At 70.0% G+C, this 56559-nt stretch carries 52 protein-coding genes, 1 tRNA gene and 1 pseudogene (2 of these 54 cut by a window edge); 40 read left to right on the top strand and 14 right to left on the bottom strand.

The annotated features are described in order from the left end of the window. From J2851_RS09175 to flgF, 7 genes are all read right to left on the bottom strand, one after another. Positions 1-954, bottom strand: the beginning of a protein-coding gene (locus tag J2851_RS09175) for a tetratricopeptide repeat protein (protein ID WP_209765902.1). It extends 1449 nt beyond the left edge of the window; 954 of the gene's 2403 nt are visible here — the first part of the coding sequence; the start codon lies at positions 952-954; its stop codon lies off the left edge, out of view. A gap of 117 nt (positions 955-1071) precedes the next feature. Further along, positions 1072-1965 (bottom strand): GGDEF domain-containing protein, encoded by an 894-nt coding sequence (locus J2851_RS09170; protein ID WP_209765901.1) that lies wholly within the window; start codon positions 1963-1965, stop codon positions 1072-1074. Positions 1966-2110: 145 nt separating this feature from the next. Then, a complete protein-coding gene (locus J2851_RS09165) occupies positions 2111-2473 on the bottom strand; it encodes a hypothetical protein (RefSeq protein ID WP_209765898.1) in 363 nt (120 codons plus the stop codon). A 243-nt stretch (positions 2474-2716) separates the two neighbouring features. Continuing rightward, positions 2717-3502, bottom strand: a complete 786-nt coding sequence (gene flgH, locus J2851_RS09160; RefSeq protein WP_209765897.1) for a flagellar basal body L-ring protein FlgH — start codon at positions 3500-3502, stop codon at positions 2717-2719. Between the two features lie 13 nt (positions 3503-3515). After that, positions 3516-4289 (bottom strand): flagellar basal body P-ring formation chaperone FlgA, encoded by a 774-nt coding sequence (gene flgA / locus J2851_RS09155; protein WP_209765896.1) that lies wholly within the window; start codon positions 4287-4289, stop codon positions 3516-3518. A 44-nt stretch (positions 4290-4333) separates the two neighbouring features. Continuing rightward, positions 4334-5119: a flagellar basal-body rod protein FlgG gene (gene flgG / locus J2851_RS09150; RefSeq protein ID WP_209765895.1), complete on the bottom strand. Its 786-nt coding sequence runs from the start codon at positions 5117-5119 to the stop codon at positions 4334-4336. 64 nt (positions 5120-5183) lie between these two features. Beyond that, complete coding sequence (gene flgF / locus J2851_RS09145; protein WP_209765894.1) at positions 5184-5906, bottom strand: flagellar basal-body rod protein FlgF; 723 nt, start codon at positions 5904-5906, stop codon at positions 5184-5186. Positions 5907-6528: 622 nt separating this feature from the next. Here flgF and J2851_RS09140 point away from each other — a divergent pair. The 4 genes from J2851_RS09140 (at position 6529) to J2851_RS09125 (ending at position 9784) form a co-directional block, all read left to right on the top strand. Further along, entirely contained in the window at positions 6529-7059 is a 531-nt protein-coding gene (locus J2851_RS09140) for a flagellar basal body-associated FliL family protein (RefSeq protein WP_209765893.1), read from the top strand. Between the two features lie 21 nt (positions 7060-7080). After that, on the top strand, positions 7081-8166 hold the full coding sequence (fliM, locus tag J2851_RS09135) for a flagellar motor switch protein FliM (RefSeq protein ID WP_209765892.1): 1086 nt from the start codon (positions 7081-7083) through the stop codon (positions 8164-8166). Beyond that, positions 8163-8816, top strand: coding sequence for a DUF6468 domain-containing protein (locus tag J2851_RS09130; protein WP_209765891.1), 654 nt, complete (start codon positions 8163-8165; stop codon positions 8814-8816). Before fliM ends, J2851_RS09130 begins: the two co-directional genes overlap by 4 nt. A gap of 77 nt (positions 8817-8893) precedes the next feature. Next, positions 8894-9784 (top strand): MotE family protein, encoded by an 891-nt coding sequence (locus tag J2851_RS09125; RefSeq protein WP_307419303.1) that lies wholly within the window; start codon positions 8894-8896, stop codon positions 9782-9784. 65 nt (positions 9785-9849) lie between these two features. Here the strand turns inward: J2851_RS09125 and J2851_RS09120 are convergent, their stop codons facing one another. Beyond that, on the bottom strand, positions 9850-11238 hold the full coding sequence (locus J2851_RS09120; RefSeq protein WP_209765887.1) for a PI-PLC domain-containing protein: 1389 nt from the start codon (positions 11236-11238) through the stop codon (positions 9850-9852). Positions 11239-11679: 441 nt separating this feature from the next. Between J2851_RS09120 and J2851_RS09115 the strand changes: the two genes are divergently transcribed. The 5 genes from J2851_RS09115 (at position 11680) to J2851_RS09095 (ending at position 17623) form a co-directional block, all read left to right on the top strand. Further along, positions 11680-12381 (top strand): protein phosphatase CheZ, encoded by a 702-nt coding sequence (locus tag J2851_RS09115; protein ID WP_209765885.1) that lies wholly within the window; start codon positions 11680-11682, stop codon positions 12379-12381. 3 nt (positions 12382-12384) lie between these two features. Further along, positions 12385-13086, top strand: a complete 702-nt coding sequence (locus J2851_RS09110; protein ID WP_246500527.1) for a hypothetical protein — start codon at positions 12385-12387, stop codon at positions 13084-13086. Beyond that, positions 13083-13766, top strand: coding sequence for an OmpA/MotB family protein (locus J2851_RS09105; protein WP_209765883.1), 684 nt, complete (start codon positions 13083-13085; stop codon positions 13764-13766). The genes J2851_RS09110 and J2851_RS09105 overlap by 4 nt, the downstream gene beginning before the upstream one ends. Positions 13767-13838: 72 nt before the next feature. Continuing rightward, positions 13839-17342, top strand: coding sequence for a tetratricopeptide repeat protein (locus tag J2851_RS09100; RefSeq protein ID WP_307419307.1), 3504 nt, complete (start codon positions 13839-13841; stop codon positions 17340-17342). Between the two features lie 95 nt (positions 17343-17437). Further along, complete coding sequence (locus J2851_RS09095; RefSeq protein ID WP_209765880.1) at positions 17438-17623, top strand: hypothetical protein; 186 nt, start codon at positions 17438-17440, stop codon at positions 17621-17623. 27 nt (positions 17624-17650) lie between these two features. Here J2851_RS09095 and J2851_RS09090 read toward each other — a convergent pair whose 3' ends face one another. Then, positions 17651-17959: an HNH endonuclease gene (locus J2851_RS09090; RefSeq protein WP_246500526.1), complete on the bottom strand. Its 309-nt coding sequence runs from the start codon at positions 17957-17959 to the stop codon at positions 17651-17653. Between the two features lie 7 nt (positions 17960-17966). Further along, positions 17967-20936 carry a response regulator gene (locus J2851_RS09085; protein WP_209765879.1) on the bottom strand — a complete coding sequence of 990 codons (2970 nt, stop codon included), beginning with the start codon at positions 20934-20936 and terminating at the stop codon, positions 17967-17969. A 445-nt stretch (positions 20937-21381) separates the two neighbouring features. Between J2851_RS09085 and J2851_RS09080 the strand changes: the two genes are divergently transcribed. After that, positions 21382-21588, top strand: a complete 207-nt coding sequence (locus J2851_RS09080; RefSeq protein WP_209765878.1) for a hypothetical protein — start codon at positions 21382-21384, stop codon at positions 21586-21588. A gap of 36 nt (positions 21589-21624) precedes the next feature. Then, positions 21625-21912 carry a hypothetical protein gene (locus J2851_RS09075; RefSeq protein WP_209765877.1) on the top strand — a complete coding sequence of 96 codons (288 nt, stop codon included), beginning with the start codon at positions 21625-21627 and terminating at the stop codon, positions 21910-21912. A gap of 93 nt (positions 21913-22005) precedes the next feature. Here J2851_RS09075 and carA read toward each other — a convergent pair whose 3' ends face one another. Next, a complete protein-coding gene (carA, locus tag J2851_RS09070) occupies positions 22006-23181 on the bottom strand; it encodes a glutamine-hydrolyzing carbamoyl-phosphate synthase small subunit (RefSeq protein WP_209765876.1) in 1176 nt (391 codons plus the stop codon). Between the two features lie 410 nt (positions 23182-23591). Here carA and J2851_RS09065 point away from each other — a divergent pair, with 410 nt between their 5' ends. The 28 genes and pseudogenes from J2851_RS09065 (at position 23592) to J2851_RS08925 (ending at position 49726) form a co-directional block, all read left to right on the top strand. After that, positions 23592-24053, top strand: coding sequence for a GatB/YqeY domain-containing protein (locus tag J2851_RS09065; protein ID WP_209765875.1), 462 nt, complete (start codon positions 23592-23594; stop codon positions 24051-24053). Positions 24054-24211: 158 nt separating this feature from the next. After that, a pseudogene (locus J2851_RS36680) lies at positions 24212-24388 on the top strand (CHC2 zinc finger domain-containing protein); the annotation flags it as partial. Between the two features lie 498 nt (positions 24389-24886). Next, entirely contained in the window at positions 24887-27073 is a 2187-nt protein-coding gene (dnaG, locus tag J2851_RS35665) for a DNA primase (RefSeq protein ID WP_370881310.1), read from the top strand. 171 nt (positions 27074-27244) lie between these two features. Continuing rightward, positions 27245-29212 (top strand): RNA polymerase sigma factor RpoD, encoded by a 1968-nt coding sequence (rpoD, locus tag J2851_RS09045; protein ID WP_209765874.1) that lies wholly within the window; start codon positions 27245-27247, stop codon positions 29210-29212. 147 nt (positions 29213-29359) lie between these two features. Next, a tRNA-Ile gene (locus J2851_RS09040) sits at positions 29360-29435 on the top strand. 91 nt (positions 29436-29526) lie between these two features. Continuing rightward, positions 29527-29760 carry a periplasmic nitrate reductase, NapE protein gene (gene napE, locus J2851_RS09035; protein WP_209765873.1) on the top strand — a complete coding sequence of 78 codons (234 nt, stop codon included), beginning with the start codon at positions 29527-29529 and terminating at the stop codon, positions 29758-29760. 17 nt (positions 29761-29777) lie between these two features. Next, the gene (napF, locus tag J2851_RS09030) at positions 29778-30290 is read left to right on the top strand and encodes a ferredoxin-type protein NapF (RefSeq protein WP_209765871.1); all 513 of its coding nucleotides are present in this window, start codon (positions 29778-29780) and stop codon (positions 30288-30290) included. Then, on the top strand, positions 30280-30576 hold the full coding sequence (locus J2851_RS09025; protein WP_209765869.1) for a chaperone NapD: 297 nt from the start codon (positions 30280-30282) through the stop codon (positions 30574-30576). Before napF ends, J2851_RS09025 begins: the two co-directional genes overlap by 11 nt. 40 nt (positions 30577-30616) lie before the next feature. Next, positions 30617-33109, top strand: coding sequence for a periplasmic nitrate reductase subunit alpha (gene napA / locus J2851_RS09020; RefSeq protein WP_209765868.1), 2493 nt, complete (start codon positions 30617-30619; stop codon positions 33107-33109). A gap of 16 nt (positions 33110-33125) precedes the next feature. Further along, complete coding sequence (locus tag J2851_RS09015; RefSeq protein WP_209765867.1) at positions 33126-33638, top strand: nitrate reductase cytochrome c-type subunit; 513 nt, start codon at positions 33126-33128, stop codon at positions 33636-33638. Further along, complete coding sequence (locus J2851_RS09010) at positions 33635-34324, top strand: NapC/NirT family cytochrome c (RefSeq protein ID WP_209765866.1); 690 nt, start codon at positions 33635-33637, stop codon at positions 34322-34324. The genes J2851_RS09015 and J2851_RS09010 overlap by 4 nt, the downstream gene beginning before the upstream one ends. A 99-nt stretch (positions 34325-34423) precedes the next feature. Further along, the gene (locus tag J2851_RS09005; RefSeq protein ID WP_209765865.1) at positions 34424-35476 is read left to right on the top strand and encodes an alpha/beta fold hydrolase; all 1053 of its coding nucleotides are present in this window, start codon (positions 34424-34426) and stop codon (positions 35474-35476) included. 152 nt (positions 35477-35628) lie between these two features. Beyond that, positions 35629-36030, top strand: coding sequence for a hypothetical protein (locus J2851_RS09000; protein ID WP_209765864.1), 402 nt, complete (start codon positions 35629-35631; stop codon positions 36028-36030). Positions 36031-36050: 20 nt separating this feature from the next. Further along, complete coding sequence (locus tag J2851_RS08995) at positions 36051-36797, top strand: beta-ketoacyl synthase chain length factor (RefSeq protein ID WP_209765863.1); 747 nt, start codon at positions 36051-36053, stop codon at positions 36795-36797. Next, positions 36790-37575, top strand: a complete 786-nt coding sequence (locus tag J2851_RS08990) for a lysophospholipid acyltransferase family protein (protein WP_209765862.1) — start codon at positions 36790-36792, stop codon at positions 37573-37575. Before J2851_RS08995 ends, J2851_RS08990 begins: the two co-directional genes overlap by 8 nt. Beyond that, positions 37568-37849, top strand: a complete 282-nt coding sequence (locus J2851_RS08985; protein ID WP_209765861.1) for a phosphopantetheine-binding protein — start codon at positions 37568-37570, stop codon at positions 37847-37849. The genes J2851_RS08990 and J2851_RS08985 overlap by 8 nt, the downstream gene beginning before the upstream one ends. A 26-nt stretch (positions 37850-37875) precedes the next feature. Further along, the gene (locus J2851_RS08980) at positions 37876-38142 is read left to right on the top strand and encodes an acyl carrier protein (RefSeq protein ID WP_246500524.1); all 267 of its coding nucleotides are present in this window, start codon (positions 37876-37878) and stop codon (positions 38140-38142) included. A 1-nt stretch (position 38143) separates the two neighbouring features. Next, a complete protein-coding gene (locus J2851_RS08975; protein ID WP_209765860.1) occupies positions 38144-38701 on the top strand; it encodes a COG4648 family protein in 558 nt (185 codons plus the stop codon). After that, on the top strand, positions 38698-40419 hold the full coding sequence (locus J2851_RS08970; RefSeq protein ID WP_209765859.1) for an ApeI family dehydratase: 1722 nt from the start codon (positions 38698-38700) through the stop codon (positions 40417-40419). Before J2851_RS08975 ends, J2851_RS08970 begins: the two co-directional genes overlap by 4 nt. Next, positions 40416-42104 carry a glycosyltransferase family 2 protein gene (locus J2851_RS08965; protein ID WP_209765858.1) on the top strand — a complete coding sequence of 563 codons (1689 nt, stop codon included), beginning with the start codon at positions 40416-40418 and terminating at the stop codon, positions 42102-42104. The genes J2851_RS08970 and J2851_RS08965 overlap by 4 nt, the downstream gene beginning before the upstream one ends. Next, positions 42101-42508 carry an acyl-CoA thioesterase gene (locus J2851_RS08960; RefSeq protein WP_209765857.1) on the top strand — a complete coding sequence of 136 codons (408 nt, stop codon included), beginning with the start codon at positions 42101-42103 and terminating at the stop codon, positions 42506-42508. Before J2851_RS08965 ends, J2851_RS08960 begins: the two co-directional genes overlap by 4 nt. Beyond that, a complete protein-coding gene (locus J2851_RS08955) occupies positions 42505-43122 on the top strand; it encodes a LolA family protein (protein WP_209765856.1) in 618 nt (205 codons plus the stop codon). Before J2851_RS08960 ends, J2851_RS08955 begins: the two co-directional genes overlap by 4 nt. Beyond that, entirely contained in the window at positions 43119-45470 is a 2352-nt protein-coding gene (locus J2851_RS08950) for an MMPL family transporter (protein WP_209765855.1), read from the top strand. The genes J2851_RS08955 and J2851_RS08950 overlap by 4 nt, the downstream gene beginning before the upstream one ends. 81 nt (positions 45471-45551) lie before the next feature. Beyond that, positions 45552-46112, top strand: coding sequence for a DUF3261 domain-containing protein (locus tag J2851_RS08945; protein ID WP_209765854.1), 561 nt, complete (start codon positions 45552-45554; stop codon positions 46110-46112). Then, the gene (locus J2851_RS08940; RefSeq protein ID WP_209765853.1) at positions 46109-47314 is read left to right on the top strand and encodes a beta-ketoacyl-ACP synthase; all 1206 of its coding nucleotides are present in this window, start codon (positions 46109-46111) and stop codon (positions 47312-47314) included. Before J2851_RS08945 ends, J2851_RS08940 begins: the two co-directional genes overlap by 4 nt. Beyond that, a complete protein-coding gene (locus tag J2851_RS08935; protein WP_209765852.1) occupies positions 47311-47781 on the top strand; it encodes a hotdog family protein in 471 nt (156 codons plus the stop codon). The genes J2851_RS08940 and J2851_RS08935 overlap by 4 nt, the downstream gene beginning before the upstream one ends. Continuing rightward, the gene (locus J2851_RS08930; RefSeq protein ID WP_209765851.1) at positions 47778-48503 is read left to right on the top strand and encodes a 3-ketoacyl-ACP reductase FabG2; all 726 of its coding nucleotides are present in this window, start codon (positions 47778-47780) and stop codon (positions 48501-48503) included. The genes J2851_RS08935 and J2851_RS08930 overlap by 4 nt, the downstream gene beginning before the upstream one ends. Then, a complete protein-coding gene (locus tag J2851_RS08925) occupies positions 48503-49726 on the top strand; it encodes a beta-ketoacyl-ACP synthase (protein WP_209765850.1) in 1224 nt (407 codons plus the stop codon). Before J2851_RS08930 ends, J2851_RS08925 begins: the two co-directional genes overlap by 1 nt. A gap of 204 nt (positions 49727-49930) precedes the next feature. Here J2851_RS08925 and J2851_RS08920 read toward each other — a convergent pair whose 3' ends face one another. Then, a complete protein-coding gene (locus J2851_RS08920; RefSeq protein ID WP_209765849.1) occupies positions 49931-52339 on the bottom strand; it encodes a transketolase-like TK C-terminal-containing protein in 2409 nt (802 codons plus the stop codon). A 138-nt stretch (positions 52340-52477) separates the two neighbouring features. Between J2851_RS08920 and J2851_RS08915 the strand changes: the two genes are divergently transcribed. Next, on the top strand, positions 52478-52960 hold the full coding sequence (locus J2851_RS08915; protein ID WP_209765848.1) for an Lrp/AsnC family transcriptional regulator: 483 nt from the start codon (positions 52478-52480) through the stop codon (positions 52958-52960). Here the strand turns inward: J2851_RS08915 and J2851_RS08910 are convergent. Next, positions 52921-54162, bottom strand: a complete 1242-nt coding sequence (locus tag J2851_RS08910) for an MFS transporter (RefSeq protein WP_209765847.1) — start codon at positions 54160-54162, stop codon at positions 52921-52923. The genes J2851_RS08915 and J2851_RS08910 overlap by 40 nt on opposite strands. 201 nt (positions 54163-54363) lie before the next feature. Further along, positions 54364-56559, bottom strand: partial view of a xanthine dehydrogenase family protein molybdopterin-binding subunit gene (locus J2851_RS08905; RefSeq protein ID WP_209765846.1) — the 3' portion only. The gene runs 63 nt beyond the window's last position; 2196 of the gene's 2259 nt are visible here — the last part of the coding sequence; its start codon lies off the right edge, out of view; the stop codon is at positions 54364-54366.

Genomic DNA, 56559 nt, shown 5'->3' with positions numbered 1-56559 from the left:
CGAGTTGGCGACGTTGTTGAGAACCTCCGGCAGGTCGGGGTTCAGCACCAGGGCGCGGCGGTGGGCGTCCAGCGCCTCGCCACTGCGCCCGAGCGCCTGGAGCGTGTTGCCGAGGTTGTTGGCCGTTTCCGAGGCGTCCGGCTTCAGCCGGAGCGCGGTGCGGTGGGCGGCCAGCGCCGCGTTGAAATCGCGCCGGTCCTGCAACGCGGTGCCGAGCAGGAAATGGCCCTCCGCATGATCGGGGCGCAGGACGAGCGTCCGGCGGAAGGCGGCGACCGCCTCGTCGGGGCTCTTCAGGTCGCGGAAGGCGTTGCCGAGGCTCTGCGCGGCCTCCGCATGGTCGGGCCGCAGCGCGAGCGCGGCGCGGAAGGCCGCGACGGCCTCCCCCGGCCGCTTCAGCTTGCGCAGGGAGACGCCGAGGTCGTGCTGGGCCTCGGGGTTGTCGGGAAAATGGCGCGTGGCCTCGCGGAAGGCGTCCGCCGCCTCCTCGATCCGGTCCAGCCTGAAGAGAGCGGTGCCGCGGTTGAAGAGGATGCTCGTGAAGGCAGGCTGGAGGGTCAGCGCGCGGCCGTAGGCGACGACGGCGTCCTCCAGCCGATCCAGCGTCTTCAGGGCGTTGCCGAGGTTGTTCTGGGCCTCCGGGTAATCGGGGCGCAGGGCCAGCGCGTCCCGGTAGGCGGCCATCGCCTCCTCCGTGCGGTCCAGCCCTTGAAGCGCGTAGCCGAGATTGAAGAAGTAGGCGGGGTCCTTCCGGATGGCGATGGCGTCGGCGATCAGCCGGGCCGAGCGCTCGAAGTGCCGCCGCTGGTAGCAGGCGACTCCCAGAAGGTGCAGGGCCTCGCTGTTGCGCGGGTTCGCCTTGAGCAGCCGCGCGTAGATGGCCTCCGCGCACGCGATGTCGCCGGCCCGATGGAACTCGATCGCCTGCGCGAGGTCGCGTGATTGCCTGTCCATCGCACACATATCCTGGTCCGAACTCCGTCCGTCACCCGCACCACCCAGGGGCGAGCACCTTAAGACAGCCGGCATCGGGAGTCAGCGGACAAATGCATGGCGCCCGGATCGGCCACGCTACGTGGTCGCCTCGTCGCACACCACCCGGTTCCGTCCGCCGTTCTTCGCGCGGTACAGGGCCTCGTCCGCGCGCGCCAGCAGGGCGCTCACCGCCTCCTCCTCCGGGCGCAGCGCGCTGACGCCGATGCTGACGGTGAAGGTCACCGCCCCGCCGCCGGGAAGCCGCACCTGGGTCGCCGCCAACGCCGCGCGCAGCCGCTCGGCCAGCAGCGCCGCGCCCTGCAGCGGCGTGTCGGGCAGCAGGATGGCGAACTCCTCGCCGCCAAGGCGGCCCAGGATGTCGGCGCCGCGCACCAGCGTCCGGCAGACGCGCACGACGCTGCGGATCGCCTCGTCGCCGGTGGCGTGGCCGTGGGTGTCGTTGATCTTCTTGAAGTGGTCGATGTCCAGCATGATCGCCGACAGCGGCCGGCCGGAGCGTTGAGCCTGCGCCGCCTCGCCCGCCGCCCGCGTCATGAAGCGTCCGCGGTTCAGCGCGCCGGTCAGCGAGTCGGTGGTGGCAAGCCGTTCCAACTGGCGCTGCATCTCCACCACGCGCGAGGCGGCAAGCAACCGGGCGCGCAGCCAGACCAAGTCCAGCGGCTTGCGCAGGAACTCGTCGGCGCCGTTCTCCACCACCTCGAAGAACTGGTTGGTGATGCTGCCGGGGATCATCAGCATGAGGTAAAGGTGCTTCGCCCCCTGCGCCGCGCGCAGGTGCCAGCACACCTCCACGCCCTCCATGGCGCCGACGCGGAAATCGACCAGCGCGACGTCGAAGGACTCGTCGCGGCAGCGGGCCAGCGCTTCCTCGCCGCTGGCCGCGAACGCCGTCTGATGGCCCAGACCTTCCAGCTGCTGGCACAGCACCATGCGCGCCATGCGCGAATCATCAACAACCAGGATCCGCATCCCGCCTCCACGCCCGACAGCCCAGTGAAACACAGGGTCTTGAAGGAAGCGTTACAGCGGTATGGAATTCTGTGGAACGGGAAGACGCGACAGCCTCGACCGGACGGCACGCCGGTCGAGGCTTGGGGCGGCGCAGGGGACCGCGTTACTTCTGGATGCCGAAAGCGTTCTGCTTGGCGAAGTTGCCGATGCCGGCGGCCATGTTGTTGGCCTGGAACTGGTTGCCGCCGCCGAAGGGCACGCCGAGCGGGCCGACCTTCGGGGTCTTCTGGATCACGGTGCCGTTCTGGACCGCCAGGTTGCCGATGCCGGCCGCGGTGTTGTTCATGTTGACGATGTTCGGCCCGCCGAGGAAGCCGCCGCCCTTCTGCTTGGTGAAGGCGTTCTGCACCGCGACGTTGCCGACGCCCGCGGCGGTGTTGTTCAGGCTGGTGATGTTCTGCGCCATGGCCGGGGCGGACAGCAGGGCCAGCGTGGCGAAACCGGCGAGCAGCGAGGTGCGGATCATGGTGGGCTCCTGGGTCTGAGGCCAGGGCCCGCGCCCCGGCGTTGTCGATAACCAGACCCTACCCGCGTCCGCCCGGCCCGGCTGTGAGCCGGTCCACACCACACGCGCATTTCCATCGAGGCGCGGCAAAGGCGGGCGCGGCAGAAGTGGCCCACCGGCAGGAACTTCCCACCCGGACACGCGAATGCAGGGCAGGAACCGGAGTTCCCACCCTGCCTTCCCCAGTCCTTGGAACGGGGTGATTTAGAACGGCATGATGATGTCGAACAGCTGCTGGCCGTAGCGGGGCTGCTGCACGTCGGTGATCTGGCCGCGGCCGCCGTAGGAGATGCGGGCCTCCGCCACCTTCTCGTAGCTGATGGTGTTCTGGGCGGTGATGTCTTCCGGCCGGATGACGCCGGTGATGATCAGGTCGCGCACCTCGTAGTTGACGCGCACCTCCTGCCGGCCCTGGATGACCATGTTGCCGTTGGGCAGCGACTGGGTGACCAGCGCCGCGACCTTGAGCGCGATCTGCTCCTTGCGGTTGACGCTGCCCTTGCCGTTGTTGGAGGTGGTGCTGGACAGGTCCACCAGGCTGTCGGCGCTCACGTCGTCGGGCAGCACGCTCTTCAGGGCCTTGGTCTGGAAGCCGAGGAAGGCGGGCAGGCCGGCCTTGTCGGAGTTGTCGCGCGACCGCTTGCTCTCGTTGTTCAGCTGCGCCTGGTCGTTGATCTGGATGTCGACGGTCAGCAGGTCGCCCACCTTGCTGGCGCGCTGGTCCTTGAAGAAGGCCTTGGAGCCGTTGCGCCACAGGGAGTTCGGGTTGCGCTCCGTCGGCAGCGGGGTCGGCATCGGCAGGCTGACCGGCTGGTAGCCGGGCTGGGCGTGCGGGTCCTGGATCTTGCTCAGCTCAGGCGCGGAGCCGATGTCGGCCACGCGCTGCATGGCGTTGCAGGCCGGCAGGCTGGCTGCGACGGCGGCGAGCAGCGCGACGCGGAGGGCTCCATGGATCACACGCGGGCGGGCGATGGACGGATGGGCGGTCATTGGAGCTTTCTCCTCACTTCATCGCGATCACGCCGGGCTTTGCCACGGCGACGATGTTGGGGCCGGCGACCGTCGCTTCGACGATGCGGTTGGATTGGGTGTTGACGACGCGGATGACGTCGCCCTTGCCGCCGTCCTGCAGGGCCTTGCCCTGGGCCGACAGCGTGATGTTGGCGGTGACCAACGTGATGGTGACGAGCGCGCCCTTGTCGATCATCCGCGGCGACTGAAGGTCGCGAAGGCGGACCGGCATGTTCACCGGCACGCCGCGCTTGGGCGTCATGCCGATCAGCTGCGCGTCGGTGGCGGCGATGTCGCTGCCGGTCTGGTCGGTGCGCACGTCCTGCCAGTCCACGTCGGCGGCGCCGATGATGTCGCCGGGCACGACGCGGCGGGCCAGCACCGGCACCTGCACGACGCCGAAGGCGCGGCCGGCGACCGGCAGGCGCACGGCCGGGCGGGTGTCGGCGACGACGATCTCCGCGGCGAAGCGGCCCTGGACCGGGTTGTAGTAGAGGTTCTCCACCGTCAGCCCGCCGGCGCCCGGCGGGGCGCGCATTTCGATCGCGCGGCTGTCCAGCTCCATCTGCAGGCGGCCGACGGTGATGTAGCGGGCCAGCGCCTCCGACAGCACCGCCTCGACGTGGGTCGGGCCGTAGATGGCGGCCTGCGGCTTCTGCGTCTCGCCCACCATGGAATCCGACGGCGTCTGCGCCAGGGCGGTCGGGCCGGCCAGGACGGAAACGGCGAGAGCGGTGCCGAGGAGGAGGGAGGCGAAGCGGAGCATGGCGGTCGGTCCTTACGATGGATGGTGCGGGCTGGCTGGCGGCGTCAGCGCATCTGCCCGGCCTGCTGCATCATCTCGTCGGTGGTCTTGATGATCTTGGAGTTCATCTCGTAGGCGCGCTGGGCGGAGATCAGGGTGGTGATCTCCTGCACGATGTTGACGTTCGAGGTCTCCAGCGCGCCCTGCGTCACGCGGCCGAAGCCGGGGTTGCCGGGGTTGCCGGTCACCGCCTGGCCCGAGGCCGGGGTCTGCAGGAACAGGTTGTCGCCGACCGCTTCCAGGCCGGCGGCGTTGGCGAAGGTGGCGAGCTGGAGCTGGCCGGCGTTCTGCGACTGCACCTGGCCGTCCAGCTTCACCAGCACCTCGCCCGACGGGTTGATGGCGACGTCCACGGCTTCCGCCGGGATGGTGATGTTGGGCTGCACGGGGTAGCCGTCGGCGGTGACGATGATGCCTTCCGGCGACAGCTTGAAGTTGCCGGCGCGGGTGTAGGCGGTGTCGCCGCTGGGCAGCGTCACCTGGAAATAGCCCGAACCGTTGACCGCCAGGTCCAGCTTGTTGTCGGTGACCGTCAGGTTGCCCTGCTCCAGCACGCGGGCGACCGCGGCGACGCGCACGCCGGCACCCACCTGCACGCCGGTCGGCACGATGGTGCCGGCGTCCGACGAGGTGGAGCCGATGCGGCGGAAGTTCTGGTACAGCAGGTCCTGGAACTCGGCGCGCTGCTTCTTGAAGCCGGTCGTCGTCGCGTTGGCGATGTTGTTCGAGATGGTTTCGACGTTCAGCTGCTGGGCGATCATGCCGGTGGCGCCGATGGCGAGGCTGCGCATGGTCCGTACTCCTAAAACTCGTTCGGTCAGGCTCTCGGATCGAGGCCCTGGTTGAGGGGCCGGATCAGACCGTGCGGCCCAGCTTCTGGATGGCGCTGCGGATGCGTTCGTGCTCGTTCTCGATCATCCGCTGGTTCGACTGGTACTGGCGCTGGATGTCGATCATCGCCGTCATCTCCACCACCGGCTTCACGTTGGAATTCTCTAGCATTCCCTGTGCCACCTTCGTGTCCGCCGGGGCCGGCTGCGGCTCCTCGTCGCTGACGTACAGGCCGGACCCGACCTCGGTCATCAGCTGCTCGTTCTTGAAGGTCACGATGTTCAGCTTGCCCACCGGGCCCAGCTCGGTGGCGACCGTGCCGTCGCCGGTGATCTTGATGTCGCGGGTGCCCTCCGGGATGGTGATCGGCTGGCGGTTGTCGGCCAGAACCGGCAGTCCGCCGCCGTCCACCAGCTGCCGCTGGTCGTTCAGCTGGAAGTTTCCGGCCCGCGTGTAGCGGGGACCGTTCGCCGTATCGACCGTGAAGTAGCCGTGTCCGGTCAGCGCGACGTCCAGCGGGTTGCCGGTCTGCGTCAGGCCGCCGGTCGCGAGGTCGCGCACCACCGCGCGGTCCTGCACGAAGCTGACCTGCTCGTGCATGCCCGGCCGTTCCAGGAACTCCGTGAACAGCATGCGCTGTTGCTTGAAGCCCGTGGTGTTCATGTTCGCGATGTTGTTCGAGATCACGTCCAGCTGACGGCGCAGGGTCATCTGGCGCGACAGGGCGACGTAAATCGGGGTTTCCATCGGCGACCTCACCTCATCTCGGGCCGGCGGGCCTTCCCGGCCGGCGCTTGAGGCTTTGCACGGCGCGTGCCAACCGTGCCGAGGCGGCTGCCGAGCCGGAGTCCGGGCGTGCGCCGTCCTTTCGGCGCCGCTGCGGCAGCGCCTGCCGGGCAATTCCTGCCGTGGGGTCGGAAAGCCCTGCCGGTGGGCACGGGGCAAAAGGATCCCGGTCCCGCGACGCCGGGGAGGCGTGCGGGGTGGAAACCAACCCTCTCCCGCCCCCGGCGGGAGAGGGAGGGACCCGCGGAACGCGGGAGGGTGAGGGCTTGGTTTCTCGGGAAAACCTAGCCCTCACCCTCCCACGCCAACGGCGTGGGCCCCTCCCTCTCCCTGCGAGGCAGGGAGAGGGCACTCGGTCGTGATGCGGGTTGAAATGGGACGTGGTGCCTGCGCGGTCCTCCGGCTGGAATCGGTTCTCCGGCGTGGCCCCAATCAAGTTTCGTGCCGAAGCACGGGTTGCCGCACGGTCACAGGCTCGCCCACTCGTTGTAAGGCTTTGTTAACTATCCGAAAGATAGGGTGTCACATGCCGGTAAGGCCGCCGGCAAGGCCATCCACCGCCACCGCTCGCGCTTAGGATTCCATGACCGCGCACGCTGAAGACGACGCCGGCGATGTTTCGACCGATGGCCTGCCGCGCAAGAAATTCAGCGGCAAGAAGCTGGTCCTGTTCATCGTCCTTCCGCTCGTGCTGCTGATCGGCGCGGGGGCGGGGGTGTATTTCAGCGGCCTGCTCGACAGCCTGCTCGGCAAGAAGGAAGAGCAGGCGGAGCATCCGGCGGAACCGGCCCAGCCGGACCCGCACGCCGCACCCGTCTTCTACGACCTGCCGGACATGCTGGTGAACCTGAACAGCAGCGGCAAGCGTCCCGCGTTCCTGAAGATCAAGATCTCCATCCAGCTGTCCAAGGGGGAGGACCAACCGGCGGTGGAGCATGTCCTGCCGCGCATCATCGACAATTTCCAGGTGTATCTGCGCGAGCTGCGGCTGGAGGATCTGAAGGGATCGGCCGGCATGTACCGCCTGCGCCAGGAACTGCTGATGCGCATCAACGCCGCGACCTTCCCGGTGAAGGTGAAGGACGTTCTGTTCAAGGAAATGCTGGTCCAGTAGGCGGGGCGGCGGGGACGACGGATGAGCAACACCGAAGAACTCAGCGAAGAGGAACGGCTTGCCGCCGAATGGGCCGCCCTCGCCGAAGACAGCGGCGACATGGCCGACATGGGCGACATGGGCGGCGGTGGGGGCTCGACGCGCGTCCTGAACCAGGACGAGATCGACAGCCTGCTGGGCTTCGACCAGGGCGGCGCCGGGGACGGCGACAACTCCGGCATCATGGCGCTGGTCAACTCGGCGCTGGTCAACTACGAACGCCTGCCCATGCTGGAGGTGGTCTTCGACCGCCTCGTCCGCATGATGTCCACGTCGTTGCGCAACTTCACCTCCGACAACGTCGAGGTCAGCCTCGACCAGATCTCGTCGGTGCGCTTCGGCGACTACCTGAATTCCATCCCGCTGCCGGCGATGCTGTCCGTCTTCAAGGCGGAGGAGTGGGACAACTACGGCCTGATGGTCGTGGACTCCGCGCTGATCTACTCCATCGTGGACGTGCTGCTGGGCGGGCGGCGCGGCACGGCGGCGATGCGCATCGAGGGCCGCCCCTACACGACCATCGAACGCAACCTCGTGGAGCGCATGGTCCACGTGGTGCTGTCCGACCTGTCCGCCGCCTTCGACCCGCTGTCGCCGGTCACCTTCCGCTTCGACCGGCTGGAGACGAACCCGCGCTTCGCGACCATCGCCCGCCCGGCCAACGCGGCGGTGCTGGTCAAGCTGCGCATCGACATGGAGGATCGCGGCGGCCGGCTGGAGTTGATGATCCCCTACGCCACCCTCGAACCCGTCCGTGAGCTTCTGCTCCAGATGTTCATGGGTGAGAAGTTCGGCCGCGACTCCATCTGGGAAACCCACCTGGCGTCGGAGCTGCTGGTCACCGACGTGGACCTGTCCGCGGTGCTGGACGAGGTGACGATGACGCTGCACGACGTGCTGAACTGGCGGGTCGGCACGCGCATCCTCTTGAACGCGACGCCCGACGGCGCGATCGAGCTGCGCTGCGGCGACGTGTCCATGTTCCAGGGGCGCATGGGGCGCAAGGGCGGCCACATCGCCGTGCGCATCGAACGGGAATTGCCCAAGCAGGAGGTCATGCGGCTATGAGTCCGATCATCACGATCATCCTCGATCTGGTGATCGTCGGGCTTCTGGCCGCGACCATCGCCTACGCGATCATCCTCAACAAGCAGATCATCCGCCTGCGCGAGAGCCGCGGCGAGATGAACGACCTGATCCAGGGCCTCAACGAGGCGATGAGCCGGGCGGAAACCGGGGTGCGCGGGCTGAAGAAGACCGCCCACGACACCGGCGAGGATCTCCAGCGCACGGTCGCCAAGGCGCAGACCCTCCGCGACGAGCTGGAATTCATGATCGAGGCGGCCGACGCGCTGGCCAACCGCCTGGGCGCCGTCGCCGGCGACCGGCAGAAGCCGGGCGGCGTTCCGTCGCGTCCCGCCGCCGGCCGCCCCGGCCTGTCCGTCCGTCCGACGGTCGCGCCACGACCCCTGATCGAGGACGAGCACGACGACCACGAGGAGGACCACGACGACGGCCCCCTCGGTGGTCCTCTCGGCGGGCATCTGGGCGGTGGATTGCCCTTGCGCGCGGAACCGCTGCGCGCCGACCCGCCGATGCGGCGGACGGCGCCATCGGCCGAGCCGCGCGATCCCATCGTGCGCGAGGGCGAGAGCCTGTCGCGCGCCGAGCGTGAACTGCTGCAGGCGATCGAGAACGCCGGCAAGGGGGTCGGATGAGCGACGCATCCTCCGCAAAGGGCAGGCCCGCCGCATCCGGCCCCCGATCGGACGCAGGCGCCGCTGACGAGAAGGTGGTGATCCGGCCCGCCGGCGCCGTGCCGACCGGCGTGCGGCCGGGCCCTTCCGTGACGTCCCAAGCCGCGCCGAAGCCGGGCGCCCAAACGGCGTCCAAGGCCAAGCCGAAGGCAAAGTCCAAGGCGAAGGCGCGCAAGCCCGCGGTGCCGCGCCGGCCGCTCTCCGAACGGCTGCGGGAGCGGATGCGCGGGCTGCGTTTCCGCCTGCTGCCGCTGACGATTTTCGTCGCCGTGCTGATGCTGGGCGTGCGGGTCGGCGACCTGTGGCGCGTCGCCACGCGCGAGGCGCGGCTTCCCGATTTTCCGGCGACCCTGGCGCAGGGGCAGGGAACCGCGGCACCCCCGCTCCAGCTCGCCGCCAACACGCCGAAGACCAGCCCGCCGCCCACCGTGGCGCAGGGGCCGTCCCCCGGCGGTTCCAGCGGCGGCCCGGCCCCGTCGGCCGCCCCGCCGCCGGACAACGCGGCGCTCGGGCCGGTGAAGAACGAGGAGCTGCTCCAGCACTTCGCCGAGCGCCGCGCCGAGATCGAGAAGCGCACCAAGGAGATCGAGCAGCGCGAGGCCCTCCTGAACGCCGCGGAGAAGCGGATCGACCAGAAGGTCCAGGAGATGGAGAAGGTCCGCGGCGACATCCAGAAGCTGATGCGCCAGGGCGACGAGAAGCAGGCGGCCCAGCTCGAAAGCCTCGTGAAGATCTACGAGACGATGAAGCCCAAGGAGGCCGCGCGCATCTTCGAGGAACTGGACATGTCCGTGCTGCTCGGCGTGATCGAGCGCATGAAGGAAACCAAGACGGCCCCCATCCTGGCCGCCATGGACCCGATGAAGGCCAAGGAGGTCACCTCCGCCCTTGTGGAACGGCGCGGCCTGCCGTCGTCGCCGACGAAGTAAACTTCCGCGCGCCGTGGCCGCTCTGGCGGGAATGGGCGGCGCGCCCGGCGCCGCCCGTTCGCCCCCTACTTCAGGTAATTCACGTCGATGATGCAGGAGCAAAGTTCCGGCGTGACGAAGTCGTAATAGACGATGTTCGGCCGGGTCGGCGGGATCGTCGACTTCAGGCCCTTGTATTCGGTGCGCCAAGCCGTGGTGTAGTTTGGCAGGTGCGGGTTGCACATCGTCGCCAGGACCCGCACGTCCTTAACCGAACTCGTCGCGGAGCCGGTGAGCGTCCAGGAGATCAGGAAGGCGTAATTCTGGCCGTAGCCGCCCCAGCGATTCAGCAGGCTGTTCTGATCCGAGGCCATGGTCGTGTAGCTGCTGGAGTCCGCGTAGTGGTCGAACACCTGCATGCCCGGCTCGTCGATCGTATAGGTCGGCCCGACACGGCTGGGGTCGTAGACGGGCGGCAAGTTGGGCCAGGTCTGGACGAAGCCGTTGTCGAACGGCGGGTTCGGGATGTCGATGTAGGGGAAGGCGCCGTTTCGGAAATTCCACTGCTTCTTGAACTCGCTGTCATAGAGGCAGACCACCTTGCCGGAGAAGGTCCGGAGCGCCGCCTTCTGAATGACCAGTTCGCTGTTGGGCGTCGTGAATTTGTAGTCGCCAAGCCCGTCCGAGATCTTGGCAACGATGTCCGCCGTGTCGAGCTTGTCCTCGGTGTGCGAGAATTTCAGGAACACCGTTTCCTTGCGCGCGGCGTCGAGCTTCATGAACTTGACCACGTCGGCCAGGACGTCGGCCAGCGAGCCGCCGTTCAGGCCGGTCGCCGAGGATGAGGTGCTGGAATAGTGACCGGTGTAGTAAATGCCGCCGGAGCGCCGGACCCGCAGGTCGAAATAGCGCGAGCCGGACTGCAACTGCTCGAAGATCGTCCGGTCCTGGGTCAGCGCCCAGTCGTCCGCGCAGATGGTCGAGGTGTCGGTGATCTTGTACATGCCGGCGTCGTGACTTCCGGGCATGGTCAGGGCGTTCACCGTCACGTCGGGCTTCACCGCCAGCAGCTTTCCCATCCAGCCGCTGTTGTCCGGCAGCGTCGCCGGCACGATGGTCAGCGCGTTCATGCCGCCGCCCGACGACTGGTACAGCTTCAGGCGCCCGGACGCGGAGCCCTCGGTCGTGACAAGGCGGTTGTGCTTGGTCAGCGCGTCCTTCTGGTCCGTGCGGAAGGTCAGGTCGGTGCCGTCGCGGAAGATCAGGCGGAAATTGCACGGGGAGGACTTTGCGTGGCTGTTCAGGTCTTCCGGCTGGCAACGCGAATCGTTGTTCGCGATGGATGCGCCCTGGAAATTGCGGTCGGGCCGGTTGCCGGATTCCCAATCGTAGCTGTCGACCTTGGAGATATCGATCCACGTGATGTCGGCGCCGGAGGTGTTGACGACCGCCAACGTCGTGTTTTGGGCTGACATTTTTGGCTCCAGATTTCAAAATTGCAATCTCTCCAAATCGCAGGCATCGACAGGAGAGCGACAGGAAAGAGGACGTTGGCGAACTGATCGCCGTGAACGGCAATTTTCTATTTGTATTATTTTCCCATTATTTTGGAGAATCCTGGGAGAATGGGCCGCGGTCCAGTGGCAGGACCGGACGAAGCGGCTTGGCGCGTCCATTGCGCCGATCGGGATGCCGATGGCGGGAATGCCGGCACCGGGACGGCATCGTGATCTGTGTCATGCGCTTAACGCGGTGTTAACCGTCCGAAACTAGGTTAAAGCAGGCTGACAAAGCTCCGAGTCGGCGGCTGCTGCGCAAGGGCGCGACGTTGGGTCATCCCAGCGTCGGCGGGCCATGCCTGGACCGTGCCGACGGACCCGAATGGAACGCCGGCCCGACCAGATATCGGAACCCACATGCCCCCGACCGTCTCCTTCTCGCTCGCCGAACAGAAGCATCTGCGCCAGCAGATCGACGCCGCCCACGCCGAAGCGGCCCAGCCGCTGTCGCGCGAGGAGGTGACGGACATCGTCCGCTCCATCCTGTCCACCATGGACGGCGACATCTCCGCCACGGACCTGCGCCTCTACAAGGAGGTGGTGGACCTCGCCCGCTTCATCGAGAACGCCAAGGAGGAGCTGTCGGCCCTCCAGCCCGCGGAGATCCGCGACCAGCACATCCCCAACGCGACGGACGAGCTGGACGCCGTGGTCGGGGCGACGGAGCAGGCGACCTTCGCCATCTTCGACGCCTGCGACGCCATCTCCGGCATCGCCGGCCAGATCGAGGCGGAGCAGGGGGCCAAGCTCACCGACCAGGTCACCAAGATCTTCGAGGCGTGCAACTTCCAGGACATCACCGGCCAGCGCATCTCCAAGGTCGTGCGCACGCTGAAGCACATCGAATCCAAGGTGGACATGATCGTCGCCGCCTTCGGCGACGAGGTGCGGCAAAATCACACGCGTCCGGCCGCCGTGCCGCACGCCGACCCGGCCCCGAATTTCGCCACCGACCGTCCGGCCGACGACCCGGAATCCTCGCTGCTGCACGGCCCGCAGAAAACCAGCGCCGCCATGGACCAGGACGAGATCGACCGCCTGCTGGCGAGCTTCGACTAGCCCATGGCGGCGCCCGGCCCCAGACATCTCGCCACGACGGATCGTCATGCGTCGGGCAGCCGGCCAAATCCGAACAACGGCAGCATCGTGCTTCTGCTGTCCTTGTTCCTGCTGCTTCTCGTGTTCTTCATCGTGCTGAACGCCCAGTCGGTGCAGACCACACACCGTGTCCGCACCGTCCTGGGATCGCTGGAGCGCAGCTTCCAGACCTTCTTCATCGACCCGCGCCTGCGCGAGCGGACCGACCCCGTGGCGTCCCGTGCCGGCACGGTCTTCGCCGTGCAGCGGCTGGAAGGCGTGGGCAACCTGTTCGCCACCGCGGTCGCCGTGGCGAAGGTGGAGGCGGTGACGCCCGGCCGCCTGCTGGAGGTGCGCCTGCCGGCGGACGAGCTGTTCGTTCCCGGCACCGCCGACCTGCGCCCGGACCGCCAGGGTCTGATCGACCGCGTCGCGGCGAGCCTGCTGGACTCCCGCCCCGGTGAGCGGATCGAGCTGGACGCGCTGCTCGCCATTGGCGCCACCGCCGTGCCCAGCCAGCCACCCGGCCCGGTGGTGCGCGCCGGCGCGCTCGCCCGCGCCCTGGTCGCCGACGGCGCCCCGGCCGGATCGGTGACCGTGGGCATCGAACGCGGCGACCCCGGCGCCGTCCGCCTGCTGTTCAGCCTGCGTCTGGCGGACGAGCCACGCAACGGGGGGCGTCGATGATCCGCCTGCCGAAGCTCCCCAAGGCCGAGGACAAGAGCGGGGGGCACAACCGCACGATCTGGCTGATCAGCTTCACCGACCTGATGTCGCTGCTGCTGGCCTTCTTCGTGCTGATGTATTCCATGAGCGAGCCGGAGGCGCAGCGCTGGACCGGCCTGTCGAAGTCGTTGTCGTCGGCCCGCTCCACCGCCACCAGCCCGTCCAACGCGGCGCCGGAGCCGAAGGCGGCCTTCAACGCCACGACGGTGGAAACGCAGTCCGCCATGAACCTCGACTATCTCGGCGCGCTGCTGCGGACGCAGACGGGGACGAACGAGGACTTGGCGTCCGTGGAGGTGCGGCGCGAGGATGACCGCGTGGTGATAGGCCTTCCGGGCAGTCTCATGTTCGACGCGTCCGGAGTTACCTTTACGGACCAGGGACGGCGGGTGCTGTATCTCCTGGGCGCGGCGGTCGGCCGGATCGGCAACCGCATCGAGGTGGTCGGCCACGCCGAGCGCGAGGACCAGGCCGACGGGCGGGCCTGGGAACGGGCGCTGACCCGCTCGGTCGCCATCGCGGCGGCCCTGCGCGAGACGGGGTACAAGCGCGACCTCGTGGCGCGCGGGGTGATGGCGGCTCCGGTCGCCGCCGATGGGGCCCGGGTGGACATCGTCGTGCGCGACGAGGCCGAGGGTTAGGTGTAGAGTTAGGGGCGAAGGGGCAGGTTTATGGGTGGTGGTCCGGCATACCGGCGGTGGCTGTGCGGCTTCGTGGCTGCCACGGCTTTGCTCGCCGTCACGCCGACCGCGTGGGCAGTGGACGTGCCCGTGCGCGCCGCCGCGCACAAGACCTTCGGCCGCGTCGTCTTCGACTGGCCGCAGCAGGTCGGCTACAGCGCGGCGGTGCAGGGCGACGCCCTGGTCGTCACCTTCGACCAGCCGATCAACGCCGCGCTGGACCGCGCCGTGTCGGCGCTGCCCGGCTACCTGTCCGGCGTGCGCATCGGCGGCGACGGCAAGACCGTCACATTCGACCTGAAGCGCCCCGTCGCGCTGAAGAGCTTCCGCAACGGCAACGCCGTCGCGCTCGACCTGGCCCCCGTCGCGGAGTCCAAGACCCAGGCCGCGAAAGCCGACCCCGCGAAGACCGAGCCTCCGGCCCCGACCCAGGCGGAATTGCAGGCGCAGCTCGGCGGTTCGTCCGCGTCCCCGGCAGCGGGGAAGGAGCCCACGGGCTCCGCGGCGGCGCCGTCCGGCGGCAAGGTGGGGGTGCGCGCCGCCGACACGCCGGCCGAGAGCCGCATGTCCTTCACCTGGCCCAAAGGCGTGGATTACAAAATTCAGCGTGAGGGCTCCGCCGTCACCGTGCTGTTCGACCGCGCCGGCACCCTGGACCTCGCGCCGCTCGCCAAGGCCAAGCTGCGCAACATCGACAATGTGGAGCAGTACCGGCAGCCCAACGGCGCGCTGGCGGTCACCTTCGCCGCTCCGCAGGACGCCGAGATCAAGGACTCCAAGTCCGGCAGGACGGTCACGCTCGACGTGCTGAACGCCGGCACGCGCAAGGCGGCTCCGGCCGAGGGCGTGCCCACGGCGACCCGTCCGGACCAGCCGTCGCAGCAGGCGGCGTCGCCGGCCGTCCCGCCGCCGCCCGGCGCCACGACGACGACGGTGCGCCCGCAACCGGCCGCCGCACCCAACGCACCTGCGCCGACCGCCCCGCCGCCACCCAAGGAAGCGCCGAGCCTCGCCTCGGCCGCCTCCGGTGCCGCCGCGACCGGGGCCAACGCCGCGGTGGCGACCAAGCCCGCGCCCTCCGCCGCTTCGCCCGCCCCCACGGCGGCCCAGGGGCCCACGCTGGTGTTCGACGCGGGCGGCCCGGCCTCCATCGCCGTCTACCCGCGCGCCGGTCACCTGTACGTCGTCTTCGACAAGCCGCTGCCGATCGGCGCCGGCAAGGCGCTCGGCGGCGGGACGGAGATGCTGGGCGCCATCGAGCCGGTGCCGGCCACCGGCGGCAGCGCCTTCCGCACCCGCATCGGCCAGATGATCTGGCCGAACATCGAGCGCCAGGGGACGACGTGGCGGATCACGCCGACGACGCGGCTGACCGGCACGCCGCCCTTCGAGTTGCGCATCGACCCGGAGCCGGACTTCCTGCTCGGCGCGCGGCTTGTGGTGCGGGCGGGGGACGCCGCCTCGGTGGTGACCATCTCCGACCCCGACGTCGGCGACCGCTTGCAGATCGTGCCGCTGCCGGTGCCGGGGAACGCCATTCCCGAGGCGCACCGCTATCCCGACCTGGAGGTCCTGCCGTCCTACCAGGGCGTCGTGGTCCGGCCGATCGCCGACAATGTCACCGTCCGCCCGGTCAAGGAGGGGGTGGAACTGACGACGGCCGGCGGTCTGCACCTGTCGCCCATGGCCGACACCGGCACGCGCCCCGGCGGCCCCTCGTCCTCTCCGCCGACCCAGATGGCCGCGGCCCCGCAGGCCCAGGTCCCGTCGCCGGGCGGGGCCTCGCCGCGTGCGCTGACTCCGCCGTCCGATCCCAAGCCGTCGCCGACCGGCCGGCGCCTGTTCGACCTGCCGGCCTGGCGGAAGGGCGACCTCGACCATTTCACCGACAGCCGGCAGGAGCTTCAGCTCGCCATCGTCAACGCCCCGGATTCGGACCGGCCGAAGGCGCAGCTCGACCTTGCGCGCTTCTACTTCGCCAACGGTTTCGGGCAGGAGGCGCTGGGGCTGATGGAGGTTCTGCTCCAGAACCAGCCGGACCTGGAGGGCTGGCCGGAATTCCGCGCCCTGCGCGGGGCCGCCCGCGTGCTGGCCGGCGACGACGTCGGGGCGGCCGAGGATCTGGGCCATCCGACGCTCGCCAACAACAGCGAGGCCGCCCTGTGGCGCGCCGCCATCGCCGCCGACCGGGCCGACTGGCCCACCGCCCAGGCCGGCTTCAAGGCCGCCGCGCCGATCCTGAACAGCTACCCCGACCCGATCCTGACCAAGCTGGCGGCCCGTGCGGCCGAGGCGGCGCTGGAAACCCGCGACGCGCCCTTCGCCAAGCGTCTGCTCGACCGCATCGTCGAGCGCGGCGGCGCCGACACGGAGGAACGGCCAGACATCCAGTATCTCCGCGGCCAGCTCCTCGCCCAGACCGGCGAGACCGACCGCGCGGTGGAGCAGCTGAACGCCGCCTACAACAGCCTCGACCGCTTCTACCGGACGAAGGCCGGGCTCGCGCTGGTGAACCTGCAGCTGGCGGAAGGCCGCATGTCGCCGCCCGCCGCAGCGGAGCAGCTGGCCGGCCTGACCTTCACTTGGCGCGGCGACGATTTGGAGATGAAGGTCCGCCAGCGCATGGGCGAGGTGCTGATCGCCGCCGGTCAGTTCGCCGACGGCTTCAACGCCATGAAGGAAACCGCGGCGCTGGTCGCCGACACGCCGCGCGCCGAGGCCATCACGCGCGAGATGTCGCGCGTCTTCGCCGACCTCTACAAGGACGGGGCGCAGCGCCTGCCGACCATCGACGCGCTCCAGCTCTATGACCAGTTCCGCGAGCTGACCCCGGTGGGGGAGGCGGGCGACGAGGTGATCCGCCAGCTGGCGGAGCGGCTGATCTCCGTGGATCTTCTGAACCGCGCCGCCGACCTGTTGCAGCATCAGGTGGAATACCGCCTCGCCGGCCAGGACAAGGCCCGCGTCGGCACGCGGCTCGCCTCCGTCCGGCTGCTCGACAACAAGCCGGACGACGCGCTGAAGGCGCTGGAGCTGTCGAACGTCCCGAACATTCCGCCCGACCTCGCCGCGGAACGCCGCCTGATGCAGGCCAAGGCGCTGGCGGAGCTTGGCCGCGGCGACGAGGCGCTGCTGCTGCTCGCCCAGGACGACAGCAAGCCGGCCAACCTGCTGCGGGTGGACATCGCCTGGCGCGGCCAGAAGTGGGAGGCGGCGGCCTTCGCGCTCAACAAGATCATCGGCGCGCCGCCGGCCGGCAGCCAGCCGCTCGACCCGTCCATCTCGCAGCTTGTGCTGAACCGCGCGGTGGCGCTGGCGCTGGCCGGCGACGGCACGGGCCTGAACCTGCTGCGCAAGGACTTCGGTGTCGCCATGGCCGCCGGCCCGGACGCCGACGCCTTCCGCGTGCTGACCCGGCCGGAACAGGCGCTCGGCCTGATCGACGTGAACACCGTCCGCTCGCGCGTCGCCGAGGTGGACGTGTTCCAGAAGTTCCTGAAGAACTACAAGGGCAAGCAGAGCGCCGCGATCAATTGACGCCGGAATGGGATCCGCTCTTCGTGATTCGACCGGCGGCTGAGGAGCTGCTATCCTTGCAACGCAAGACGCGCGTTGCCCGCGGAGACAGGCCCATGGACCGTGAGTCGGAAATCCTCGCCAAGCTCGATCAACTCATCGACATGCAGCACGCGACGCAGGGCGACATTCGCGAGCTGAAAGGCCAGATGTCGATCATGCTGATGTGGCTGCAGTCCATGGACCAGCGCTTCTCGGCGCTGATGGCGCCCGTGAACCCGCCGCGCAAGCCCGCCGCCTGACGATTTGGAATCCGTAGGTTGGGTGCTTCACCGTTTCTTCTTGCCCCGGCCGGAGGCGTGGCCGTCCATGAATTCCGGCGGCTTGCGGGCGACCCAGCGTAGGAAGGACGCGATCTCCGGGTGGGCCCGCAGGCTCTCCACGGTGTGATAGCGGTCGCGCAATTCCTGCTCGCTCAGCACCGCGTGGATCTTGGCGTGGCAGATGCGGTGCATGGTCACGGTCGCGCGTCCGCCGTAGGTGCGGGGCACCAGGTGATGCTCGTTCAGGCTCGGCCCCGGCACCATCGGCCGGCCGCAGAGCGGGCAGGGGAGAAGGGACGGCTCAGGGACGGGCATGCGGCCGTCATTGTGCCGCCAGGATGGAGGGGGCGGCCAGCGTCCTGCGGATGCGGCCGACCAGCTCTTCCGCCCGGTAGGGCTTCTGCATGATGACGAGGCCATCCACCGAGGCGGCCTTCGGGATCTCGGCGTAGCCCGTCACCATCAGCACCGGCAAATCCGGGCGACGGGTCCGCAGCGCCCGGATCAGCTCCAGCCCGGTCATGCCGGGCATCGCATAGTCGGTCAGCACGAGGTCCACCTCCGGCTCCCGCTCCATCACCTCCAGAGCCTCCGGTCCGCTGGAGGCCTCCATGATGCGGAAACCGGCCTGCTCCAGGACCGTCGCGGTGCCCATGCGCACCAGCACCTCGTCCTCGACGACCAGGATGGTGGCGGAACATTGCGGCGGCAAGGCCTTCCCCATGCTCCCCTCCGCCGGGGCGGTCGCGTCCTGCGCGTCGGCGCGCGGCAGGTAGAGCGTCACGGTCGTTCCGCGGCCGGGTGCGGTGTCGAGCGTCACGGTCCCGCCGGACTGCGCAGCCAGCCCGTGCACCATGGACAGGCCGAGGCCGGTGCCGTGGCCGACGCCCTTGGTGGTGAAGAAAGGCTCGAAGGCGCGGGCCGCGACCTCCTCGCCCATGCCCTGCCCGGTGTCGGCCACGGCGATGCGCACACAGTCGCCGGGCGCGAGGTCGGCCGGGCGGCCGGCGGAGCCGGCAGGGCAGTTGGCGGTGGCGATGGTCAGCGCGCCGCCGTCGGGCATGGCGTCGCGCGCGTTGATGGCCAGGTTGAGGATGGCCATCTCCAGCTGGTTCGGGTCGACCCGCGCCGCCCACAGGCCGGACGCGGACTCCGTCGCGATGCGGATCGTCCCGCCGAGCGTGCGTTCGAGCAGGCCGCTCATCCCCTCGACCAGAGCCCCGACGTTCACGGACTTCGGTTCCAGCCGCTGGCGGCGCGAAAAGGCCAGCAGATGCTGGGTCAGCGTGGCGCCCTTCTTCACGGCCTCCGTCGCCAAGTCCAGGGCCTTGGCGGTTCCCGCCCCGGTGCTTGCGCCGTCCTGCCCGGCCTGGATCAGGAAGAGGGCCGACCCGATCGCCTGCAGCAGGTTGTTGAAGTCGTGGGCGATGCCGCCGGTCAGCTGCCCGATCGCTTCCATCTTGCGGATCTGGTGCAGCGTTTCCTCCGCCTGGCGCAGCGCCTCCTGGGTGCGTTCCCGCTCGCCGATGTCGCGGGCGATGCGGAAGGCGCCGATGCGCCGGCCGCTGGAATCGACCATGGTGCCGAAGGCCAGCTCAAAGCGCTGGCGGCGGAGCGCCGGGTTGCCGATCTCCTCCACGATGGTGAAGGTCTCGCCGGCCAGAGCGCGGCCCCACAGGACGCGCGCCCGGTCGATGGCGTCGGGCACCCCGTCCATCAGGTCCAGAAGGGAACGGCCGATCTCCGGGCGCCGGCCGTACAGCGACTCGATCTCGCGCTGGTAGGCGCCGTTGAACAGCAGGATGCGCAGGTCCTGGTCCACCGCGACGATCAGGTCGGTGGAGCTTTCGATGATGGCCGCGAACAGGCGGCGGTCGGCGGCGTGCCGCCCCACCAGTTCGCCAAGCTGCTCCTCGTGGGCGCGGCGCCGCTCGGTCACGTCCTCCAGGATGCCGACGGCGCGGGCGGCGCCGGGTGCCGCCTCGGCGAGGAAGGAGCCGCGCATCATGAGCCAGCGCACCCGCCCGTCGGGGGAGCCGACCGGGAATTCCGTCTCGAACTCGCCGGCGGCCGGGCCGTCGCGGTAGAACGCGCTGCGGAGGCCGTCGCGATAATCGGCGGAGACGTTGCGGATCCAGGCTTCGATCGACGTGCCGTCCGAGGCGGCGCTGCCGAGCAGTTCCGCCGTCCGGTCCGACCCGTAGAACCGCCCGCCGCGGGCGTCGAAGCGCCAGACGCCGAGGCCGACCGCCTCCATGACAAGGCGCTGCTGGGCCTCGCTGTCGCGCAGCCGCTGAGCCGTGCTGGCGAGCGCGCCGGCGACGTCGTTCACCTCGCGGATCGGGGTGCGCTCGATGATGCCGGTGGTGGCCGACGGACCGTGGCGCCCGAGCGCCCTGGCCGAATCGGCGAGCGCGGCGACCGGCCCGGCGATGCGCCGCCCGACGGCAAGCGCCATCATCAGGCTGAGCGCCAGGAGAATGCCGCCGCCGGTCAGGACCAGCAGGACAGACTGGGTCAGCGGCTCGCTGATCACCGCCTGGGGGACGCCGACCGTGACGGTCCAGCCCGACGTGTCGGAGCGGGCGAAGGCGTTGAAGAACCGGACGCCGTCCCGTGTGACGAAGGGGAAGGTTCCCGACGTCTCCGCGGCGGTGACCCGGACCACCTCGGGCGGGACCGGCGTGCCGGCGCTGGACTGCGGCGCCGCGGTGCGCGTGATGAACAGGCCTTCCCGGTCCCACAGGCCGGCGATCCAGCCGCCGGGCAGCTCCTGGCGCTTGAGGACGCCGGCCAGGACGTCGGTCGGCACGCTCATCGACAGCACGCGGGTCGGCTGGCCGTCCTGCACCACCGGAACGGCGACGGCGACCAGGAGTTGCCCGGCGATGGCACCGCGGAACACGCCGGAAATCTGCGTCTGGCTGGCTTCCGCCGCACGGCGGACCAAGTCCGGGACGGCCGTGCGCGGGAGCGGTTCCCCATAGGCGCGGCGGGTGTTGGCGATCTGCTGCCCGTTGGCTTCGGTCAGGACGATGTGAACGCCCTCGCGCCGGACGTCCTTGCTGCGCAGGACCTCGATCGCCGTCGCGTGAAAGGCGGCGTAGTCGCCGGACCGGAGGGAGGGGGAGGTCGACAGCACCTGGAGCGCCGTCGCCATCGCGGTCAATTCGCGGTCGATGGCGACCGCCAGCATGCGCGCGGTGTCCTGGCCGGACCGTTCGATGGCCGCGCTCTGCGTCTCGGCCATGCGGACGACCATCCAGCCGACGAAGGCGAGGACCGGAAGCATCGCCGTGGTCACCAAGAGGACCAGCCCGGCGCGAAGGGATAACCCGCCCGCCCGTCCGCCCGCCCGGCCACGACGGAAACCGGGGCGCCGGGTGGGCTTGACGCGGCTGTCTTCGGCGCTGTCGTCTTTGGCCGGCTGCGGCGCGGGCACCGGTTGCATACTCCCGTATTACTGGTGAATTATGCTTCGTTTACCATCGCAGACTTCGGGTTCGAAGGACACACCTTTAATTGTACGTACCCAAAGGATTCGGAACCGTGCGGGAGGCCCGCTGTTGGCGGAAGGAGGGGCAGCCGAACGATGGGGGTGCATCATGCACGACCGAAATCCTGAACGGGCCGGGACAGGCACCGCAGGTCCGAACAACATCGGGGCCGGCCCCGGAACCGGTGACCCGCGGCCCGATTATCCGGGCGGGTCGCCTGTCGATGTCCGGGACGGCACCTTGCGCCGTCACAGGCCGCTCGGCGACACGGACCCGCGCGGCGGCGAGCCGAAACCCGGCCTGTCGTCCGAGGCGGCGTCGCGCAACGCCATCCACTCCACCATCACGCCGTCCTCCACCCGCGGCGGCTGGACGGCCGGTGGCATGGCGATTCCGGCGCTGCTGATCGTGGTGCTGATCGTCGCTCTGGCGGCTCTGTTCCTGTGAGGTTGCCTCCCGGAGGAACCGAAGGAGGGAACGAGCATGTCCGAGAAACGAGGCGACGAGCGCCCGCCCGGCGGGCGGAGCGGAGCCGACTGGCAGACCACCGGCCAAGCGCCGTTCGACGAGCGTGAGGGGCCGATGACCACGCCGCGCCCGCAGCAGTCCGGCGACAAGCCTGAGGGCGGAAAGGCTGCCGGCCGGGAAGCGGGCCGGAAAGCGGAGTGCGACAACACCGACTTCGGCCAGGCCGCCGGCGCGCCGGGTGGACGCGGCGGCACCACCCCCTACGGCGGGGTGCAGCGGGTGAAACCGCGCACTGAACGCTGAATAAAGGGGAAGCCGATCCCTGAAACGCGAGCCTGAAACGCGAAAAGGAGCCGAAACCGGCTCCTTTTCTTTGTGCCTGTGTTCGGGCGCCGCTTACGCGGGCTTCTTCCCGGCCATCAGCTCGACGAAGCGGTCGAACAGGTAGTGGCTGTCCTGCGGGCCGGGCGAGGCCTCCGGATGGTACTGCACGGAGAAGACCGGCTTGCTCTTCAGCCGGATGCCTTCGTTGCTGCCGTCGAACAGGCTGACGTGGGTCACCTCGGCGTCGGCGGGCAGGGTCTCCTCCATCACCACGAAGCCGTGGTTCTGGCTGGTGATCTCCACGCGGCCGCTGGCCAGATCCTTCACCGGGTGGTTCGCGCCGCGGTGGCCCAGCGCCATCTTCTTCGTCTTGGCGCCCAGCGCCAGCGATAGCATCTGGTGGCCGAGGCAGATGCCGAACATCGGCAGGCCGGTGTCCAGCAGGCCCTTGATCGTCGGCACGGCGTATTCGCCCGTGGCGGCGGGGTCGCCGGGGCCGTTCGACAGGAAGACGCCGTCCGGCTGGTGGCGCATCACCTCGTCCGCCGTGGCGGTGCCCGGAACGACCGTGACCTTGCAGCCGGCCGCGGCGAGGCAGCGCAGGATGTTGCGCTTGGCGCCGTAGTCGATCGCCACGACGTGGAAGCGCGGGTTCTCCTGCTTGCCGTAGCCCTGGCCCATCGTCCAGCCGGCCTCGTCCCAGGCGTAGGTCTGGCGGCAGGAGACGTCCTTGGCGAGGTCCATGCCCTCCAGCCCCGGCCAGCCCTTGGCCTTGGCGACCAGCGCGTCCAGGTCGAACACGCCGTCCGGCGCGTGGGCGACGACGCCGTTGGGGGCGCCCAGGTCGCGGATGCGGCGGGTCAGGCGGCGGGTGTCGATGCCGGCCAGGCCGACCATGCCATAGTTCTTCAGCCAGTCGTCCAGATGGCGGGTGGCGCGCCAGTTCGACGGGTCGGTGATGTCGGCGCGCAGGATCAGGCCGCGCGCCGCCGGGGTCACCGTCTCGATGTCCTCCGGGTTGGCGCCGACGTTGCCGACGTGCGGGAAGGTGAAGGTGATGATCTGCCCGGCGTAGCTGGGGTCGGTCAGGATTTCCTGATAGCCGGTCATGGAGGTGTTGAAGCACACCTCGCCCACCGAATCTCCCACCGCACCGATGCCTCGGCCCTTGAAGACGGTGCCATCGGCCAGAACCAGGACACCGGTGTAAGCGCCGGCATCGCCCGCCGGGAGAGTCGATTGAGCCATCCTTCAGACCTTATCAAGAGCCGCCGCGGGCCACACACATCCAGTTTGCGGAACGGCGACGGCGCTTTCGTCCCGCGGGCGCACGCGTCACCGTTCGCTCCGGGTTCGGCCGCACCCCCTCGCGGGCGGTCGGCTGGAGCCTGGATCGATTAGTCGGGTCGGGTGGGCCGGTCAACCGTATATGACGATTGGCCCCGTGATTTCCAGCAATCCGTTTGCATGGGGCGCCTGCGCAGGCCGTGGGTGACCCCGCCTGGCCACCCGCCCGGCCACCCGCCTGGAAGGGCCGCGGAATAGCCATGGCAATTCCCCGGGAAATCGGGGAACATCCCAGGTTCGCGCCGTCCGGAGTTCTGCCGGAATGCCGGGCCGGCGCCGGACCATTGCGATCGAGATGTGAGGATACAGGTATGCTGCGCACGCGGCTGAACGAGGCCCTGAAGGAAGCGATGCGCGCCAAGAACCAGCGCGCGGTGTCCACCGTCCGCCTGATTCTGGCGGCGCTGAAGGACCGCGACATCGCGGCGCGCTCGCGCGGCGTCATGGACGGCATCGACGAGGCCGAGATGATGTCGATGCTGCAGTCGATGATCAAGCAGCGCGGCGAATCGATCAAGATGTACGAGCAGGGCGGGCGCCCGGAACTGGCCGAGCAGGAGCGCGAGGAGATCGCGATCATCGAAGGCTTCCTGCCCAAGCAGATGTCGGAGGAAGAGACGGCCGCCGCCATCCGGACCGTCATCGGCGAGGTCGGCGCCACCAGCATCAAGGACATGGGCAAGGTGATGGCGGAGCTGAAGACCCGCCACGCCGGCCAGATGGACTTCGCCAAGGCCGGTCCGGTCGTCAAGCAGCAGCTGTCGGGCGGCTGAGGCCCGGCGGCCCCGTCCCACACGCTGCCGACGTTACGGCGGGGTTAGGCCAAACGCGGGCGGAGCCGTTGGGGAGACCGGCGGCGTTCCGACACCGGGCTCCGCCACCCCGAAACCCCGAACCCGTCATTCCCGTCCGTCACCGGTAACGCCCGACCATGGCCTTCCCGCCCCAATTCCTGGAGGAGCTGCGCACCCGTCTGGCCCTGTCCGACGTGGTGGGCAAGCGCATGCGCCTGATCCGCGCCGGGCGCGAGTACAAGGCGCCGTGCCCCTTCCATCATGAGAAGACGCCCTCCTTCTACGTGAACGACCAGAAGGGCTTCTTCCACTGTCTGGCCGGGGAGACGGGGGTGATCCTCCCCGACGGCGTCCGCCCGATCCGCTCGCTGGCCGGCACGACGCAGACGGTCCTGACGCGCGGCGGCGTCTGGGTGCCCGCCGTGTTCAAGAGCTACGGCGTTCAAAGGCTCCACCGCATCACGCTGTCGCGCAACGGGCTGTCGAAGACGCTGTACGCGACCGCGGGGCACCGCTGGTTCGTGCGGGGCGTGAAGGGCGACGTCCTGACCTCCGGCCTGCGCCCTGGCCACAGGCTGGACGCCGTCGTTCCGGAAGCGCGCCGGGACTGGACGCTCGATCCCGCGGGGGTCGCCCATGGGATCGTGTTCGGCGACGGCTCGGTCGAGCGAGGCTGCTATGGGCACGTCCATCTGCATGGGAAGAAGGACCGGGTGCTGGCCGGCTGGTTTCCCGACCAGACTCCCGTCGAACGCTTCACCGAATCGGGCAAGCCCTACCTGCGCGTCTATGGGGGGCGGGCGTTCGGGCACATGAAGGCGCTGCCCTCGCTGGAGGAAAGCGACGCCTATCTGCTTGGTTTCCTGGCCGGCTACCTCGCCGCCGACGGGCATGTGGCGAAGGACGGCACCGTGATGCTGCACAGCGCGAACCGCGCCCATCTGGAATGGGTCCGCGCCGCCGCCCTGCGCGTCGGCATCGCGACCTACGGGATCACAACCGCCATCCGCAAGGGGCTGGCGGCGGCCGATTGCGAGATTTCGCGCATCCATTTCGTCACCTCGACCATGAACCCCGCGCTCTTCCTCGGGGAAACCGCACGCCAGCGGTTCGAAGCGGCCCAGAAGTCGTTCGATCGCCTGCGCTGGGTCGTCGTGTCGGTGGAGGAAACCGACCGGGAGGAGGAGGTCTATTGCGCGGAGGTGCCGGGGGAGCACGCTTTCGCCATCGAAGACAACATCCTGACCGGGAACTGCTTCGGTTGTGGGGCTCACGGCGACATCATCGGCTTCGTGATGCGCCACGACAACCTGGCCTTCCCGGAGGCGGTCGAAGCGCTGGCCGGGGAGGCCGGCATGCCGGTTCCCCGCCCCACCGAGGAGGACAAGCAGAAGTACGAGCGGCGCAAGACCCTGCACGACCTGGTCGAGCAGGCGGCCCGCTGGTTCGAGCAGCAGCTCTACGCCCCCGCCGGGCGGGCCGGGCTGGAGTATTTCCAGCGCCGCGGCCTCGACACCGACATCATGGCGCGCTTCCGCCTGGGTTTCGCCCCCGGCGATTCCGGGGCGCTGCGGCAGCACCTGCTGAAGCTGAACTATGCCGAGGAGGACATGGTCACCGTCGGCCTGCTGCGGCGGCCGGACGATGGGCGCACGCCCTACAGCTTCTTCCGCAACCGCGTCATCTTCCCGGTCACCGACCGGCGCGGGCAGGTGGTCGCCTTCGGCGGCCGCATCCTGGAGGGCGACGGGCCGAAATACGTCAACACGTCGGACACGCCGCTCTTCCACAAGGGCACGCTGCTCTACGGCCTGTCGCGGGCGCGGCAGGCGGCGGCGGACGGCAAGCCGGTGATCGTCGCCGAAGGCTACATGGACGTCATCGCGCTGGTCCGCGCCGGCTTCGAAGGGGCGGTCGCTCCGCTCGGCACCGCGCTGACCGAGACGCAGGTGCAGGAGTTGTGGAAGCTGATCCCCGACGCGGAGAAGGTGCCCTTCCTCTGCTTCGACGGCGACAACGCCGGCCGGCGCGCGGCGTGGCGCGCGGTGGAGCGCATTTTGCCGCACCTCGCCCCCGGCCAGTCCGCCCGCGTCGCCTTCCTGCCGGAGGGGGAGGATCCCGACAGCCTGCTGCGCCTGCACGGCCCCCGCGCCATGCAGGAGGTGCTGGGCGAGGCGATCCCACTGTCCGAGGCGGTCTGGCGGATGGAGACGGAGGGCAAGCCCACCGGCACGCCGGAATCCAAGGCGGCGGTGAAGGCGGCGCTGGAGGCGCGCGTCTCCACCATCGCCGACCGCGACGTCCAGGTCTTCTACCGCACGGAAATGCGCCGCCGTGTGGACGAGGCCTTCGCCCCGCCGCCGCGTCCGCGGCCCGACCGCGCGCCGTGGGTTCCGGGCCAGCGCCCCGGCCAGCCGCCGCGCCGCCACGTCCCGGGCATGCCGGGCCAGCGCACCGCGCCGCCGCCCGGCCACCGCCGCCGCAACCCCGGAAATCTGGCCGCCGCGCGGGAACGCGTGCTTTTGGCCGTGATCATCAACCACCCTGAGCTGTTTGACGAGTTGGGAGAGTCCCTCGGGATGCTCCCGTTCGCCGACCCGGCGCTCGATGAACTGCGGCGCGCGGTCATTGAAGCGCTGGCCGGCCAAACCGGAAACGACTCGGCTGGAAACGACTCGGGACTTGACGCCGCATCGCTTTGTCGCCACTTGTCATCCGCCGGCTTTGATACCATTGTCGGCGCTCTGCTAAGCGAGTCGACCTATGTCCATGCCGGATTCGCGCGGCCGGAGGCTTCGGCCCTGGATGCGAAGAAGGGATGGTGGCCGACCTGGAGGCATCTGCATCACAGGCAGGTCATGGTCGATTTGACGGAGGCAAAGGCGGCGTTGGCTCGTGACAACAGCGAAGCGAATTTCGCGCGGGTCGTGGCCCTTCAACAGGAGGTCATCAGGTCCGGAATGGGAATGACGGATGACGAGGATCTCGAGGATGCCTAGCTGCCGCGGCGGCCGGGCGGCGGAAGGCAGGGCCAAGGTGGACCCGATCGGGCCGTACACGGTTCCGGGCGGTACACAACCGGGTTAAGCAGGTGCGGATCGTCGGCGGGGGGCCGCCGCGGTGCGCGCTTTGGTATTTTCTTATTGGGGTAATGCGGGGGCATCGATCGCATGGCCACGAAAGCTGCGAACAGCGTGGAAGTTTCGGAAGCCCGGGAAGACACGGGTGACGGTCCGCTCATGGACGGCATGGGTCTTGCCGTCAAGAAGATGATCGCCCGCGGCAAGGAGCGCGGCTACGTCACGTACGACGAGCTGAACGCCGCCCTGCCGCAGGATACATCGTCTTCGGAGCAGATCGAAGACACGATGGCCATGCTGTCCGAAATGGGCATCAACATCGTCGAGTCCGAGGAGCAGGACAACGAAGGCAACGCCGCCGCCGAGGGCGAGGGCGAGGGCCGTTCGGCCGGCAACCTGGACGACGACGACATCGGCCGTACGGACGACCCGGTCCGCATGTACCTGCGCGAGATGGGCTCGGTCGAGCTGCTGTCCCGCGAAGGCGAGATCGCGATCGCCAAGCGCATCGAGGCCGGCCGCGAGATGATGATCGGCGCGATCTGCGAATCGCCGCTGACCATCCGCGCCATCCTTGAGTGGCACGACGCCCTCATGGAAGGGAAGATGCTGCTGCGCGACATCATCGACCTGGACGCCACCTACGGCGGCGGCCCGGACGGTGAGGAGATCCCCGAAGGCCTCGCCGAGGTGGTGGAAGCCGCCGCCGAGACGGAGGAGACCGAGGAGGAGCGTCCGCCGCGCCCCGAGGGCGAAGGCGAGGAGGAGGGCGACGAGGACGGCGAGAACAGCCTGTCCCTGTCCGCCATGGAAGCCGCGCTGAAGCCGCAGGTCATCGAGACCTTCGAGAAGATCAAGGCGACCTACGACAAGCTGCACAAGCTGCACGAGGGCCGCATCGCCGCCATCCAGCGCGGCGAGGACGTGGTCAAGCAGTCGGACAAGAAGTACGACAAGCTCAAGACCGAGATGGTCGAGCTGATGAACACGGTCCGCCTGAACAACCAGCGCATCGAGCAGCTGGTCGAGCAGCTCTACGCCCTGAACCGCAAGCTGACCGGCTTCGAGGGCAAGCTGCTGCGCATGGCGACCGACTGCCGCGTGAAGCGCGAGGACTTCCTGAACCACTATTTCGGCCACGAGCTGGATCCGAACTGGCTGGAGCGCGTCCGCGGACTGAACCCCAAGACCTGGGGCAAGTTCTACGACAAGTACGAGAGCGACATCCGCAAGACGCGCGAAGGCGTGTCCGGCATCTCGGATGAAGCCAAGCTGCCGATCAGCGAGTTCCGCCGCATCGTCTCCACCGTCCAGAAGGGCGAGAAGGAAGCGAGCCGCGCGAAGAAGGAGATGGTGGAGGCCAACCTGCGCCTCGTGATCTCCATCGCGAAGAAGTACACGAACCGCGGCCTGCAGTTCCTGGACCTGATCCAGGAGGGCAACATCGGCCTGATGAAGGCGGTGGACAAGTTCGAGTACCGGCGCGGCTACAAGTTCTCGACCTACGCGACGTGGTGGATTCGCCAGGCGATCACCCGCTCCATCGCGGACCAGGCGCGGACCATCCGCATCCCGGTCCACATGATCGAGACGATCAACAAGCTGGTCCGCACCAGCCGCCAGATGCTGCACGAGATCGGCCGCGAGCCGACCCCGGAGGAGCTGGCGGAGCGTCTGATGATGCCGCTGGAGAAGGTCCGCAAGGTCCTGAAGATCGCCAAGGAGCCGATCTCCCTCGAAACGCCGATCGGCGACGAGGAGGATTCGCATCTCGGCGACTTCATCGAGGACAAGAACGCCGTCCTGCCGCTCGACGCCGCCATCCAGGCGAACCTGCGCGAGACGACGACCCGCGTGCTGGCCTCGCTGACGCCGCGTGAGGAACGCGTGCTGCGCATGCGCTTCGGCATCGGCATGAACACCGACCACACGCTGGAAGAGGTCGGCCAGCAGTTCAACGTGACGCGCGAGCGCATCCGCCAGATCGAGGCGAAGGCCCTGCGCAAGCTGAAGCACCCGTCGCGGTCGCGCAAGCTGCGCAGCTTCCTGGACACCTGATCCGGACACTTGATCCGGGTTTGGAAATACGATCGAATGGAAAACGGGGCCTTCGCGGCCCCGTTTTTCGTTTCGGCACGCCTCGGTTGCCAAACGGGGTTGCAAGTTGCCCCTGATCTGGCGCACATTCGGCGTCCCTTGCGGGACGGGCCTGTAGTTCAGCGGTTAGAACGCGCCGCTCATAACGGTGTTGTCGTCGGTTCGAATCCGGCCAGGCCCACCATCCTCCCTGCACAATCCAAAGTTCCTCGGAACAAGGCCAACCGTTACCGGTTGTAGAGGCGTCTGACGTCAGGTCGGAGGCTGAACGAGTCATGAGCCACTTCCGCCGGGAAGAGCGTTCCTCCACGCCCGATCGATTAAAGCCGCGCTTGGTCACGCCTCCCGCAGTCGCCGATTCCGGTGCCAAACGCCGGGAAATCGCGATGTTCCTGCTGCTGGCCGTCGTGATCTGGCCGATTTTGTCGGTCGCGATCGTCGGCGGGTACGGCTTCCTGGTCTGGATGTCCCAGCTGATCATGGGGCCGCCGGGCCCGCCCCCCGTTTGACCGATCGGGCGCTGGCCATGCCGAACCAGGCTTTCGATGAATCCCGGCGCCGCCTTCTGCGCGGACGGTTGCGTGCGGCGCCGCCGGCGCTCCGTCCCCCCTGGTCGCTCGCCGACCGTTTCACGGACCTGTGCACGCGCTGCGGCGCCTGCGTCGGGGCCTGCCCGGAAGCGATCCTGCGCGCTGGCGACGGTGGCTTCCCCGAGATCGATTTCCGCCAGGGCGAGTGCAGCTTCTGCGCCGCCTGCGCCGACGCCTGCCCGGAACCGCTGTTCGACCGCGGCGCCGACCGCCCCTGGACGCTCGTCGCCGCGGTCGGGCCGTCCTGCCTGACCGCGCGCCGTGTCGTTTGCCGAAGCTGCGGCGATGCCTGCCCGGAATCGGCGATCCGCTTTGCCCTGGAGCCCAACGGCGTCGCGCGCCCGGTCCTGGACGCGTCCACCTGCACCGGCTGCGGGGCCTGCCTGTCCGCCTGCCCGGTGGGCGCGGTCACGATTTTAACGCCGTCGGAGGCTCCCCATGCGGCCTGAGTCCATGCCCGCCGAATGGCACATCGCCTCCATCCTCGTCCACCTGCGGCCCGAGCGGAGCGACGCCATCCGTGCGGCGGTCTCCGCCATGCCCGGCACCGAAATTCATATCGAGGAAGCGGGCAAGATGATCGTGACGGTCGAGGCCCCGAACGAGGGCCGGATCGCCGACCACATGACCGCGATGCACCTGCTCGACGGGGTGATGTCCGCGGTCCTGGTTTTCCATCACGTCGAACCGGCCGGGGTTGCAGCGGAGGAGGCCAACGGTTCGACCGACGTCTGAACGTCCAAGACTCTGAAAATCCAAAAAAGGGGGAACACCCATGTTGGATCGGCGGGATTTCATCAAGGCGCAGGCGGTGGCCGCCGCGGCGGCGGCGGGAGGCGTCAGCCTTCCGGCCATGGCGCAGACTTCCATGATCGCGGGCGAGGACGCGCAGCTCAAATGGTCCAAGGCGCCGTGCCGCTTCTGCGGCACCGGCTGCGGGGTCATGGTCGCCACCAAGGACAACCGCGTCGTCGCCACCCACGGCGACATGCAGGCGGAGGTCAACCGCGGCCTGAACTGCGTGAAGGGCTATTTCCTGTCCAAGATCATGTACGGGCAGGACCGGCTGACCCAGCCGCTGCTGCGCATGCGTGACGGCAAATACCACAAGGACGGGGAGTTCCTGCCGGTCACCTGGGACCAGGCCTTCGACGAGATGGCCCGCCAGTGGAAGCGCGCGCTGAAGGAGAAGGGGCCGGACGCCGTGGGGATGTTCGGCTCCGGCCAATGGACGATCTGGGAAGGCTACGCGGCGTCCAAGCTGATGCGCGCCGGCTTCCGCACCAACAACCTGGACCCCAACGCCCGCCATTGCATGGCGTCGGCCGCGGTCGCCTTCATCCGCACCTTCGGCATGGACGAGCCGATGGGCTGCTACGACGACTTCGAGCACGCCGACGCCTTCGTCCTCTGGGGCTCCAACATGGCGGAGATGCACCCCATCCTGTGGACCCGGATCAGCGACCGGCGGCTGGCGCACAACCACGTCAAGGTCGCCGTGCTTTCCACCTTCGAGCACCGCAGCTTCGAGCTGGCCGACATCCCCATGATCTTCGAGCCGGGGACCGACCTCGCCATTCTGAACTTCATCGCCAACCACATCATCAAGACCGGCCGGGTGAACCGGGAGTTCGTGGAGAAGCACTGCAACTTCCGCCTGGGCCAGAAGGACATCGGCTATGGCCTGCGGCCGGAGAACGTGCTGGAGGTGCGCGCGGCCAACGCCAAGGACCCGACCGATTCCAAGCCCATGAGCTTCGACGAGTTCGCGGCCTTCGTCAGCGACTACACGGTCGACAAGGCCGCGGAGCTGAGCAAGGTGCCGAAGGAGCGGCTGCTGGCGCTGGCGGAGCTGTACGCCGACCCGAAGACCAAGGTCATGTCGCTGTGGACCATGGGCTTCAACCAGCATGTGCGGGGCGTGTGGGTCAACCACATGGTCTACAACATCCACCTGCTGACCGGGAAAATCTCCGAACCCGGCAACAGCCCCTTCTCCCTGACCGGCCAGCCGTCGGCCTGCGGCACCGCGCGCGAGGTCGGCACCTTCGCCCACCGGCTGCCCGCCGACATGCAGGTGAACAACCCGGTCCACCGCTCCCACGTGGAGGAAGGCTGGAAGATCCCCAAGGGCCTGCTGCCCGGGAAGATCGGCTACCACGCCGTCCTGATGGACCGCATGCTGAAGGACGGGAAGCTCAACGCCTTCTGGATCATGGTCAACAACAACCTCCAGGCGGCGCCCAACACCAACACCGAGACCTATCCCGGCTATCGCAACCCGGACAACTTCATCGTCGTGTCGGACGCCTACCCGACGGTGACCGCCGCGGCCGCCGACCTGATCCTGCCCGCCGCCATGTGGGTGGAGAAGGAGGGCGCCTACGGCAACGCGGAGCGGCGCACCCACTTCTGGCACCAGCTGGTCAACGCGCCGGGCGAGGCGCGGTCCGACCTGTGGCAGCTCATGGAATTCTCCAAGCGCTTCACCACCGACGAGGTGTGGCCGAAGGAGATCCTGGACGCCAACCCGGACTTCCGCGGCAAGACGCTGTTCGACGTGCTGTACCGCAACGGCAACGTGGACCGCTTCCCCCTGTCGGAGATCAGCCCGGAGTACGAGAACCGCGAATCCAAGGCCTTCGGCTTCTACGTGCAGAAGGGGCTGTTCGAGGAATACGCCAGCTTCGGCCGCGGCCACGGCCACGATCTGGCGCCCTTCGACCAGTACCACGAGGTGCGCGGCCTGCGCTGGCCCGTGGTGGACGGGAAGGAGACGCGCTGGCGCTACCGCGAGGGCCTCGACCCCTTCGTGAAGGAGGGGGAGGGGGTCAAGTTCTACGGCAACCCGGACGGCAAGGCGAACGTCTTCGCCTTTCCCTACGAGCCGCCGGCGGAATCGCCGGACAAGGACTTCGACCTGTGGCTGGTCACGGGGCGCGTGCTGGAGCACTGGCATTCCGGCTCCATGACCATGCGAGTGCCGGAGCTGTACAAGGCCATGCCCATCGCGATGGTCTTCATGCACCCCGACGACGCCAAGGACCGCGGCCTGCGCCGCGGGTCGGAGGTGAAGGTGGTCTCCCGGCGCGGCGAGATCCTCACGCGGGTGGAGACGCGCGGGCGCAACCGACCGCCGCGCGGCGTGGTCTTCGTGCCGTGGTTCGATTCGGCGCGGCTGATCAACAAGGTGACGCTGGACGCCACCGACCCGATCAGCAAGCAGACCGACTTCAAGAAGTGCGCCGTCAAGATCGTCGCCGCCTGAGGGAGGACCGGATCCCATGCCCCGCCATGTCCTGATCGCGCTGGCCGCGGCGCTGCCCTGCCTCGTGCCCGCCCTGCTCGCGGCCCAAAACGCTGGCCAGAATTCCGGCCCGGCCCGGCTGGACTCGCCCTTCCGGCCGCCGATCAACTTCACCGACGAGACCGCCGCCCCGCCGATCCCGGCCGACGTCACCGATGACCGACGCGTCGCCCGCAACTACCCGGAACAGCCGCCGGTGATCCCGCACAACGTGCGCGACTACCAGATCTCCCTGAACAACAACCAGTGCCTGACCTGCCACAGCCGCCAGTACACGGGGGCCTCGCAGGCGCCGATGATCAGCATCACCCATTACGTGAACCGTGACGGTCAGACGCTGGGGGCGGTCAGCCCGCGCCGCTATTTCTGCATGCAGTGCCACGTTCCGCAGACCGTGGCGCAGCCCATCGTCACCAACACCTTCAAGGACGTGGACAGCCTGATCAGCCGACCGTCGGGCGGGCCGTCGGATGGGGGAGACCGGCGATGAGATGGAGCATCCCGGAGTTCCTGCTGCGGCCCTGGCGCACCATCGCGGGGCCGAGCCGGTACCTCAGCCTCGGCTTCCTGACGCTGGGCGGCTTCGTCGCCGGCGTGATGTTCTGGGGCGGCTTCAACACGGTGCTGGAGGCGACCAACACGGAGAAGTTCTGCACCGGCTGCCACGAGATGCGCGACAACGTCTATGAGGAGCTGAAGACCACCATCCACTTCACGAACCGGTCCGGCGTGCGGGCCACCTGCCCGGACTGCCACGTCCCGCACAACTGGACGGACAAGATCGCCCGCAAGATGCAGGCCTCCAAGGAGGTCTGGGGCAAGATCTTCGGCACCATCGACACGCGCGACAAGTTCGTGGCGATGCGGCGCGAGTTGGCGGAGCATGAATGGGCGCGGCTGAAGGCCAACAACTCCCTGGAATGCCGCAACTGCCACTCGGCCGAGTCCATGGACATCACCAAGCAGGGGGCGCGGGCGGCGCGCATCCACCAGCAGTTCCTGTTCACCGGCCAGCGCACCTGCATCGACTGCCACAAGGGCATCGCCCACCGCCTGCCCGACATGAACGGCGTCCCGCCGGGCTGGAGCGAGGCGGCGAACGAGACGGACGAGCCGGTGCGGCGCTGGCTGGCGGAAACTCCGACCGGCACCGCCAACCCGCACGGAAGCCCATAACGGCGCCTTCGGAATAGCCCGGATCGCGCCAGCGCCGGAACTGGCCTTGTCGCAATCGCGCCCTACTTGAGTTCAAGCTAATGAAGGGCGGGGGCGGGGATGGTCCGGGTCTGGATGATCGCGGCGGTGATCACCATGGTTGGGACCCTGCTCGCCGCCTGCCGATCGGACGGGTCGGGGTCCGCCGCGCACTCGGCCGTTCGCCCCACGCTCGACGCGCAGGCCCTGACGGCCGAGGATGGGGTGCGCCTGCCGGTCCATGCCTGGAAGCCCGACGGGGAGGTGCGCGCGATCGCCGTCGTCGCCCACGGGATGAACGACTATGGGGCGTCCTTCGCCCCGCCGGCCCGGCGCTGGGCGTTATCGGGAATCGCGACCTACGCCATCGACCAGCGCGGCTTCGGCCGCGCCGCGGAGCGCGGACGCTGGTACGGCGGCGACCGCATGGCCGACGACCTGCTGGCGCTCGCCCGGCTTCTGCGGGAGGGCAATCCCGGCACGCCGCTGTTCCTGCTGGGTGAAAGCATGGGCGCCGCCGTCGCCGTCCTTGCCGCGGGGCGGGCGGAGCCGGGGCTGCTCGACGGCCTCGTGCTGTCCGCCCCGGCCATCTGGGGGTCGGGGCCGCGCGCGGAGGTGACCTACGCGGCGGCGATGGCGCTCAGCGCCGTGGCGCCGTCGGCGACGGTGCCGCCGCTGTCCGTGAACAACCCGTCCACCGACGACCCCGACGTGCTGAAGCGGTTGCGCGAGGACACCCTCATCATCCACCGCACGCGGCTCGACACGCTGGCCGGGATCGTCGCGCTGATGCGCAGCGCCCGGCAGAAGGCGGCGTCGGTGCGCCTGCCGACCCTGGTCCTGCTGGGCGACCTGGACGGCCATGTGCCGCGCGACGGCGTCGCCGCGCTGCTCCGCCGGCTGCCGCCGCCGGACGGCGCACCCGGCACGACGCTGGCCCTGTACGAGCGGGGGCGGCACCTGCTGATGCGGTCCTTGAACGGCGATCGGGTGACCGACGACGTGGCCGCCTGGATGCTGGCGCCGGGCCGGCCGCTGCCCTCCGGCGCCGATGCCCGTGCGAAGGGCTGTCCGGCCCTGGTGAGGGCGCCGGGCCGCGGCTGCAGCCTGGACCAGGTCGCCGGAATGCGCTGAGCCGCGCTTGCCCTTCCGAAGCCGTGGGACAACGAGTGTCTGTTTCAATCCTGCAATCGTATGACGCTACCAATACCCTTACGCCCTATGGTAGGCGTGGGGCGGGAGTGTCGCGGTTGCAAGAGTTGTGGCCGCCGATGGGGATAAAGAAGTTGAAGACCATTCCTCACCTTATCGTTTTCCTGCTGGGGGCGTCGGTGATCCTGGGCGGCTGCCAGCGGATGCAGCCGATCTATTCCGTGAAGGGTCACGCCATTCCGGCGGCCGCGCAGAGGAAGCCGCTGGCCGACATCGAACGCGCCATCTTTGAGGCCGCCACCGCGCGCGGCTGGAACGTCGACCGCATCCGGCCGGGGCTGATGCAGGCGACGCAGAAATGGCGCGACCATTCGGCGACGGTGAACATCGTCTATTCCAACGAGAGCTACAGCATCGACCATGTGGGATCGTCGAACCTGAAGGAGCAGGGGGATCAGATCCACCGCGCCTACAACAAGAACGTCCACGCGCTGGAAGACGAGATCGAGAAGCGTCTGTACCGCGTGGGCTACTGAGCGGCGGCTTGGGCGGACCGATGATGACTCCGGGACTGCGCTTTTCGGTACGCGACTGGTGGGCCTGGGCTCCGGCACGCGAGGGGCGGGCCGCATGGCGCGTTTGGGCCGGCGGGCAACCGGTGGAGGCCGCGGCGGACGCGGCTGCGCCGTCCCTGCCCATGATGCTGCGCCGGCGCACCACCGCCTTCGGCCAGAAGATGATCGCCGGGGCGCTTGCCTGCGGCGACTATGCGGCAACCGCGCGTTGCGTGCTGGCCTCGCGCCATGGGGAGTTGTCGCGCACGCTGGGGATCCTCCGTGCGCAATGCGCCGGGGAACCGCCGTCGCCGGCGGAGTTCAGCATGTCGGTCCATCACGGGCTGGTCGGGCTTTTGTCGATCCACACCGGCAACCGCGCCGGCCACACCGCGCTGGCCGCCGGCCCCGACAGCTTCGGCTTTGGCCTGATTGAGGCGCTGGCCGGGCTGGCCGAACGGCCCGACGAGCCGGTCCTGCTCCTCTACGGCGACGAACCGCTGCCCGAACCCTACGACCAATTCCGCGAGGACGGCGACGCGGAGCAGCCGCTGGTCGTCGCGCTGGCCCTGGGACCGGTCGCGGCGGGGGAGGGCGCCCTCGTCATGTCCGCCGAACCGGCCGCCAATGCCGATGGCCCGGCCCGGGAGCCCGCCGAGCTTGCCTTCCTGCGCTTTCTCCTGTCCGGCGCTGCGAGCGCCACGGCGGAGGGTGGCCGCATGCGCTGGGAGTGGCGCCGGGATGGTTGAGCGTCTGGACCGCCTCTGGCGCCTTGCCGGAACGGGCTTCGCCTTCGCCTTCCTGTTCGGGGGCGGGGCGGTGCTGGCCCTGACGGCCTTCCCGCTGGTCCATGCGGTGACGCCGCCCGGCCCGCGCCGGCGGGAGCGGAACCAATGGCTGATCCATTGGGCCTTCCGCTTCTACCTGTGGATCCTGGTCTCGCTGCGCGTCATCGCGGTGGAGGTCGTCGCGGCGGAGCGGCTGCGCGACGGGGGCAGCGGGATGAAGGGCGAGATGATCATCGCCAACCACCCGTCGCTGCTGGACGTCGTGCTGCTGATGGCGCTGGTCCCGCGCGCCCAGTGCATCGTGAAGAAGGAACTCTGGGCCAGCCCCTATCTCGGCAACCTGGTCCGCGGCACCGGCTACATCCGCAACGACCTGGAGCCCGAGGCGCTTCTCGACGCCTGCCGGCAGGCGCTGGAGGCCGGCAATCGGCTGATCATCTTCCCCGAGGGGACACGCACCGTCCCCGGCGAGCCGATGCGCCTGCGCCGGGGCTTCGCCAACATCGCCACGCTGCTCGGCGCGGAGCTTCAGCTCGTCACCATCACCTGCTCGCCGGCCACCCTGATCAAGGGCGAGCCCTGGTGGGCCATTCCCAGCCGCCGCCCGCGCTTCCGCGTCGAGGTGGGCGACCGCATCGACGCCAAGGCCTGGCTCGGCACCCAACACCGCTCGCTTGCCGCGCGCAAGCTGGTGCGCTTCATCGAACAGTACTACGCAGAACGGCTTGCCCATGGATGACCTGGAAACTGAAGTCAAAGCGCTGATCGTCGACTCCCTGAAGCTGGAGGATCTGCGTCCCGAGGACATCGACAGCGAGGAACCGCTGTTCGTGGACGGGCTGGGGCTGGACTCCATCGACGCCCTGGAACTGGGCGTGGCCCTGCGCAAGAAGTTCGGGCTGCGGATCGAGTCGGTGAGCGAGGACATCAAGGCGCATTTCGCCACCGTGCGCAGCCTGGCCCGGTTCATCCGCTCCCAGCAGACGGCGGACGCGGCGGCGCAGCAGGCATGAGGGACGGAAGCATGATGGACGGGGGCATGATGGGGACCACGGCCGTGCTGTCGCGCGACAAGATCTACGAGAAGCTGAAGGGCTACCTGGAAGACCTCTTCGAGGTGCCGCCCGACCGCGTGTCGCTGGACGCGCGCCTGTTCGACGACCTGGACCTGGACAGCATCGACGCGGTCGATCTGGTCGTGAAGCTCCAGGAACTGACCGGGCGCAAGTTCAAGCCGGAGGAGTTCAAGAGCGTCCGCACCGTGGGCGACGTCCTGGACCAGGTGCAAGCCCTGCTGGTGGAGTGAGGTGCCCGTCGTCGCCAAGGCGGCGATGCTCGTGCTGAGCCTCGCCTACCCGGGCGCGGTCTATCTGGGCCGCGGGGCGGTGCCGCCGCTGGCCTTCGTCGCCGTGGCGCTGGCGCTGATCGGGCTGCGTCTGGCCGGCTCGGCCAGCCCGGCCGCGCGCGTCTGGCGGGCGCCGCTGGCGGGGGCCGCGGTGGTCCTGGCGGCGCTGGCTCTGCTTGACCCGGCGCTGGCCGCCAAGTTCTACCCGGTGGTCGTCAGCCTGGGCTTCGCCGCCGCCTTCGGCGTGACGCTGCGCCACCCGCCCAGCCTGGTCGAACGCTTCGCCCGCCGGACGGAACCCGACCTGCCGCCGCGCGGCGTGGCCTATTGCCGCGCCGTCACCGCGCTGTGGACCGGCTGGCTGCTGCTGAACGCAGTGATTGCCGCCGGGTTGGCCCTGGCCGGCGACGACGCGGCCTGGGCGCTGTGGACGGGGCTGCTGTCCTACTTGGTCACCGGCGCGCTGTTCGCCGGGGAAATGCTCGTCCGCCGCGCCGTGCGCCAGCGGGGGACGGCATGACGGCGCAGGCACTGTCCCGGCTGTTCGCTGAGGGGTGGTCTGTGGACCGTCCCGTCGCGGTCACCGATGGCGGGACGATCAGCTTCGCCCGCTTCCGGGCCGACGTCGCCGGCAACGCCGCACGGGTGAGGCGCGCCGGCGGACGGCGCGGGCTGCTGGTGACCCAGGACGCCTATTGGGGGGCGGTCGGCCTGTTCGCGCTGCTCCACGCCGGGGCCGAGGCGATTCTTCCGCCCAACGCGCAGCCCGGCACCATCGCCGGGCTGGCCGGGGCCTGGGACCTCCTCCTGTGCGACCAACCACGGACCGGCGACGGGAACGCCCTGGTGCTGGAGCCGGGCGGGGAGGGTGCCGCGCCCGGTCCCCTCGACCCGGCGGCGCCGGTGACGGTCTTCACCTCCGGGTCTACCGGCGAGGCCAAGCGCATCGCCAAGACGCTCGCCCTGCTGGAGCGGGAGGCGGCAACCCTCGACCGCGTCCTCGGGGCCATGGTCCCGGCGGGGGCGACGGTGCACGGCACCGTGGCGCACCAGCATGTCTACGGGCTTGCCTTCCGGCTGTGCTGGCCGCTGGCGAGCGGGCGGGTGATCGCCGGGCCGGCGCACGAGCTGTGGGAAGGCGCCCTGTCCGCGCTGGCCGCGGGCGACGCGCTGGTCACCAGCCCGGCGCACCTGTCGCGGATGGACGGCATCGGCCGGATCAATCTGGAACGGCGGCCGAGCCTCGTCCTGTCCGCCGGCGCCCCTTTGGCCGAGGCGGCGGCCGAGCACGCCGCCGCCCTGTTCGGCGTGCCGGTCACGGAAATCTTCGGCAGCACCGAGACCGGCGCCATCGCCCTGCGCCATCGCTCGACGCCGGACCCGGTCTGGCAACCGCTGCCGGGCGTCGCTGTGGAGGCGGACGGGGCCGGGCTGATGCGCGTGCGCTCCCCCTTCGTGGCCGGCGATGGGCTGTTCGAGGGCGCCGACCGCATCGCCCTGGCGGAGGGGGGCGGCTTCCGCCTGCTCGGCCGGGCCGACCGCATCGTGAAGATCGAGGGCAAGCGGGTCAGCTTGGCCGAGGTCGAGGCCCGCCTGCGCGCCTTGCCGGAGGTGGCGGACGCCGTCGCCGTCAGCCTGCCGGGCGAGCCGCCGCGCCTCGCCGCCGTGGTGGTGCCCAGCGGCGTGGGTGCCGCGCGCCTCGCCGAGGTGGGCGCCTTCCGCTTCGGCCGGCAGCTGCGCCGCGCGCTGGCCGCCACGCAGGAACCCGCCGGCCTGCCCCGGCACTGGCGTTTCCTGGACGCCCTGCCGTCCGGCCCGCTCGGCAAACGGCGCCACGCCGACATCGCATCGCTGTTCGAGGACACCGCGTCCATGGAGCAATCCTCCCAACGTCCGACCGAACCCGACGTTCGCGCCACGCGCCCGCTGCCCGACGGAGTGGAGCTGGATCTGTTCCTGCCCGCCAGCCTCGCCCAACTGGAGGGGCATTTTCCCGGCATGCCCATCGTGCCCGGCGTGGCGCAGATCGACTGGGCGGCGAGGCTGGCGGCCCGGCATCTTGGGGCCGGCGACGGGGTGGCGCGGAGTTTCCAGGTGAAGTTCCGCCGCGTCACCGTGCCCGACGCCACGGTCACGCTGACGCTCCGCCACGTCGTCGCCCGGCGGCGGCTGACCTTCGAATACCGCAGCGCCGACGAGGTGCTGACCAGCGGCTCCATCGCGCTGGAGGGGCCGTGACCGCGCCTTTCCGCCCCTGCGCTATCGTGCCGAGCCACAACCACTGGCGCGCCGTGGGCGCGGCGGTGGCCGGCCTGCGCGCGCAGGGGCTGCCGGTCTTCGTCATCGACGACGGCAGCGGGGAGCCGGCGCGCGCCGCGCTCGCCGCCCTGCACGACCCGGCGGGCGGCGTGACCGTGCGCCGGCTGGAGCTGAACCAGGGCAAGGGCGGCGCCGTGATGGAGGGGTTCCGCATGGCGCTCGCCGGCGGCTTCACCCATGCCGCCCAGGTCGACGCGGACGGGCAGCACGACCCGGACGCCGTGCCTGGGCTGCTCGACCTCGCCCGCCGCAACCCGGACGCGCTGGTCACCGGCGTGCCCGTCTACGACGCGACCATCCCGCGGGGGCGCGCCATCGGCCGCTGGGTCACCCATGTCTGGGTCTGGGTGGAGACGCTGTCGCTGCGCATCCGCGATTCCATGTGCGGCTTCCGCGTCTACCCGCTGGCGGCGGTGGAGCGGCTGCTGGCCTCGGGCGAGCGGATCGGCCGGCGCATGGACTTCGACACGGAGGTGATGGTCCGCCTGTTCTGGCGCGGCACGCCGGTCGCCGAGCTGCCCGTGCGCGTCACCTACCCGCCGGACAACACCTCCAACTTCGACCTGCTGCGCGACAACGTCCGCATCTCGCTGATGCACACGCGGCTGGTCGTCTCCATGCTGCTGCGCCTGCCCGGCATCCTGCGGAACCGGCCGCGCCGGGTCGGCCGCAGCAGCCATTGGGCAGGCCTCGCGGAACGGGGGATGGGCTGGGGCCTGCGCTTCTGCGCGGCGGCCTACCGTCTGCTGGGGCGGCGCGCCTGCCTGGCCGTCATCGCGCCGGTGATCCTCTACTTCTACCTGACGGGGGCGGAGCAGCGCCGCGCCTCGGCCGCCTTCCTGACGCGCGCCTTCGCCGCGCGCGGGGAAGGGCGGCGGCCGACCTGGCGCGACGGTTTCCGCCACTTCCTGTCCTTCGCCGGGCGGGCGCTGGACAGTTTCGCCGGCTGGACCGGCCGGCTGGGGCCGGAGGTGGTGGTGCCCGGCGAGACCGACGCGTTGCGCGAGGCGGCGGGGCGGGAGCGCGGGGCGCTGTTCATCGTCGCGCATCTCGGCAACGTCGACCTGTCGCGCGCCGTGCTGGACGCGGCGACGCGGCGGCGCCTGCTGGTGCTGGTCCACACCCGCCACGCCGAGAACTACAACCGGCTCCTGCGCGACTGGAACCCGGAGGCCGCGGTCAACACGCTCCAGGTCACGGAGGTCGGGCCGGAGACCGCCATCGCGCTGAAGGAGCGGGTGGAGCAGGGCCAGTGGGTCGTCATCGCCGGCGACCGCGTGCCGGTGCAGAGCCGGGGGCGCGTCAGCCTCGTGCCCTTCCTGGGGGAACCGGCGCCCTTCTCGCAGGGCCCCTACATCCTGGCGGCCTTGCTGGACTGCCCCGTCTACCTGCTGTTCTGCCGGCGCGAGGGCGACCGCCACCGGCTCGACGCCGAAAAGCTGGCCGAGCGCGTCGTCCTGCCCCGCGGCAAGCGGGAGGAGGCGCTGGCCGGCTACGCCGCCGCCTTCGCCGGTCGGCTGGAGCACCACGCGCTCGCCGACCCGTACCAGTGGTTCAACTTCTTCGATTTCTGGGCCCGCCCGGAAGGGAGCAAGGCTTCATGATTTCCGCAGACGTCACCATCCAGGCCCAGTTCTACGACCTGGACCCCATGGAGGTGGTCTGGCACGGCAACTACGCCCGCTACCTGGAGCAGGCGCGCTGCGCCCTGCTGGACCGGATCGGCTACAACTACCCGGACATGGCGGCGTCCGGCTTCATGTGGCCCATCGTCGACATGCAGCTGAAGTATGTGCGGCCCATCCGCTTCGCCCAGACCGTGGTCGTCACCGCGACGCTCGCCGAGTACGAGAACCGCATCCGCATCGACTACCGCATCCGCGACGAGAAGACCGGGGAGCTGCTGACCAAGGCCCGCACCGTGCAGCTGGCCGTGCACGCCAAGACCGGCGAGCTGTCCTTCGAATCCCCGCCCATCCTGATCGAGAAGGTGAGGGCCCTGCTGTGACCCGCATCATCCTTGCCCTGCTGGCTTTCCTTGCCTTTGCGCCCTCCGCCCTGGCCGCGCCGCCGGAACCCGCGACCCTGGCCGAGGGGCAGGTGCTGCGCGGGCGCTTCGTGCAGGAACGGCACCTGAAGGGCTTCCAGAACCCGCTGAAGAGCGAGGGGCGCTTCACCCTGGTGCCCGGGCGCGGCCTGCTGTGGCGGACGGACAAGCCCTTCGCCATGACCACGGTGATGAGCCCGTCCGGCATCGTGCAGGAGGTGCGCGGGACGGAAACCATGCGGCTGCCCGCGTCCAAGCTGCCCTTCCTGTCGAAGCTCTACGCCATGCTCGGCGGCGCGCTCGGCGGTGACCTGCGGTCGCTGGAGGGGCTGTTCGCCGTGACGCGGGAGAGCGACCCCGCCGGCTGGCGGATGGTGCTGGTGCCGCTGAAGGCCGACGACCCGGCCATGCCGATCCGCCGCATCACGCTGACCGGCGCCCGCCTCGTCGAGGCGGTGGAGATCGTCAAGCCCGAGGGCGACAGCGACATACTGCGTTTCCTCGACCAGGAGCTGATCGCGGGGCCGCCGGCGGAGGACGAGGCCGGGTTGCTGGGGGCCGCGGACCGGTCATGAGCCGGCGCCTCGCCGCATGGGCGTGGCTGGCGCTGGTCCTGCTGGCCGGCCTCCACCTCGTCCACCGCATCCAGGACGGGCTGACCTTCCGCACCGACCTGCTGGCGCTTCTGCCGCGGGAGGAACAGGATCCGGTCCTGCAACGCGCCAACGAGGCGGTGTCCCGCGCGCTGGGGCGCCGGGTGGTGGCGCTGGTCGGCGACACCTCGCGGGAGCGGGCGCGCGCCGCGGCGCAGGCCCTGTCCGCCGACCTGAAGGCGACCGGGCTGGTGTCCGCCGCTGGGGACGAGATCGGCGCCGACCGGATGAAGGCGATGGGCGCCCTCTACTTCCCGCACCGCCGCGGCCTGCTGAGCGAGGGCGACCGCGCGCTCCTGCTCGCCGGGCGGGGGGAGGAGATCGCGCTGCGCGCCCTGTCGCAGGCCTACGGCGTGTTCGGGATGGCCGACGCCAACCTGCTGCGCGCCGACCCCTTCCTGCTGCTGCCGTCCTTCTTCACCGGGCTGCCCTTTCCCCTGTCGAAGCTGACCCCCGACGACGGGCTGCTGACGGTGGTGGAGGACGGCACCACCTGGATCCTCGTCACTGCCCTGCTGGCGGGGGAGCCGTTCGAGCTGGACGTGCAGGAGCGCGTCATCGGCGCCTTCGACGCGGCGGTGGAGCGGCTGCGGCGGGACTCGCCCGGCCTCCAGGTCAAGCGGCTGGGGGCGGTGTTCTTCGCGCAGGCCGGGTCGCAGGCGGCGCTGAGCGAGTCCAGCTGGCTGTCCACCCTGTCGCTGGGCGGGACGGTGCTGCTGATCCTGCTGGTGTTCCGGCGGGTCGGGCCGTTGCTGCACAACCTGCTGGCGCTGGGCGTCGGACTGGGTGTCGGCCTGTCCGGCAGCCTGTTCCTGTTCGGGGAGCTGCATGTGGCCGCGCTTCTGTTCGGGACCAGCCTGATCGGCGTCGCGGTGGACTACAGCCTGCACTACAGCGCCTGCCTGTTCGACCGGACGGCCGGCACGCCGCGCGAACGCCTCGCCCACGTGCTGCCGGGCATCCAGTTGGGGCTGCTGACCACGCTGATCGGCTACATGGCGCTGATGCTGGCACCATTCCCGGGGCTGCGGCAGATCGCGGCCTTCTCCATTCTCGGGCTGCTGGCGGCCTTCCTGACGGTGGCGCTGTGGCTGCCGGCGCTCGACCGCTCAGCACCCCTGCGCCACGGCGACGGCCTGCTGGCCGCCGCCGGCCGCCTGTGGCGCTTCTGGGAGGACGCGCGCTGGCGCCCGGCGCGGGCGCTTCTGCTGGTCGCGCTGGGCCTCGTCGGGGTGCTCGGCCTGTCGCGGCTGCACGTGGACGACGACGTGCGCCGGCTGCAATCGCTGTCGCCTGAGCTGGTGCGGGAGCAGGAGGAGATCCAGCGCCGCATCGGCGCCACCACCGCGACGCAGTTCCTGCTGGTCCGCGCGTCCGACGACGAGGCGGCCCTGCGGCGGGAGGAGGACATCGCCGGCGCGCTGGCCGCGCTGAAGGGCGACGGGGCCATCGCCGGCTATCAGATGCCGGCGTCCTTCGTGCCCTCCGCCCGGCGGCAGGCGGAGAACCGCGCCCTGCTGCGCGGCGCGCTGGAGGGGCCGTACCTCGCCGCCCAGCGCGAACAGCTCGGCCTGCCGCCGGCACCGCCGGAGAAGGACGGGGAGGCGGTCGCCCCCCTGACGCTCGCCGCGGCGCTCGGGCGGGGCGACGTGCCCTTCCTCGGCGAACTGGTGCTCGGCCCCGGCCTGCACGTCGTCGCCTTGCAAGGGCTGACCCGGCCGGACGCCGTGCGGGCGGCGCTGGCCGGCGTGGAGGGCGTGCGGTTGGTCGATCCCACCGCCGACTTCAGCGCGCTCTTGGGCAAGTACCGGGAGCGGGCGATGCTGCTGATCGCCGGGTCGGCCCTGCTGATGGTGCCGGTGCTGGTCTGGCGCTATGGCTGGAGGGGGGCGCTGCGCACCATGCTGCCGTCGTCCCTGGCGCTGGCGATCGCCCCGGCCGTGGCGGCGCTGGCCGGGCAGGGCTTCACCTTCTTCCACGCCATGGCGCTGGTGCTGATCCTGTCCGTCGGGGTCGACTACAGCATCTTCTGCGCCGAATCCGGACCCGCTTCCAGGGCGGGGGAGGGCGGACCGGACCGGCGGCCGGTCACCATGGTCGCGGTGTGGCTCGCGACGCTGACGACGCTGCTGTCCTTCGGGCTTCTGGCCTTCAGCCAGGTGGCGGCCGTCCACAGCTTCGGCCTGACCATGCTGGTGGGCGTGTCGCTGTCCTTCCTGCTGGCACCGCTTGCCGCGAGGCCGAAGGTCACAACACCAGCGCGTGCGTAACTCGTGAGTTGATGTAAGATCGCGCGTCTTTCAGAGGGTCTTCGCGTCTTGGTTCATGCCTTTCGGAAATCGGTCCTGGGATTGGCCGTCCTGCTCGGCGCCTGCGCCACCGGTCCCGGCACGGGGCCGGACGCGCGGGCGCCGATGATCGGGCCGACGCAGCGCCTCGCCCTGCCGCGCCCGGCCGACCTCGGCCGCAGCGTGGAGGCGGCCCAGCTCATCACCGCGCGGCGCGGCGGCGACACCTTCGTGTTCGAGGGGCACGTCAGCGTCACGCCGGAACGCTTCACGCTGGTCGGGCTCGACACGCTGGGCCGGCGGGCCATGACCGTCACCTGGACCGACGCCGGCGTGGAGGTGGAGACGGCGCCCTGGCTGCCCGACGGCGTGCGGCCCGGCGCCATGCTGGCCGATCTCGTCGTGCTCTATTGGCCGGACGCGGTGGTGCGCAAGGCGCTGGCCCCGGCGGGGGCGGAGCTTGCAGCCGACGCCACGTCGCGCACAGTGCGCGCCGACGGGCAGGACCTGCTGCGCGCGCGCTACGGCTGGACGGTGGGCGGTCCCTGGACCGGCACGCTGACCTACGCGAACCTCGCCTGGGGCTACGAGATCGAGGTGCAGTCGCAGGAGCAGGGCCAATGAGCACCGGCTTCGGGCTGCCGGCCATGGGGCTCGCCACGCCGATCGGCACGGGCACCGCCGCGGTCGCCGACGCGCTCTTCACCGGCACGCGGGCCGGGCTGGCGGCGCGGGAGGGCTTCATCCCCGGCCGCGCGGTCCATGTCGGTGCGGTCAACGATCCGCTGCCGCCCGTTCCCGCCGGGCTGGAGGCCTGGGACTGCCGCAACAACCGCCTGATGCTGCTGGCGCTGGACCAGATCGCCGGCGCGGTGGAGGACGCCGCCCGCCGCTTCGGCCGGCACCGCGTCGCCGTCGTGCTCGGCACCAGCACCGCGGGCATCGCGGAGGGGGAAGCGGCCTTCGCGGCCTTCCAGCGCGACGGCGCCTGGCCCGCCGGCTTCCATTATCGCCAGCAGGAGACCGGCGGCCTCGCCGACTTCGCCGCCCGCGCCCTGGGGCTGACCGGGCCGGCCTACACGGTGGCGACCGCCTGCTCCTCCAGCGGCAAGGTCTTCGGCTCCGCGCGCCGGCTGATCCGCGCCGGGCTGGCCGACGCCGCCGTGGTGGGCGGGGCTGACACGCTGTGCCGCATGACGGTGGGCGGTTTCGCCTCCTTGGAAGCGGTGTCGGGCGGGCTTTGCGCCCCCTTCAGCGCCAACCGCGACGGCATCAACATCGGGGAGGCCGCAGCCGCTTTCCTGATGACGCGGGAGCCGGCGGAGGTGAACCTGCTCGGCGTCGGCGAAAGCTCCGACGCGCACCATGTCAGCGCGCCCGACCCGGAAGGGCGCGGGGCGCTGGCCGCCATGGCGGCGGCGCTTGATGACGCCGGCCTGGCGCCGCGCGGCATCGCTTACGTCAATCTGCACGGCACCGGCACGCCGCTCAACGACTCCATGGAGGGCAAGGCGATGAGCGCGCTGTTCGGCGCCGACACGCCCTGCAGCTCCACCAAGGGCATGACCGGCCACACACTGGGCGCCGCCGGGGCCTGCGAGGCGGCCTTCCTGTGGCTGACCCTGCACCGGGCGCACAACCCGGCGGGGTTCCTGCCGCCGCACCTGTGGGATGGAGTCGCCGACCCGGCCATTCCGCCGCTCGCCCTGACGGCGCCGGGCGCGGCGCTGCCCGACCCGCAGGGGCCGGCGGCGATGCTCAGCAGCTCCTTCGCCTTCGGCGGCAGCAACGTGGCGCTGGTCTTCGGGCGGGGAGGCCGACCGTGAAATCTTGTCCCTACCCGATGGACGCCCTGCTGCCGCACGGACGGCCGATGATCCTGCTGGACGAGGTCGTCGGGCGCGACGACACGCGGCTGGTCGCAGCACTCACCGTGCGCGCCGGCGCCCCCTTCTTCGAGGCCGGGCGGGGCATGGCCGCCCATGTCGCCATCGAGTGGATGGCCCAGGCCTGCGGCGCCTTCGTCGGCGCGGAGGCGCTGGAGAGCGGCGGGCCGGTGCGCCTCGGCCTGCTGCTCGGCACGCGGGACTTCAAGGCTGCCGTCTCCTGGTTCCCCGAGGGAACGCGGGTGGAGGTGACCGCCGCGCTCGTCTACCGGGACGGGGAGATGGGCGTTTTCGACTGCATGGCCGTGGCGGACGGGCGGGAGGCGGCGAAGGCCCAGCTGACCGTCTACCAACCGGCCGACACGGCGGCGCTGCTGGCGAGCCAGGGGGTTAAAGTCTCATCATGACACGCACGATACTCGTCACCGGCGCCAGCAAGGGCATCGGCCGCGCCATCGCCGAACGGCTGGCCCGCGACGGCTTTGCCATCGTCGTCCATTACGGGCGCGACGCGGACGGGGCCGAGGCCACGCTGGCCGCCATCGCCGCGGCCGGCGGGCAGGGGCGGACGCTCGGCTTCGACATCGCCGACCGCGCGGCCTGCCGGGCGGCGCTGGACGGCGACATCGAGGCGCACGGCATGTATTACGGCGTCGTCCTGAACGCCGGCATCGCCCGCGACGCCGCCTTCCCGGCCATGTCGGACGAGGATTGGGACAGCGTGCTCGGCACCAACATGGACGGCTTCTACAACGTGCTGAAGCCGCTGGTCATGCCCATGGTCTCCGCCCGCAAGGGCGGGCGCATCGTCACGCTGTCGTCGGTGTCGGGCGTGGCGGGCAACCGCGGGCAGGTCAACTACAGCGCGGCCAAGGCCGGCATCATCGGCGCCACCAAGGCGCTGGCGATCGAGCTGGCGAAGCGGGCCATCACCGTCAACTGCGTCGCCCCCGGCGTCATCGACACGGCCATGGTCGAGGGGCTGCCGATGGACGAGGTGATGAAGGCGGTGCCCATGCGCCGCCTCGGCCGGCCGGAGGAGGTGGCGGCCGCCGTCGCCTTCCTGTGCTCCGACGAGGCCGGCTACATCACCCGCCAGGTCATTTCGGTCAACGGGGGCATGGTCTGATGCGCCGGGTCGTGGTCACGGGATTCGGCGGCGTCACCGCGCTGGGGCAGGACTGGCCGTCCATCCGCGCCCGCATGGACCGCGGGGAAACCGCCGTCCGCACCATGGCGGAGTGGGAGCGGTTCGACGGCATCAACACCCGCCTCGCCGCCCCCGTCCTGGACTTCTCCATCGAGGACCGCTACCCGCGCAAGAAGACGCGCACCATGGGGCCGGTGTCGCGCATGGCCGTCTACGCCACCGAACGCGCGCTGGCCGACGCCGGCCTGACCGACGACCCGGTGGTGAAGGGCGGGCGGACGGGCATCGCCTACGGCTCCTCCTTCGGCAGCCCGGCGCCGGTCCTCGCCTTCGCGGAGCTGATGAAGGAGGGGCGGTCCAAGACGCTGAACGCCACCAGCTACATCCAGATGATGAGCCACACGGCGGCGGTGAACATCGGCCTGTTCTTCGGCGTGACCGGCCGCATCATCACGACCAGCAGCGCCTGCACCTCGGGCAGCCAGGGGATCGGCTACGCCTACGAGGCGATCCGCTTCGGCAAGGCCGACGTCATGATCGCCGGCGGCGCCGACGAGCTGGACGTGACGGAATCGGCCGTCTTCGACACGCTGTTCGCCACCTCCACCCGCAACGACCGCCCGCACAGCTCGCCCCGCCCCTACGATCGCGACCGCGACGGGCTGGTGATCGGCGAGGGCGCCTGCACCCTGATCCTGGAGGAGCGGGAGCGCGCCATCGCCCGCGGCGCCCGCATCCACGCGGAGCTGGTCGGCTTCGGCAGCAACTCCGACGGCAACCACGTCACCCAGCCCCAGGCGGAGACCATGGAGATCGCCCTGCGGCTGGCGCTGGAGGATGCCGGGCTTGCCCCCGAGGCGATCGGCTTCGTCAACGGCCACGGCACGGCCACGGAGTGGGGCGACATCGCCGAGACCAAGGCGACCAACGCCGTCTTCGGCGAGCGCATGCCCATCCACTCGCTGAAGAGCTATTTCGGCCACACGCTGGGCGCCTGCGGCGCGCTGGAGGCGTGGCTGGGCATCGAGATGATGCGGGAGGGGCGCTTCGTTCCCACCGTGAACCTGGACGCGGTGGACGAACGCTGCGCCCCCCTGGACTACGTCACCGGCGCGGCGCGGCCGCTGGACACCGAATACCTGATGTCCAACAACTTCGCCTTCGGCGGCATCAACACCTCGCTAGTCTTCCGCCGGGTGTGATCTGAGATTCTTCAGGTAAAAGCCCTTCTCCCCTTGGGGGAGAAGGGTTGGGATGAGGGGTCGTTACCGCCGGAAGGCGGGACAAAAATTTCCGGCCGACATTCGTCGGCGCCACCCTCACCCCGACCCCTCTCCCCTCAAGGGAGAGGGGCTTTTCTTCGTTTATCAGTGACTTGTCGTCGTCTTAAGACGATGGGTACGCTCTCACACCGCCCGCAGGTACCGCACCGGGCGGCCCGGCGTCAGGGCCTCCGCTGCGCGCACGATGCCCTGGGCGTCGATGCCGTGGTGGCGGTAGAGGTCGGCGATGGTGCCGGTCTGGCCAAAATGCTCCACGCCCAGCGCCCGCGTCCGGTGCCCCTGCACGGAGCCGAGCCAGCCCAGCGTCGCCGGGTGCCCGTCCACCACCGTGACCAGCGCGCAGTGCGGTGGCGCGCCCTCCAGCAGGCGCTCCACGTGGGAGCGGGCGTGGCTGAGGCCGCGCTCCCGCGCCCGCTGCGCAGCACTCCAGCCCGCGTGCAGACGGTCGGCGGAGGTGACGGCCAGCAGCCCGACGTCGCGCCGGTCCTCGCCCAGCATGCCAACCGCCTCGATCGCCTCCGGCGCGACGGCGCCGGTGTAGGCGACGATCACCTGCGCGTTCGGCCCCGGCCGGCGCAGCCAATAGGCGCCCTGCACGATGTCGCGCTCCAGCTCCGGCGTCATGGTCCGGGTCGGCTGCTCCAGCGTGCGGGAGGACAGGCGCAGGTAGACGGAGCCGCCCGTCTCGTCGCGCAGCCAGTTCTGCTCGTCGGGCTCCCCCTCGCCGTCGCGCTGCATGTAGTCGAAGGCCCAGCGCATGACCACCGACAGCTCGTCGGCGAAGGCCGGCTCGAAGGTTGCGAGGCCGTCCTGGGCCATGCCGACCAGCGGCGTGGCGATGGACTGGTGCGCGCCGCCCTCCGGCGCCAGCGTCACGCCGGACGGCGTCGCCACCAGCAGGAAGCGGGCGTCCTGGTAGCAGGCGTAGTTCATCTGGTCCGCCGCCCGCATGATGAAGGGGTCGTAGACCGTGCCGATGGGCAGCAGCCGCTCCCCGAACAGCGAGTGCGACAGGCCCAGCGCCGACAGCAGGATGAACAGGTTGGACTCGGCGATGCCCAGTTCCATGTGCTGGCCATTCGGCGAGAAGTCCCACGTGTAGGTCGAGGGGATGCGTTCCTTCTTGAACAGGTCGGCCATGGCGCTCTTGGCGAACAGGCCGCGCCGGTTCACCCAGGCGCCGAGGTTGGTGGACACCGTCACGTCGGGCGCGGTGGTCACGATGCGCTCCGCAAGGCCCGTCTTCTCGCGGCCAAGTTCGTTCAGGATCAGGCCGAAGGCGGCTTGCGTGGACAGGCTCTTCTGCGCCGGGACGGGCAGGGCGGCGGGAACCGGCACGGGTGCGGAGGCGTGGCGGCGGCGCCCCTTGGCGGCGAAGGGCACCCGCTTCAGGAAGCCCGACAGCGTGTCGGCCGGCAGGCCCAGCCCCTCGAAATGGTCCCACTCGTGCCCCGGCCGGACGCTGTTGGCGGCGCGGAACGCCTCCATCTGCGCCGGGGTCATCAGCCCGGAGTGGTTGTCCTTGTGCCCGGCCAGCGGCAGACCGGCGCCCTTGATGGTGTAGGCGATGAAGCAGACCGGCCGGTCGTGCGTGCGCGCCTGGGCGAAGGCGTCGAGCAGGGAGGGCAGGTCGTGGCCGCCCAGGTTGCCCATCAGCCGAGCCAGTTCCTCGTCGCTGCGGCGTTCGATCAGTTGCGAGACCGGGCCCTGGTCGCCCAGCTCGTCCATCAGCCGCTTCCGCCACGCGGCACCGCCCTGGTAGGTCAGGGCGGAGTAGAGCTGGTTCGGGCACTGGTCGATCCATTGCCGCAGCCGCTCGCCGCCGGGCTCCTTGAACGCCTGCTGCATCAGCGTGCCGTATTTCAGGATCACCACGTCCCAGCCGAAGGCGCGGAAGATGTTCTCCAGCCGCTCCCACAGCCCTTCGCGGATCACCGCGTCCAGGCTCTGGCGGTTGTAGTCGACGATCCACCAAGTGTTGCGCAGGCCGTGCTTCCAGCCCTCCAGCAGGGCCTCGAAGATGTTGCCCTCGTCCATCTCGGCGTCGCCGACCAGCGACACCATGTGCCCCTCCGGCAGGTCCTTCGCCCAGCCCTTGGCCTTCACGTAGTCCTGCACCAGCGAGGCGAACAGCGTCTGCGCCACGCCCAGCCCGACGGAGCCGGTGGAGAAGTCCACGTCGTCCACGTCCTTGGTGCGGGACGGGTAGGACTGCGCGCCCTTGAAGCCGCGGAAATTCTCCAGCTTCTCGCGCGTCTGGTTGCCCAGCAGATACTGGATGGCGTGGAAGATGGGGCTGGCGTGCGGCTTCACCGCGACGCGGTCCTCCGGCCGCAGGGCCGAGAAGTACAGCGCCGTCATGATGGTGGCGAGCGACGCGGACGACGCTTGGTGCCCGCCGATCTTCAGCCCGTCCAGATTGGGGCGGACGTGGTTGGCGTTGTGGATCGTCCAGGACGCAAGCCAGAGGACCTTGCGCTCCAGCTCGTGCAGGCAGGCGAGGTCGGCTTGGTTCGGAACGGTCGCGGCCATGATGTCCCCCTTCGGCGGAGCGGCGGTCGATGATTGGTCAAACCTATCATTTGTGTCCTGGCAGAAGTTTGCAAAGTGGCGCCGAAAGCCAGCCTCGTTTAGCATCGGATTGCGTCAAAACTGAAAACGCGACAGCCGATGCCAAAAATCAAACTCGACCGCATCGACCGGAAGATCCTGGCGCTGTTACAGCAGGACAGCCGGCAGCACAACAACGAACTGGCGGAGCGGGTCGGCCTGTCGCCCTCGCCCTGCCTGCGGCGGGTGAAGGCGCTGGAGGATGCCGGCGTCATCACCCGTCACGTGGCGTTGGTCGATCCGGCCACCGTCGACCTTGCGGTGAACGTCTTCGTCAGCGTCAGCCTGGAACGCCAAGTGGAGGAGCGCATCGACGCCTTCGAGCAGGCTGTGATGGACCTGCCCGAGGTGATGGAATGCTACCTGATGACCGGGGATGCCGATTACCTGCTGCGCGTTGTCGTGCCGGACTTGGCGAGCTACGAGCGCTTCCTGAAGGAGCATCTGACGCGCATCCCCGGCGTCGCCAACATCCGCTCCAGCTTCGCGCTGAAGCAGGTGCGCTACCGCACGGCGCTGCCGCTGGCGCATTTGGCGGAGTGAAGCGGGGCCGCGGCCGGACGCTCCTTCCGCGCGGGCATGTACTCCAGCGCGCAGGCGGCGGCGACGCAAAGCGCGCCGACCCAGCCGAGGTCGCGCACGCCGCCGACGCTGAGCACCAGCGCACCCAGCGCCGCGCCCACCGAGAAGCCGAAGTAGTGGAAGGAGGCGTTCACCGACAGGATGATCGACGCGCCCTGTGGGCCGACGATGGAGATCAGCCGCGCCTGCTGCGCCGGGTAGAAGGCCCAGGCGGCGAAGCCCCAGACCATGATCGCGACGAAGGCGGGGACGAGCGCCAGCGACGGCGGCAGCGTGTAGGCGGTCAGCGACAGGCCGGCGAGCGCCAGCGCGATGGCCGGCAGGGTCAGGCCCACCACCCGCTTGCTGCCCAGCCGGTCGTTGGCGCGCCCGCCCAGCGTCAGCCCGACGAAGGCCGCGATCCCCCAGGCGAACAGCGCGGCGCCCACGGCCGCCCCTTCCAGTCCGGTGACGTGCTGCAAGTAGGTGGCGAGGTACGGGTAGGTGGTGAAGGGGCCCATGGCCCACAGCGTCATGATCGCCAGCGGCCGGCGCACCGCCGGGTTCTTCAGCGCCTCCAGCCGCGCGCCGAGGCTGACGACGGTGGTGGACGCGCCGATGGACCGCGGCAGCCCGACGAACAGCCCGGCGACCGCCACCACGGCCAGCGCCGCGACGCCGCCGAAGGTCATGCGCCAGCCCAGGCTGTTGCCGACCACGGCTCCCAGCGGGACGCCGAAGACGATGGCGAGGCTGAGGCCGCTCGTCACGATGGACAGGGCGCGGCCGCGCTCCGCCGGCGGGACCAGCGTGCCGGCCAGCGCGTTGGCGTTGGGAACGAACAGCCCCGCCGCCATGGCGAGCAGCACGCGCGCCGCCATCAGGCCGGTATAGCTGGTCGCCACGGCCGCCACCACGTTGGCGGCCACGAAGGCCAGCATCGTGACGATCAGCAGCAGGCGCCGGCTGACCGCGCCGGTCGCCGCGGTGAGGACGGGCGAACTGGCCGCGTAGGTCAGCGCGAAGATGGACACCAGCTGTCCGGCCGCCTGCTCGCTGACCGACAGGTCCGCGGCGATGTCGGGAAGGATCGCCGCGATCATGAAGCTTTCCGTGCCGACCGCGAACGACCCGAGGGCCATCCAGTAGAGCGGCGCCCTGGATGTCGGAAGGGGGGAGGACATAGGGGACAATTCCTGAACGGATCCGCGCAAGGCCGGTGTTGCCCGACCAGACGGCCGGATGTGGCTGTTCGGGACAGGGTAGGCCTGCATGGGCGCGGCTTGAATGTCGCGGATGCATCCTTTTCGGACATTCGCGACAGTCAAGCCGTCCCGCTCATCATGCGGTCGGCGGATGAACACATCCAGTGCCCGCCGACCGCATCAGACGTCGATCTTGGCCTTGGCGAGGGGAAGGCTGCGGATGCGCTGGCCGGTCAGGGCGGCCACGGCGTTGACCACGGCCGGCGGCACGCCGGGAAGGCCGGGTTCGCCGACGCCGCCCATGGGGGCGCCGCTCTCCACGATTTCCACATGCACCGCCGGCATGGAGCGGCGGGTGAGGATCGGGTATTCGTCGAAGTTGTGCGACTGGCGGACGCCGTCCTTGTAGACCAGCTCCTCGAACAGGGTTGCCGACAGGCCCAGCGCGACCGCCGATTCGACCTGCGACTTCACGATGGCCGGGTTGACGATGCTGCCGGGATCGAAGGCGACCCAGACGTTGTGCACCCGCGTCTCCCCACCCTCGATCGACACCTCGGCGATGGTCGCCGTCTCCGACCCGAAGGGGGAGGCCATGGACACGCCGCGCGCCCGCTTGCCGCCGTCGGCCTCGTACGGGCCGCGCTTCCAGCCACCGGACATGGCGGCGACCGTCTGGAGCAGCTTCTGATGCCGCGGCTTGTCCTTCAGCAGCTCCATGCGCAGCTCGAACGGGTCGCGCCCGCCGGCCACGGCGATCTCGTCCAGGAAGCCTTCGTAGAAGAAGTCGTTCATGGAATGGCCGACCGACCGCCAGAAGGCGATGGTCACGGGGTGCGCGACCTTCACATACTCCATGCTGCGGTTCGGGATGGCGTAGGGCTTCTCCGTGATGCCCTCGACGGCGGAGGCGTCCACCGGGCCGGGGAACACCGAACCGAACCAGCGGCCGATCGGCCCTTCGCCGACCGTGCGGACCTGGATGGCGGTCGGCCGCCCGTCCTTGTCGAGCGCCGCCTTGAAGCGGCTGAAGCTGAGGGGGCGGACGGCGTCCATCCGGAACTCCTCCTCGCGCGACCACAGCACCTTGACCGGCCGCTTGGTGGCCTTGGCGAGCTGGATCGCCTGGAGGAAGGGGTTGGAGCTGCCGTAGAGGAAGTGCCGGCCGAAGAAGCCGCCGAGGATCGGCGTGTGAAGGATGACCTTCTCCGGCGGCAGGCCGGACGCCTGGGCCGCAACGGACTGGAACAGCTCCGGCATCTGGTTGGGGACCCACAGCTCCAGCGTGCCGTCGGCGTTGAAGCGCGCCATGGAGGAGGGCGGCTCCAGCTGCCCGTGGGCGAGGTAGGGCGCGTCGTACTCCGCCTCCACCACCTTGTCTGCCGTGGCGAAGGCGGCGGCGGTGTCGCCCTCCGACTCAGCCGATGCGCCGGACGCGGTGGACGACTTCAGCGCCGCTAGGATGCCCTGCGAGGAATAGTCGGCGGCCACCGTGTCGAAGCCGGTCGCCTTGGGCTTCGACCAGCCGACCTGGAGCGCTTCCACGGCCTTGCGGGCGCGCCACCAGCTGTCGGCCGCCACGGCGACCGCGCCCGGCAGACGGTGCACCGAATGGACGCCGGGCATGGCGGCCACCGCGGACTCGTTGGCGACGGACTCCACGGTCGTGCCGAGGTTCGGGGCGTGCTGGACGGCGGCGTAGAGCATCCCGTCCAGCTTCTGGTCGATGGCGTAGACCGCCTTGCCCGTGGACTTTGCCCGCACGTCCAGCCGCGCCACCGGCTGCTTGATGTAGCGGAAAGTCGCCGGGTCGCGCAGCGCCACGGACTCGTTGGGCTTCAGGGTCAGCGCCTCGGCGGCCAGATCGCCGTAGGCGAGCTTCTTGCCGGAGGCGGCGTGGACGACGTGGCCGTCCTCCGTCGTCAGGCTCTCCGGCTTGACCTTCAGGCGTTTGGCCGCGGTGCGGATCATCATGTCGCGGGCGGTGGCACCCAGCTTGCGCATCAGCGGGTAGCTCGACCGCGTGGAGAAGCTGCCGCCGGTCATGCGCAGGCCATTGATCACGGCGTAGTCCGGGCCCGGCGGCGCGCATTCGACGGTGAAGCGGCTGGGGTTGACGTCCAGCTCCTCCCCGACGATCTGGGCCATACCGGTGCTGATGCCCTGGCCGCCCTCCACGAAGGGGCTCAGCAGCGTGACGGTGTTGTCCTTGCCGATGACCAGGAAGGCGGGGACGCGGGTGCCGGGCTTGATGGCTGTGGCCTCGGCCGCCCGCGCGATCCGGGGAAGCCCGGGCACCAGGGCGCCGAGCACGAGCGCGCTCGTGCCGAAGCCGAGGAAGGAGCGGCGGGACAGGTTGGTGACCCCGTCGGCGCG

Origin of the sequence: Azospirillum rugosum, assembly GCF_017876155.1 — a bacterium.
GTDB lineage: Bacteria > Pseudomonadota > Alphaproteobacteria > Azospirillales > Azospirillaceae > Azospirillum > Azospirillum rugosum.
This window is presented reverse-complemented; position numbering and strand designations above follow the sequence as displayed.

What these genes read in the sequence shown, in the direction of transcription:
- J2851_RS09170 (WP_209765901.1), bottom strand. Translation starts at nt 1,965, where the DNA reads ATGCGGATCCTGGTTGTTGATGATTCGCGCATGGCGCGCATGGTGCTG.
- J2851_RS09165 (WP_209765898.1), bottom strand. Translation starts at nt 2,473, where the DNA reads ATGATCCGCACCTCGCTGCTCGCCGGTTTCGCCACGCTGGCCCTGCTG.
- flgH (WP_209765897.1), bottom strand. Translation starts at nt 3,502, where the DNA reads ATGACCGCCCATCCGTCCATCGCCCGCCCGCGTGTGATCCATGGAGCC.
- flgA (WP_209765896.1), bottom strand. Translation starts at nt 4,289, where the DNA reads ATGCTCCGCTTCGCCTCCCTCCTCCTCGGCACCGCTCTCGCCGTTTCC.
- flgG (WP_209765895.1), bottom strand. Translation starts at nt 5,119, where the DNA reads ATGCGCAGCCTCGCCATCGGCGCCACCGGCATGATCGCCCAGCAGCTG.
- flgF (WP_209765894.1), bottom strand. Translation starts at nt 5,906, where the DNA reads ATGGAAACCCCGATTTACGTCGCCCTGTCGCGCCAGATGACCCTGCGC.
- J2851_RS09140 (WP_209765893.1), top strand. Translation starts at nt 6,529, where the DNA reads ATGACCGCGCACGCTGAAGACGACGCCGGCGATGTTTCGACCGATGGC.
- fliM (WP_209765892.1), top strand. Translation starts at nt 7,081, where the DNA reads ATGAGCAACACCGAAGAACTCAGCGAAGAGGAACGGCTTGCCGCCGAA.
- J2851_RS09130 (WP_209765891.1), top strand. Translation starts at nt 8,163, where the DNA reads ATGAGTCCGATCATCACGATCATCCTCGATCTGGTGATCGTCGGGCTT.
- J2851_RS09120 (WP_209765887.1), bottom strand. Translation starts at nt 11,238, where the DNA reads ATGTCAGCCCAAAACACGACGTTGGCGGTCGTCAACACCTCCGGCGCC.
- J2851_RS09115 (WP_209765885.1), top strand. Translation starts at nt 11,680, where the DNA reads ATGCCCCCGACCGTCTCCTTCTCGCTCGCCGAACAGAAGCATCTGCGC.
- J2851_RS09110 (WP_246500527.1), top strand. Translation starts at nt 12,385, where the DNA reads ATGGCGGCGCCCGGCCCCAGACATCTCGCCACGACGGATCGTCATGCG.
- J2851_RS09105 (WP_209765883.1), top strand. Translation starts at nt 13,083, where the DNA reads ATGATCCGCCTGCCGAAGCTCCCCAAGGCCGAGGACAAGAGCGGGGGG.
- J2851_RS09095 (WP_209765880.1), top strand. Translation starts at nt 17,438, where the DNA reads ATGGACCGTGAGTCGGAAATCCTCGCCAAGCTCGATCAACTCATCGAC.
- J2851_RS09090 (WP_246500526.1), bottom strand. Translation starts at nt 17,959, where the DNA reads ATGCCCGTCCCTGAGCCGTCCCTTCTCCCCTGCCCGCTCTGCGGCCGG.
- J2851_RS09085 (WP_209765879.1), bottom strand. Translation starts at nt 20,936, where the DNA reads ATGCTTCCGGTCCTCGCCTTCGTCGGCTGGATGGTCGTCCGCATGGCC.
- J2851_RS09075 (WP_209765877.1), top strand. Translation starts at nt 21,625, where the DNA reads ATGTCCGAGAAACGAGGCGACGAGCGCCCGCCCGGCGGGCGGAGCGGA.
- carA (WP_209765876.1), bottom strand. Translation starts at nt 23,181, where the DNA reads ATGGCTCAATCGACTCTCCCGGCGGGCGATGCCGGCGCTTACACCGGT.
- J2851_RS09065 (WP_209765875.1), top strand. Translation starts at nt 23,592, where the DNA reads ATGCTGCGCACGCGGCTGAACGAGGCCCTGAAGGAAGCGATGCGCGCC.
- dnaG (WP_370881310.1), top strand. Translation starts at nt 24,887, where the DNA reads ATGAAGGCGCTGCCCTCGCTGGAGGAAAGCGACGCCTATCTGCTTGGT.
- rpoD (WP_209765874.1), top strand. Translation starts at nt 27,245, where the DNA reads ATGGCCACGAAAGCTGCGAACAGCGTGGAAGTTTCGGAAGCCCGGGAA.
- napE (WP_209765873.1), top strand. Translation starts at nt 29,527, where the DNA reads ATGAGCCACTTCCGCCGGGAAGAGCGTTCCTCCACGCCCGATCGATTA.
- napF (WP_209765871.1), top strand. Translation starts at nt 29,778, where the DNA reads ATGCCGAACCAGGCTTTCGATGAATCCCGGCGCCGCCTTCTGCGCGGA.
- J2851_RS09025 (WP_209765869.1), top strand. Translation starts at nt 30,280, where the DNA reads ATGCGGCCTGAGTCCATGCCCGCCGAATGGCACATCGCCTCCATCCTC.
- napA (WP_209765868.1), top strand. Translation starts at nt 30,617, where the DNA reads ATGTTGGATCGGCGGGATTTCATCAAGGCGCAGGCGGTGGCCGCCGCG.
- J2851_RS09015 (WP_209765867.1), top strand. Translation starts at nt 33,126, where the DNA reads ATGCCCCGCCATGTCCTGATCGCGCTGGCCGCGGCGCTGCCCTGCCTC.
- J2851_RS09010 (WP_209765866.1), top strand. Translation starts at nt 33,635, where the DNA reads ATGAGATGGAGCATCCCGGAGTTCCTGCTGCGGCCCTGGCGCACCATC.
- J2851_RS09005 (WP_209765865.1), top strand. Translation starts at nt 34,424, where the DNA reads ATGGTCCGGGTCTGGATGATCGCGGCGGTGATCACCATGGTTGGGACC.
- J2851_RS08995 (WP_209765863.1), top strand. Translation starts at nt 36,051, where the DNA reads ATGATGACTCCGGGACTGCGCTTTTCGGTACGCGACTGGTGGGCCTGG.
- J2851_RS08990 (WP_209765862.1), top strand. Translation starts at nt 36,790, where the DNA reads ATGGTTGAGCGTCTGGACCGCCTCTGGCGCCTTGCCGGAACGGGCTTC.
- J2851_RS08985 (WP_209765861.1), top strand. Translation starts at nt 37,568, where the DNA reads ATGGATGACCTGGAAACTGAAGTCAAAGCGCTGATCGTCGACTCCCTG.
- J2851_RS08980 (WP_246500524.1), top strand. Translation starts at nt 37,876, where the DNA reads ATGATGGGGACCACGGCCGTGCTGTCGCGCGACAAGATCTACGAGAAG.
- J2851_RS08970 (WP_209765859.1), top strand. Translation starts at nt 38,698, where the DNA reads ATGACGGCGCAGGCACTGTCCCGGCTGTTCGCTGAGGGGTGGTCTGTG.
- J2851_RS08960 (WP_209765857.1), top strand. Translation starts at nt 42,101, where the DNA reads ATGATTTCCGCAGACGTCACCATCCAGGCCCAGTTCTACGACCTGGAC.
- J2851_RS08950 (WP_209765855.1), top strand. Translation starts at nt 43,119, where the DNA reads ATGAGCCGGCGCCTCGCCGCATGGGCGTGGCTGGCGCTGGTCCTGCTG.
- J2851_RS08940 (WP_209765853.1), top strand. Translation starts at nt 46,109, where the DNA reads ATGAGCACCGGCTTCGGGCTGCCGGCCATGGGGCTCGCCACGCCGATC.
- J2851_RS08930 (WP_209765851.1), top strand. Translation starts at nt 47,778, where the DNA reads ATGACACGCACGATACTCGTCACCGGCGCCAGCAAGGGCATCGGCCGC.
- J2851_RS08925 (WP_209765850.1), top strand. Translation starts at nt 48,503, where the DNA reads ATGCGCCGGGTCGTGGTCACGGGATTCGGCGGCGTCACCGCGCTGGGG.
- J2851_RS08920 (WP_209765849.1), bottom strand. Translation starts at nt 52,339, where the DNA reads ATGGCCGCGACCGTTCCGAACCAAGCCGACCTCGCCTGCCTGCACGAG.
- J2851_RS08915 (WP_209765848.1), top strand. Translation starts at nt 52,478, where the DNA reads ATGCCAAAAATCAAACTCGACCGCATCGACCGGAAGATCCTGGCGCTG.
- J2851_RS08910 (WP_209765847.1), bottom strand. Translation starts at nt 54,162, where the DNA reads ATGTCCTCCCCCCTTCCGACATCCAGGGCGCCGCTCTACTGGATGGCC.